Origin of the sequence: Endozoicomonas numazuensis, assembly GCF_000722635.1 — a bacterium.
Lineage (GTDB): Bacteria > Pseudomonadota > Gammaproteobacteria > Pseudomonadales > Endozoicomonadaceae > Endozoicomonas_A > Endozoicomonas_A numazuensis.
Window position 1 is genome coordinate 1 of record NZ_JOKH01000009.1, and the last position, 57,671, is coordinate 57,671.

The window sequence follows — 57,671 nt, forward strand, 5'->3', positions numbered from 1 at the left end:
TTGCTTAAATAGGTCAACTATTCGCACAAATTCAGTGAAAAAGCTGACTCGTTCTACTGAATTTTATGCTCGGACGCTATTCTCGGTCAGCCTCCTAGAAACCCGCCAGAAGCCGTTTAAGCTCTGCTATCTCAATATCACTTTCCTTATAAGCCGCCTTAATATAGGTCTGGCAAAAAGCCATAACAGGTTCTGCGATCGAGTCATCCCATTTCGATATACGACGAGCAAAGCTTAACTCCGCCTCTCCTACTTCAGGGACAAAGCCTCTTCGAGCCATTTTTTTAAGGAAACGGCTATATATTTTTTGCAAAGGAGATAACCTTTGGCGACGATAGAGCAGAGTTAATGACAATATGAGAAGCGTCAAACTCACACCAAAAGTCAGGACAACAGCCTGCCGCCAGTAAAAGTCTTTGTCACCCAGGAGATCTCGAAGAAAGGTTTCCTGCTCATCTTTCTTGAAATTTACCACCGATCTCTGCCACTGATATTCTGCCTTTTCGAAAGCAAGCCTGACTTTATTGAGAATGCCTAGTTCTCGGTAGCGATAAAGAGATAACGGACTGTCAGGTAAAAAAGTTTCGGAACCGCCTATTGCAGCTTCCAGCCCTGATTCAACTCTCTGGGGAGAAACGGCAGCTGTGGGATCAAACCGAAGCCATCCCTGCCCTGCCACCCAGATTTCTGCCCAGGCATGGGCATCAAACTGCCTCACCTGAATAAGGTTGCCATCTTCCTTAAACTCCCCTCCCTGATATCCACCGATTACTCGCGCAGGCACACCTGCTGATCTCATGAGATAGACGAATGCTCCCGCATAGTGAGCACAGAACCCTTTCTGACCTTCAAACAAAAACTGATCAACCGAAGAAATGTCATCGTATAGAGGAGGAGATAAAGTGTAATAGAAGTTATTCTGACGAAAAAATGATAGCAATTGGCCTGCCATTTTCACCGGATCCTGCCCCGACTGATTGAACACTTTTAAAGCGTATTGCCGGCTACGATCATTACCCACATCGGGAATCTGAGTATTCAACTCGGTAAGCCAGTCTGGCATAGATATCGATCGTGGTTGTGGAACCACCCCATCCATAGAATATAACAATCGACTATCAACGGGCTGATCAGCTTCCAGTCTCATAGTCCTGAAGAAAAAACTGTTTTCAGTCACAGCACCGGCAGCACCCAGGGTATACAGCCAGGGCCTTCCTGTCGGCTCCATCATTACTTCATATTGATACCTGCTCTCACGATTCACCCACCAGCCAGACTTTTCAGGCTGCTGGCTGATCCAGTTCGTTCGAGGTAGACCCGCTTCGGAAAATGACTGATCGGATTGCTTCCAGGTCTTACCGTCGAATTGATCCAGCACCACTGCCCGCCAGTATCTTTGATTAGCCAACGGCACATCACCTGAGAATCGAGCGCGGAATACCAGTTCATCTGAACGACTGAGCCTGGCTATATCCCCGGGTGTCATAGCATCAGTTAAGCCGGTTCTGGCGCTGCTATCTGGCAGAGGTACAGACCAGAGTGGCCCCATACGAGGTACCAGGACAAACAAGAGAATAGTTAAGGGAACAGCCTGTAATGCCAAAGCCCCTGCAAACTTGAAACTGGAAGTAACGGGAGTAGAGCCAGAAGAACGAAACAAACCCTGCTGAGCTGCAATTAATATAAGAAGACAGAACATCAGATAGCCGGCTTGCAATAATGTCTGGGAAAACAGAACTGCGGTAGCCACCAGAAAATAGCCAATATAGACCACTACCAGAGCGTCTCTCTGGCTTCTCATTTCCAGCAGTTTCAGAGCATACCCTGCCGCCAGAATAGAAACCGAGGATTCCAGAGAGATCAATGGTTTAAAGCTGAGACCTACCGAACCAAGAGCTATCAAGATCAGTCCAAACCGTAACCATAAAGGCAACCAATGACCTCTACCCAGCAAAATCGCAATTCGCCACCCCGCTGAAAAGCACCCTAACAGAATGATAATCGCAGGTACCTGTTTCCAGACTGGTAATAACACCAACAAGAGTGCTGCAATTAACCAAAGCGTTGACGCTCTGCTAACCAGTGCACTAGCTAACATGGGTGCCTCCAGATTCCTTCTTGCCGTAGGAAAATAAGGCCAAAGCTTCAAGGCACTCTTTTAAATGTTGTCGCCCAATATTAGCTGCTACCTCTTTATCAGGAAGCGACAAACAGTATGGCTTGTTGGTGGACTCACATTGCAGACACCACCCAGTCAAAACAGATAATTTTTCCTCCAGCCCTCCCCCTGGAGCAAGCTGTAATGAGAGCTTTATTTGACTCCCTATGGGCTCTTCAAACAGCTTTGTATTCAACTCATTGGTTCTTGCATAACCTTTCCAGTCAACATGACCCGAAAGATCAGACGTTTTGTACCGCCGGAAGCCCGCAAAATCATCTTGTCCTGACTGGGTTTGAACCCCGGTTTCATCCCCAGCTCCTCTTGAGCTCGGTAAAGGATGAGAAAAGTCAGGCTTTGGGTAAATCAAAGCCTGACTATCAAACTGTACCCAACTCCATGCCCTGCAAAACCCTAGAGGGTAAACACTTTCTACCCTCATCCTGCCCGGCTGAAACCAACCTCTGACGTTGGCTTGAACCAGCAGCGTACTGTCCTGATTCTTTATAAATGAATAAGCTACTTGCTCATTGTCAGGCCAGCCTAATTTTACAGCGTGCCTGCTTCTACCACTCGATTGCAAAAGCAATTTAATCGGTATTAGCTCTCCTGCATGACGTGATTCAGCAGACTTGGAAACCAATGTAATGCCTGCAAGATTCCTCCAAGTATGAAGAATCGACAACATAAACAGGCTGATCATAAAAAAGGACAACCCGAAAGCCAGGCTATTAGCGTAGTTAGCTGCAAGAATAAAAATAAGTGCGACCACTGCAAGCCAGATATACCCTCCCTTAGTAGGAAGAATAAATATCTGCTTTTGATCCAGAGTAATATGCGATGCTGGAGGAATACGACGATCAAGCCATTTTAGATAACGCCGTTTAATTTCTAGTTTGAGCATTCGCTTAATAGCATTATTATTAATGGGTGGAGCTGACCCAAACGATCCATCTGACACGCCATTACCCCATGACTTGAGTGGTAGTCAGCAGTTCTCTGACAGACTTGCCCTGCTCTTTTACCTGCAATCTATGACCCACCACGGCTACAAAAACAGCCTGAACATCCTCGGGAATGACGTAATCCCGGCCTTCCATCCAGGCCCAGGCCTTTGCAGCACTCATCAAAGCCAAACCCGCTCGCGGAGACAACCCTACTTTGAAATACTCTGCTTCTCTTGTCTTAGTAATCAATCTCATCACGTAGTCCAGCAACATGTCTCCAACATGCACCTGAATGACTTCATTCTGCAATTTGATTAATTGCTCAGCAATCAGAAACGTAGACAGATTACCCAGCTCTACACGCCCAGCCTCACCTTTTAAAATAGCTTTTTCTGACTCTGGATCAGGATAACCCAGCTCCAGCTGCATCAGAAAGCGATCAAGCTGAGACTCAGGTAAAGGGAATGTTCCCTCCTGATAAACCGGGTTTTGAGTCGCAACAACGAAAAATGGATCTGGTAGAGGTTGCCGCTGGCCATTCACTGAAACCTGACGCTCTTCCATGGCTTCAAGTAAAGCGCTTTGAGTTCTGGGTGAAGCCCGGTTGATTTCATCAGCCAGTAAGAGTTGGGAAAACACCGGTCCGGACTGAAAAACAAAGGTGGAAGTATTCTTGTCAAACACGGTGACACCAGTGATATCGGCAGGCAACAAATCACTGGTGAACTGAACACGCTGATGGCCTAAGCCCAATACTTGGGCCAAAGCATGAACCAACGTTGTTTTACCCATGCCGGGCAAGTCTTCTATCAGCAAATGACCTCTGGCTAGAAGGCAACAAACGGCAAGCCTGATCTCCTGATCTTTGCCACGAATGATCTTGCTCAGAGCATGAATACATTGATTGACTTCATTCATTGGTAGGGATTCCGTTTTTATTCTTGATGACCCGGCTTTTTATAGAAATAAACATGACCATCAACGATGATCTATGTTTCTTGTGCTCTAGGAGGCTGACCGAGAATAGACAGCTCGGACGCTATTCCCAGTCAGGCTCCCAGGCTGTTTTATCGGCCAAATGACGCAAAAGAACAGAATTCCTTTTCTGCTCCAGACTGACTTGGCTTAAAGCTGCGCCAATCCTTTTTCGAGATCTGTTTTCAAATCTTCAAAATTTTCAAGACCTACAGCTACCCTGATCAGATTTTCTGAAATACCTGCTCTTGCCTTATCTTCATCAGAGAGGCGACAGTGGGTAGTCGTTGCCGGGTGAGTAATAGTCGTTCGGGTATCACCCAGATTGGCTGTTCTGGAAATAAAGGATACAGCATCCATCACTTTCCAGGCTTGCTCTCTACCACCTTTTACTTCAAATGCGAGCACACCACCAAACGCTTTTTGCTGACGCTTGGCCAGACTATGACCCGGATGAGATTCAAGACCACTGTAATGCACTTTTTCAACAGAAGGATGCTCTTCCAACCATTGGGCCAGTGCCATGGCATTTCTACAGTGCGCTTCCATTCTCAGGTTAAGAGTTTCGAGAGCCTTATAGAAGTTCCATGCATTAAATGGACTCATGGAGGCACCCGCAGCCCGCTGCCATAAGTGCATCTCGTTGATTAGCTCTTTACGTCCCACAGCCACACCGCCCATGCAACGACCCTGACCGTCAATAAATTTGGTCGTAGAATGAACGACAATATCAGCACCAAGCTTTAGAGGCTGCTGCAAAGCGGGTGTGCAAAAACAGTTATCCACCATCAGTAACGCATCGTTCTCATGGGCAATAGAAGCCATGATTTCCAGATCAACTACTTCTCCTAATGGGTTGGACGGCGTTTCAAGAAAAAGTAAGCGTGTTTCTGGGCGCATGGCATCTCGCCACTGCTGATAATCTGTAAAGTCTACAAAGGTCGTTTTAACCCCAAACTTATCCAGATACTTGGCAAAAACAGTTACTGTAGTACCAAAAACACTGCGTGAACAAATGACATGATCACCTGCTTTCAGCAGCCCCATGCACATACCCAGAATCGCTGCCATACCAGAAGAAGCCGCACAAGCCAGCTCGCCCCCTTCAAGGGCAGCCATGCGATCTTCAAACATTTTTACTGAAGGGTTGGTGTACCGTGAGTAAACATTACCTTCTTCATCACCCGCGAATACTGCCTGAGCCTGCTCAGCACTGTCATAGGTAAAACTGGAAGTCAGGTAAATGGCTTCACTGTGTTCTCTTTCACCGCTGCGGATAACGCCAGTCCTGATAGCCTGGGTTTCGAATGCCCATTGATCCTGGTGGTTACTCACGTCGTTGTCTTTCATTTCTGATCCTGATTACGAGCCTACTGCTTAAAGGCTCTGGGTATCTGCCAATCCTTAGCTTTCCAATATAAGTTTGGAAACTATCAGACAAGCAAGCCCCAGATGGCTGACAAGATGCCAAAGATAACGAAAAAAACCGATCGTTGACAGTAAAAATACCCATAAAACCGATAGCAAGAGCAGGAAAGAACCATAAATCAGAGAAGCCGGATTTATGGTAGTCTTGTACCCAGAAAATTGACTGACAAAGTCATTCTTTTTCTTTCAAAATCTGAATACTTTTATAGCTCGTGGCTGCTCAGGAAAAACGGAATGCCCCCTCATCTACTGTTAATTGATGCGCTTAACCTGATTCGCAGAGTTCATGCTGCGGTAAGAGCACCTGATGAAGACAGCCAGGTAGATGGTGCTGTTTCAGCCACCCTCTCATCATTAATTCGTGCCATTAAGGAAACATCTCCAACTCATTGTCTGATTGTTTTTGATGGTAACCCGCCTACTTGGAGACATGAGCTTTTTCCTGATTATAAAAAGGGTCGCAAGCCCATGCCCGACTCTCTAAGAAAAAGACTGGGAGACTTCAATCGAGCTTTCCAAAAGATGGGAGTCAAAACTTTCAGAAAATCAGGACTTGAGGCAGATGATGTCATTGCTGCAATAGCTTCAAAAGCCTCAAAAGCAGAGGTGAGAACCACCATTCTTTCAACAGATCGTATTTTCCTACAATTGCTGGCTTCACCACACATCAAGTTACGAGATCATTTTCAGAAGCTTGATTATCAAGGACAGAACGTACAAAACCTTTATGGTTTTGGCGCTGACAAGCTGACCGAATTCTGGGCCATTGCAGGCGTGGGAGATGTTCCTGGTGTTCAGGGTGTAGGCGACAAAGGAGCAACTGCCTTAATTCTGGAACACCAGACAATGAGTAATGTATTTTTACTGGCAGAGGATGCCAAGGGTGCGGCGGGAAAGGTTATCAAACAAAAAGACCAGGCACTACTGAGTTTAAAACTGGCTACACTGGCTTGTGATATTGAGGTAGGTGTTCGGATGAAAGACTTGAGATCGGGATAGGACGTAGCCTCACGGCTACGCTCCTCCCACAACACCCAGCATACGGGTCCGTACTGGGCGTTTCGGCCAGTTAAGCGGCCAACAATCTGATTAAACCTAACTTATCAAACCAACTATTGGGTAGCGCCATGTGTAACGCAGGACTCCGGCTCACTCGCCAATGTCCTTTTCCTGAAGCTACCGTTTGCCTTGTCAGTTTGTCACTGATTCCCTGCTTTCGCAGTTCCTTGTACCGCTTTGGGCTTCTCTTCCATTGATACCAGAGCAGACTTCGCAACCGCCTTCTTATCCAACAGTCAAAGTGTTCAAACTCTGTGTGGGTTTCTACTTCTCGGAAGTAGTTCTTCCATCCCTGCAAGTACCTGTTGAGTCCTTCCAGCCTCTGCTCAAGGGATCGACCTCCCTTTCGGGTTAGCTGTCTGATTTTATCCTTGAAGCGCTTGCCACTCTTTGTCGCAAGGGTTTTCCTGCCGTCTCGGGTAAAACTGTACCCCAGAAAGGGGCGCTTCCATGCCCGATCAACCGCGCTCTTTGTGTGATTGACTTTCAGTTTCATTTTACCCTCGATCAGCTTGACCAGACTGGCCATCACCCTTTCCCCTGCCTTCTTACTTTTAACAAACACACGACAGTCGTCAGCGTACCGAACAAATCGCAGACCTCGATTTTCGAGCGTTCTGTCAAGTTCGTCCAATACTATGTTTGAAAGTACAGGAGACAGGGGACCTCCCTGTGGCACACCCTCCGCTTGCGGTTTTACCAGCCCGTTTTCCATCACTCCGGACTTCAGGAATCGACGAATCAAACGCAATACATCCTTGTCCTCTATATGCTCTGCCAACTTTGCCATCAGTCGATCATGGTTGACCCGGTCGAAAAACTTCGACAAATCAATATCCACCACCCAGTTGTAACCATCCTTCATATACAACTGAGCCTGACTGATAGCCTGATGTGCAGACCTATAGGGCCTAAATCCGTAGCTGTAAGCCGAGAACCTTGGCTCCCACTCTGCCTGCAATACTTGTTGTATTGCCTGCTGCACCATTCGATCAAGAGCTGTTGGTATACCCAACTTTCGCTCTCCTCCGTCCGGCTTGGGAATCAGAACTCTTCTTACTGGAGTGGGTTTCCACAACCCTCTGCTCAAACACTGCCTCAGTTGACGACCATGCCCTTGTAAATACGTGAACAGGTCTTCCACTGTCATGCGGTCAATGCCTGCCGCTCCTTTGTTGCGTTTTACTCGCTGAAAGGCTTTCTTCAGATTATTGGGGTGGGCGATGCGTGCCATCAGGCTTGCATCGCTTGCCGGGCTTTCGTAATCCTGTGATGCCGACACAACCTCAGCCCTCATAACGTCGCAGCCTCCGGTTCCGCCGTGACCACTTGGCATGAGTTCCAGTGTTTGCTGGATTTGTCTGCGTCCGGTGTATCGAATAACAGAAACTATTCACCACTCTGTACCGTTCAGGCCTTCACTGACATTCGCCAGCTACTATGCCGTCTGCTGACTTCTGTATGGCGATCAGACCACCTTACGATAGCCTCAGTCCGAAATATCAGACACCACACAGACCTCCCGAGGTAAGTCACACCGCCTTCGCCGCACAACCGCCAGATCTACTGCCTGAGTGTCCGGATGAGTATGGACTTCGTCATCATACGCTGACTCGTCCTCACGCAGACAGCCTCATATCTGATTTCTGTTCGTCGGCTCGCGGTTTTGCTCCACACTGCCTTCAGCCTGCACCTCACGATACAAACCTTGTGCTTCGCTAGTCCTTCGCCCTCATCTGGCTGGACAGGGGACTTTCACCCCCAAGCTGTGTGACATGCTCGGCACACGTATGAGCCAGCTTCAGAAGAAGCTGGCTGAGAAGAATGTATTAAGCCAGTTCTTCATCGTTGTGCAGATCCATAATGGAATCGCTGCGCTCGTTGGCTCTCGTTTCTTCGTTTCTACTGGCAGCAAGACGCCTGAGATATTCACTGTCGATACCCCCGGCAATATACTTGCCATCAAACACAGAACAATCGAAATCTGTTATTTGAGGGTTCAGGGACGAAACGATTTTTTTGAGATCTTCCAGATCCTGGAAAATAAGTCGATCCGCACCAATCTCTGTCTCAATCTCTTTGTCAGTGAGTCCATAAGCAATGAGTTCTTCTGACGTTGGCATGTCTATCCCATAAACATTGGGGTAACGAATAGCTGGTGCAGCCGAGCTGAAATAGACGCTCTTGGCACCACTGTCTCTGGCCATTTCAATGATCTGCTGACAGGTTGTTCCCCTCACAATAGAATCATCTACCAACAGTACATTCTTGCCTTCAAACTCCTGATGAATGGCACTCAGTTTTTGGCGAACAGACTTTTCGCGCACCTCTTGACCCGGCATGATGAAGGTACGACCGATGTACCGGTTCTTAACAAACCCCTCTCTGTATGGAAGTCCTAACCTTGTTGCTATCTCTAGTGCAGATGTTCGACTGGTATCCGGAATCGGCATAACCACATCGATATCGTGCTCTGGCCATTCTCTCAGAATCTTGTTGGCCAGAATTTGTCCCATTCTCTGATGCGCCTGATAGACTGGAATACCATCAACTATCGAGTCTGGACGTGCCAAATAAACATATTCAAACATACAAGGGTGCTTAACACCCTGAACACATTGGAAAGTATGTAACTGATTCTCGGAGTCAATGAAAACTGCTTCGCCTGGCTCTACGTCACGGATAACTTCAAAACCAGAAGCGCTCAACGCCACTGACTCAGAAGCAATCATGTATTCGGTGCCCTTTTCGCTCTCGCGTTTACCAAAGATAAGAGGACGTATGCCATAGGGGTCGCGGAAACCAATAATGCCATGACCATTGATCATGGCCACCACAGCATAACCACCTTCGCAACGCTCATGAACCCTGCGAACCGCCTTGAAAAAGTCTTCAGGTTTTGGCTGTAACTTTCCTGATTGCACCAGCTCATGGGCAAAAACATTGAGAAGGATTTCTGAATCTGAACGGGTATTGATATGACGAAGATCGGTTTTAAACAGCTCCTGCTTGATACTCTCGGCATTGGTCAGATTGCCATTGTGTGCAAGGGCAATACCATAGGGAGAGTTGACATAAAATGGCTGAGCTTCAGCTGAGCTGGAAGTCCCTGCTGTCGGGTAACGAACATGGGCAATACCCATGTGCCCTACCAGCTTTTTCATATGCCGGGTCCTGAAAACATCTCGGACCAAGCCATTATCTTTCCTCAGGTAAAAATTACCACCACCCAAGGTCACCATCCCGGCTGCGTCCTGCCCCCTGTGCTGAAGCACGGTCAGCGCATCGAACAACAGCTGGTTAACATTCACTGTCGCCGAAATACCGACAATTCCACACATGTATAACATCCTCAGGCTTGATCAGCGGCTCAGAAGCGTTGACACAGAACCCAGAAACTCAGAAAACACTGACTTTCTGAACTCATAGCGACCTTTAGAGCCCATTTTCTCTCAAGAGTTCACTGAAAAGCCTCCCCCGGAAGTTTGCCTGTTCCCGGGACGCTCCTCAGAGAAAAATTCAACCTGCTTGCAGGACCGGCTCAACCCACTGAACCACCGTTTGCTTGGACCAGTCAGCAAGCAGCAAAAAGTGAGGCAATAATACCGAATCTTGCCATGCTTCGTCATTCTCTAATGGTGCAAATGTCATTACTCCCACCGCCAAAACCACGAGAAGACACCCTCTAAGCCCCCCAAAAATCATACCCAGCATCCGGTCTGTCCCAGTAAGGCCGGTCGCTTCAACCAATTCAGCAAAGATCCGATTCACCAACCCACCTACCAGCAAAGTGGCAATAAAAAGTAGAAGGGATGCAGAAATTACTCGTACAGAAGGAGTCTCTACATACTGAGTCAGCAAGTGAGCAACACTGCCATTGAAAGTCCAGGCAACAAAAATAGCCACCACCCAGGTCAGAAGTGACAGCACTTCTTTGAAAAAGCCACGCTTCAGGCTGATTAGAGATGAAACAACAACAATGGCTGCAATGACCCAGTCAATCCAGGTAAAGGTCAAGGGAGTACTCCTGCACAAGTTCTTTATCCGAACCAGATTATCGGTTTTAGTACGCGTACTCAACAAACAAAAAAGCCCGTCTCGCTGGACGGGCTTTTTTTGTTTGTCTGTAACACTGCTCTATTCTTCGAAGATTATTCTTGATTCGTTCTTTTTCATGAAGGCCTCACCGATAAACTTCACCTGGTCAAGATCATCCATATTTTTGAAAGGTCCATGTTCCTTTCGGTGTTTGACTATTTCTTCTGCCGTTCGCTTACCTACACCTATAAGCTTGTCATCGAGTTCTTGGACTGTTGCCGTGTTGACGTTTACTACAGGAGTTTCCCCTTTACTGTTGGCAAATGAGCCAGCAGAAAACATTAAAAGACTGGTAAGAGCGATTGTTGAGAAATATTTTTTCATAATCAAACTTCCTTATTGATCATTGAGGTCAGGCTTCAGATATCTCCAAAACCATTATTTCCAGTTTTAGACTGTTCCGAAGCAAACCTAAAGCGGAAACCTTAAAAAATCTTCTCTTTTTCAAAAATGTCATGTAAGCAACTGATTTTATTAAAAACTCAGGCCAGATGCCAAAATAGGTATTCTGGCCAAAAAGCCAACATTTTGACAACACAGAAGTATGATCAATACTATTTTCTCAGTCTCTGACAACAAAAAATCAAAGGAGAACACAGATTCGTAAAATATGAAGCGGGTAAGGTAGACTAAGAGCAGTGGGATATGAATAGAGCAGGTAGCTTCTTATGCGAGACTTGTATGATACCGACTTTTACAGCTGGACCCTGAGGCAGGCTGAGCTAATCCGTGAAGGCCGCCTGGCAGAACTGGATCTTGAAAACATCCTTGAGGAAATAGAAAGTATGGGCCGCAGCGATTACAGAGCTTTGCAATCCCGGCTGGAAGTACTTTTCATGCACTTACTGAAATGGGAGTACCAGCCTGAAAAAAGACAAACAAGGCACAGCTGGGAACGCACCATACGTGAACAACGAAAGCAGACACGTCGAATTCTACAGGACTCTCCAAGCTTAAAATGCAAAATTGAAGTTATGCTTCCTGTTGCTTACAAAAGAGCAGTCGAAGATGCAGCGGAAGAAACAGGACTATCTCCTTCAACCTTCCCTAAAGAGCGTCCCTGGAGTTACGAACAAGCTATAAACCCGGAGTTCTGGCCTTGAGCTGACTACAGGACATTTTTTTGAGGAGAGTGCTGGCAAGGTCAGCAGCATAAGCTAAGAGAGTAGTCCTCACACAAACTTTCTTTGATGCCAATGAACCCTGCCACAGCACTCCAAAACAAGCTTAGTGTTCATCTCAATTGGAACAAGGCTCTTTGCGAATTTATTGCTCAATTCATTCTGGGGCTGATCAAGCTCAGAACCAGTTCTCTATACAGACTCCGTGTTGCTTTTGTCAGAAACGGTGGCCAGCAGAAAGTATTTTTCATCGGGGTTTAGAATATCTACAGAAACCACTTTTGAATCCTGATAAATTGAAAAGTGAATATAAACAAGCTTTGAACTTTTTTGTCCCGTAGTCAGTTCCGAAACTTAACAAAGAGGCCAATAGCCGTTAGGGCTATTTAAATATGACTTTGAACATTTTGAATTATTTGTTGAAAAATGCTTAATCCTGCCCGACACACTGTTTAATAGTCAATGATATTTCAGTACTTGCTTCTCTTGTCGTGAATCAGACTGTCTAGACTGATCCATCCAGTCAACTACATCAGAAGTGGGGGCAAAGCCATTTACATAACTAGAAAGCAGATTTCTTAGATCAGTAAAACGTCGATCTCTGGCAACTTCGAAGACAGTTTCCAAAGCCAGTCTGTAGTCCTTCCATGACTCTTTACCTTCCATTGCCATACTTATCTTAGGATGACTTGTACCTGTTACATTGTCTCCAATCAACAGTTCTTCATAAAGTTTTTCACCAGGTCGTAATCCCGTGTAAACAATTTCAATATCGCCTTCGGGATTACTTTCATCCTTTAGGGTTAAACCAGACAAATTAATCATTCGTCTCGCCAGATTAACTATCTTGACAGGTTGTCCCATATCCAGCACAAAGACCTCACCACCACTGGCCATTGCACCTGCCTGAATCACCAAAAGCGCAGCCTCAGGAATCGTCATAAAATAACGATTTATGTCTGGATGAGTAACTGTAATAGGACCTCCTACTCGAATCTGCTCACGAAACACTGGAATAACCGAGCCACTGGAGCCAAGTACATTGCCAAACCGAACCATTGTAAAACAGGTATTTACAGGAATTTTAGTAGTTGATTCAACACCAAACTTTTCCGCGTGAAACAGATTTACGAAATTTTCATCCGCCAACCCCTGTAAAGCCATTTCAGCTAAGCGCTTTGAAGCTCCCATAACATTAGTAGGTCTCACCGCCTTATCCGTAGATATCAGTACAAAACGCTCTACTTGAGTGACAATAGCTGCTTGAGCCGCATAAAGCGTTCCCAGTGTATTATTACGTAAACCTTCTTCAATATTATGTTCAACGATAGGTACGTGTTTATATGCAGCGGCATGATAAACCGTATCCACAGCGAATCTGCGCAACGTTTCAATCAATCGGTCTGGATTATTTACAGAACCTAGTACTGCTGCTATCTGAACGGCTTTAAAGTCATTTAAACTATTTTGAGTCTTTATTAGATCCTGCTCGACAGAATATAAGCTGTATTCACCGTGCTCATAAAGGACCAGACATAAAGGCTTCTTCTTAAGAATTTGTCTGCAAAGTTCAGAACCAATCGAGCCACCTGCCCCAGTAACCAAAACTACCTTACCAGTGATACACTTTTCTAGAAGATCTTGCCTCGGTGCAACCTCTTCCCTTCCAAGAACATCCCCAATATCAACTGGCTGGATTTCCTGCATTTTCATGCGGCCGCTTGCTAGATCAGACATGGCAGGTACTGTTCGAATAGGCAGACCATGTTGTTCAAGAGTCTGGACAATCTCCTTTCGTCTTATTTTTGTTGCTGAGGGTATAGCAAGAAGTATCTCCTGCACTCCTGTCTCCTGAACCATCTGCTCGAAATGTTTAGGCCGATATATACGTCTCCCCTGAATGGCACGACCAGCATTGTCTTTTTTGTCATCAAGGAAGGCTACAGGTTGGTACTCAATCCCCTTGTCTAAAGCAGACATAACCTGCACTCCTGCTGCTCCTGCGCCATAAATGGCCACAGGTATACCTCTTCGTGAATGACTTTGACTCCGAGGAAAGAACTCTGGAAAGATATCTACTATAGACTCCTCCAATAACCAGCTTCGAATCACATAACGGGAGATCGTCATCGTGGGTAGTAACAGCAGCCAGTAAATAAATGGTATTGAACGGGGAAGATGGACCGAGCCAAAAACAAAGCCAGCTAACATTAAACAGATCGTGGAGTACGAACATGCTTTAATGATGACTATTATGGAGTCAGAGCCCATATAGCGAAGCACAGCTCTATAAAGTCCCATTCTAACCAAAAAAGGTAAAGTCACTGCTACAGCAACAATAAACGCAGGATAATAACGAATAAACGAATCCACCACACCCAAGCGAATATAAAATGCCAGCCATAAGCAAAGAATTATTGCTATTGAATCAAATAGCAATGCAACCAGCCGTTTTCCCGAGCGTGGTAGAGAGAGCAGTATGTGGCGCATTCTTTTAAAATCCAAATGTTAGAATCTTAACTGAGAGGCTTGAAGCATAACTTCTCGAAGAGCAACGATTGTTTTTTCTATTTCGTCATCCTTCAAGGTTGGATGCACTAGAAACATTAGACTGTCACTCCCCAACTCTTTAGCTACTGGAAGGTCTTTATTAGGCCTAAATCCTGTCGCATCAAATGCTTTTTCTTTATAGACTTCTGAGCATGTACCTTGCATACAAGGAACGCCTCTAGACTGAATTTCAGCAACAATTCTATCTCTACTCCAACCTTTATTTAACTCATCGGGTTGAACAAAGACATAAAGTTTATAAAAAGCATGTTGTATATATTGTGGTAATACTGGTACACGCAGAGCAGAAAACTCGGAACATGTATTACTGATTGCCGTAGCATTTGCTTTACGAAGCTTATTCCACACTGGCATTCGTTTCAGCTGAATTCTACCGATGACTGACTGCATTTCTGTAAGCCGCCAATTAGTACCGAATGATTCATGAAGCCAACGGAAACCAGAAGGATGCTCCCTGTTATAAACAGCATCATAAGACTTGCCGTGATCTTTATAAGACCACATTCTGTTCCATAAAGCCTCATCATTGGTAGTAACCATTCCACCCTCTCCGCCAGTAGTCATTATCTTATCTTGACAAAAAGACCAAGCACCAATATGACCTATAGACCCTACACTTCTACCCTTATAAGTAGCTCCATGAGCCTGGGCGCAATCTTCAATGACAAACAAGCTATGGCGGTGAGCCAAATTCATAATGTCATCCATTTCACAAGGCCAACCTGCCAAATGTACACAGATAATGGCCTTAGTTTTAGGGGTTAAGACCTTTTGGATAGTATCTGCAGTAATATTTTGAGAGTTTATGTCAACATCAGCAAATACTGGGATAGCACCTGAATTAACAATACAACTGGCAGAGGCAATGAAAGTACGGGAAGTAACAATCACTTCATCACCAGCTTTAATATCTAACGCTTTTAGTGCAAGGTCTAAAGCTAATGTGCCATTGGCTAAAGCTATGGCATATTTACTCCCAGTGTATTGAGCGAATTCTTTTTCAAACTCATGACCTTCAGTACCTGTCCAATAATTAACCTTGTTGGACAGCAGGATTCGAGAAATGGCTTCAACCTCTTCTTGAGTGAAGGAAGGCCATGGAGAAAATGGGGTATTAAACATTTGGGGATATACTTACAATAGAGTCCACAAAGATTAAACAAAAGAGCCTTACTTTAGCCCTTCACGAATGTTGTGGTTAAGAAATTAATTTGGCAGGAACACCAACAACAATAGTATTTTCAGCAACATCATCAAGAACAACAGCCCCAGCTCCGACAATAGCACCTGAACCAATCGATACTCCCTGAATAATCTGACTTCCCATACCTACCCAAACAGCCTTGCCTATTGACACGCCACCAGCCAAAGAGGCACCAGGGGAAATATGTGAACCATCATCTACATGGCAATCATGATCTACAGTACTGTTGGTATTAAGAATGCAGGCACGACCAATAACTGTTGCTACATTCACAACTACACCGGCAAAAACAACTGCACCCTGCCCTACCGAAGCAAAGGAGCTGATAACAGAGGCTGGATGAATAACAGCAGGAAACTGAGCACCAGCCTTTAAACCTCGCTCTAACCACTGTAAACGAAGTGCATCATAGTTAACACCAACCCCCAATGCCATCGAAGGAAATTGATCAACAAATGTTTCCATATCAGAGACACATCCAATAACAGGCCAACACCCTACCTTCTTTAACATTGGAAACCTATCATCCAAAAAGCAAACAGACTGCCACAGACCTGTAGTAAGTGCACAATCAGCGACAACTTTAGCATGACCACCAGCACCGAGAATTAAGAGAGTATTTTTCATACTAATCCTTTAATTCTTTGTGCTTTTTGCTGTCCATATCGCCTGATGCACCCGTAAAGTAAGGCATAGTAGCGTGATCATCTGCACTAATATCATCTTTAAACAGCACCTTCTTGAACGTCATAAATAGTATTTTGATATCCAACCACAAAGATTGATTATCTACATACCAAATATCCAGCTTAAACTTCTCTTTCCAACTAATTGCATTTCGACCATTAATCTGTGCCCAGCCAGTAATACCAGGTTTCATCTCATGGCGGCGATACTGCTCTTTTGAATACAGAGGGAGATATTGCATTAACAGAGGGCGTGGCCCTACCAGACTCATATCACCCTTTAGTACATTCCAAAGCTCTGGCAGTTCGTCAAGACTGGAGCCACGCAGCCAGCGCCCAAAGTCCGTCAGACGCTCGCTATCAGGCAAAGGCTGTCCATCAGCATCGCAAGCATCACGCATGGTACGAAACTTGACCATATAAAAAGGTTTGCCATTCAAACCTGGTCGCTCCTGAGTAAAGAAAACTGGACTTCCCAGGTTACGGCGTACCTTCAGAGCCACATAGACCAATACAGGGGTAAGCATTACTAAAGTAAAAAAAGAGATAACAATATCGATAGTACGTTTCATTTAAACCTTAGCCTCTGGCTATGTTGCACTTAAAGGTTGAAAGCGGAGAAACTCCATAATTTTATTACCCAATCGATCAGGTGTTAGAGTTTGAATCCCGGTTAAAGCTCTACGCCAGCCCAGGTAATGTGGTAAGTATTTTGTCGCAACCCCATGAAAAATCCCTTCTATCCAGCCCTTAAGATGGCCATGATATGCATTGACATGTTGTAAGTGAAAGATTCCATCTAAAACCCTTTTGCCAGATGATGTCACCAGCTCCTTGAAGGTGAATCCCAGCTTCCTCGCAAGCTTCTCGTGAGCGAGACTTGCATCAGCACAAACAACAGTTTCAATATTGATTCGACCATTCAAATGACGACAAAGTTCGTCTGCACTCTCGTTATCAAGAATACCATCTACAGTGTGACAGTTGCGATCTCTGGCTACCATGACTGGGACTTTCCTGCATTCAGATTTCTTATCGGAGCCTCTTTTGCGAGCAGGTCTAGGCAGACCTTTCCTCTGCCCCTTAAACGACTCACGAAAGAATGTTTCGTCGATTTCCGCTATACCACCAAGCTCTGGTGCCTGATCATGCTCAATGGCTTGCAAAAAGCGATGACGCCAGCGGAATGAAGTTCCAAGCGATATTTGGCACTGCTTGGCAGCCGGACGAAGCGTGTGAGAATGAGTCATTCCTTCTAGGGGGCGTTCTCATCCAGCCGACCAATCAGATTGTAATATAGATTTACGCTAACCAGATCATGATGGCCGCTATCTGAAGCATCCCCGTATAATTCCGTAGCAGCCTCTCGTAGCGAGTTGCTACACGCCGGAAATTTTTGAGTTTTTGAAATAGTCGCTCAACCAGATTCCGTTCCTTATAAATTTCTTTATCATAATCTCGCTGGCTTACCCGGTTACACCTTGGAGGAATAACCGGTTCAGCTCCCGATTCCTTGACCTCAAGGAGGAATGCATTGGAGTCATAGCCTTTGTCAGCAAGAACAAAATCAGCTGACAAACCCTCTATAGGGCATTAGCTTGACCATACTCTGACGCTTGACCGGCTGTGAGAATGAAGCGAATAGGATTACCGAGCGCATCAGTAGCGGCATGGATCTTAGTCGTTAAACCACCTCTTGATTTTCCGACGGCCTCAACATCTTGAGTTTTTTTTGGGGGGCACCATGCTGATGAACTCGGATGATTGAGCCGTCAACCATCAGGTACTCCATATCGCGATCCCTATTCAGTTCTTCAAAGACTCGATTCCATATACCTTTTGCACACCAGCGACTAAATCGGTTGTACGTGTTATGCCAATCACCAAATTCTTCGGGTAAGTCTCTCCACGGAGCACCAGTGCGATCAATCCAGAGAACCGCTTCAATAAACAGCCTGTTTTTAGCTGTTGGTCCAGGGTCAGAAGCTTTACCTGGTAGCATGTCTTTGATCCGATCCCACTGTTCATCTTTGAGTACTGTGCGAGCCATAACAAACCAAAATAATACATTCTAGCTGAATATCAGCTGGCTTTTTGGTCAGTTTGATGACGAGCTGATAGGTCGTTCAGATGAGTACACCCCCCCTAGATAACTGGACCATTTTTCGGGGTGCCTGAGTCGAGCCAATGGTGTTTTGGAAAAAGAGTTCAAAGTTTTATGGCAATCCTTGCAACGAAAACGCTGGCGCTGGTTGCGAATACCCCACCGCTGTAGATCTTCAGAACCGCAGTGTGGGCATATTGGTGCCTTTATAAAGCCCTCTTCGATGGAGACAGCAATATCGGAAGGGGAATGTCGATCCGATAGTGCATTAAGCAGAATATTTTTCTGTTGATTTGTCAGTAACGAAATTGCATTAAGAACTTCTTGAAACTGCTGAGACTGCATAACCTAGCCTCCGGTTGAAGAACCTCGTGACAGTTTAGTCCTGTCAACCCTTTAGCGAAACATAGCCTTAGCCTCTCGTCACACTATGCATGGCCAACACAAGTAAACATCTTTGTACAGCCAATCACCATAGCTCTCAGCAATTGCGCCTTGATCAAGGCGGTTCAACACAACACATTCATCTGCGCTCACTTACCAATTCATTCAACAAAGTGGCGAAACGAGCTCCGAGTGCATCAAAACCATGGTTCTTTTCAACGTAGTCTCGCCCAGCATGTCCCATAGCAGCACGCTGAATTGGAGTCATCTTTACAAGCGTAGTAATAGCCTCTGCCAATGCCTCAGGATTTTCAGGTGGAACCGTAATACCTGCTTTAGCTTCTTCTATAGGATTGTTTGACGACTCACAGGAGAAAAGTATTGGTCGCCCGCCAGCAAGGTAATCGAAGAGTTTATTAGAGCTAATACCAAATTTAAAAACAGGAGAATCGATCAAATTGAATACAAATGCATCAGCCTCTGCCGCCAGAAAAGGGATCTGCTGCTTCGGTACTGGTTCCTCGAACTCAACACTGTCCAAATTCAACTCTCGCGCCAGTTGAATCAACTCGGCCTTAAGCGGCCCATCACCGATTACCCTAAGACGTACGTGCCGCATTCCCGGGCGTTTTTTTAACTCGGCCATCGCTTTTAGTACGTTATTGAGTCCGTTTGCCTGACCATGGGCACCGAAGTACATTAATGTGAAGGTATCTAATGTTGATGGCTGTGCGGGTTCAGGATAGCCATCAAGTTCGACGCCATTAGGTATCCAGACAATTTTTTGCTCAGGAATGCCGAGCGGTACAATATATTTTGCTGCCTGTGGCAACAGCACCACAATGCTATCTGCATGCTGATACAGCCATTTTTCAATAGAGCGCAGTACACTGGTAATGATGCTTTCTTCACGAAGCCTACCGAGATCTACCAGTGTTTGTGGCCACAGATCACGAACCTCGAACACAAATGGTACGCGAAAACGCTTAGCCAAGATTAGCCCAGCGACAGCAGTGAACGGGTGAACACTGGATCCAACGACAACACTTGGCCTGTTAAGCTCTCGTGTGACCCCTGGAATCAGTACGCGGAGCGCATATGTCAACATATTTAACATTCGTCCCCCGCCATTACCTTTGTATTGAGGGGTTCGTACCCACATAAATGGAATGCCCCCGAAATGATCAATACGTTTTCTTTCTCCAGCCGAAAGCCGCTGACGCCCTGTATTGAGTTCAACGCTTGCCGCTATCACCGACGCACACCAACCATGTGATAAAAGATGTCTAGCAAGACTGTAATGGCGAGTTCCACCTGCTCCCCCTGGCTCCTGGGCATAATGATTCAGAATCCAGACGTTTTTCACAATTCAAAGCTCTCGATCAAACTGTTTGCGATAATTGATGACGCATTACCAGAACCATATGGCTGTATATCATCCCCTTGACTGCCAAGAGCTGAAGTCATCGCCTCTTTTACAGTCTCAGTGTTATTAATTGGAGGCACCAACCGATTCCATCCAGCATCAACTAACTCCGTCCATTCTGTTTCGTCACGCAGTGTTACACATGGTACTCGGTGAAAGAAAGCCTCCTTCTGTACTCCGCCTGAATCCGTAGCAATTAGACTGGCGTTTTGTTCGAGCATGACCATGTCGAGGTAACCCACGGGGTCGATGAACTTCACATTGGGCGGGAAAGCTAATCCGAAGCTTGCCAGACGGGCACGCGTACGAGGATGCAACGGTAACACGATTGTGTGCCCAAAGGCAGCAAAACCCGAGAGAATGGAGCCTAATCGTTTAGGGTCATCGGTGTTCTCTGCACGATGAATAGTAGCCAAGGTATAGGCCTTAGGCTGCAAATCGAGCCGTTTCAGAATCTCACTGCGACTCTCTGCACGCTGACGATAATACAGCGCAGCATCGTACATCACATCGCCTACACATTGCACTGTATTGCCTGCAATACCTTCAGATACAAGATGCTGGACAGCTGTCTGGGTGGGAGCAAATAACAGGGTAGCAGTATGATCAGTCAGTACTCGATTGATTTCTTCTGGCATACTTCGGTTAAATGAGCGTAACCCAGCTTCGACATGCGCAACCGGAATATGCAGCTTCACTGCAGCCACTGCTCCGGCAAGGGTGGAGTCTGTATCACCATATACCACTACCCAGTCAGGCCTCTGCTTCAATAACACCTGTTCAATGGCTTCAATCATTCGACCGGTGTTCTGTCCATGACTGCCACCTCCAATTCCTAAATGGTGGGCTGGCTTAGGAATGCCCAGTTCGTCAAAAAACACATCGGACATATTAGCATCGAAATGCTGGCCAGTGTGGAGTATGGTTTCTGTAACACCCTTTGCAACAAAGGCGTGTGAGACCACCGCTGCCTTGATAAATTGCGGGCGCGCACCGATAATGGTGGTAACTTTCATAACTGACTCTTCAAAATATTTCAAGTAACTTAAACAGTTTCACTCTTCTGCCTCTCAGTTAATACTTTCATACAGAACGTACTGATCTTCTTAGGCCATCTTACCAGATGTATTTTATATACAGGCAGAACTGTTTTCATCATAACCCTTTGATATATTTACGATTCATTTGCAACCAAACCTCCATTGCTAAAGGGTTAAAAATTTCCTTGAACCATATTGTTTCACGCCCATGCGATTGAGAACAATACTCATTGTAGTGAGCCAACAGCTGCTCTCGATTTATGAGATCTAGCTTGAATATCAAGGCATCTCTATGAAAATATTGATCAAGGACTGTCTTTTTGAGATCTTTTTTTAGCCATTCACCTTGGGGATTTACAAAACCTTGCTTATCCTTTCGCCAAGTAATCTCTGAAGGTAAGTAAGGCTCCACTGCTTTGCGCATAGCGTACTTTGTCCAACCCTTCTTAATTTTAAGCTCACTTGGTGCCGATAACAGTTGTTCCATGAGTCGATGATCAAGAAAAGGCAGACGAATTTCTCTCGACCAAGCCATTGACATTTTATCTTCAAAGTGATTTAGCGTTGGAACGGAGAATCGCTCAACATCCAGAATTTGTCTTGAGGAAAGAGACTCTCCTCTCTTCAACCCTAAATTGACCGGTAAGTATTCTTTAAGAGCTGGACCAAGAATATTTCTGCGACCCCGTTGGAATATTGAAGGAAGGTATCTTTTAGCCTCAGCCCAAGAGAACTGATTGAGTATTGCACCGTTACGCCAAAAATCCCACAAAACTTTACATGCTTTAAAATAGCGCTTACTTCTCAATAAGTCTTGAACGTAAAAGCCAAGGAATTTACGATAACCGCATAGCAATTCATCAGCTCCCTGACCACTGAGAACAACCGTAAGACCTAGCTCTTTTGCTTTCTTCATTAATAAGTAATGAGCAATATTTGAAAAGCTGCCAATAGGACTATCCGAATGAAATGTTGCTTCTTCAAGTAAAGAAAACAAGGTATCCGAGCTTAATGGAAGTTCGACTTTTTCAACAGATCTGTTCAAATGAACAGCAACCTTATCAATAAAAGGCGACTCATCAAACCTTGGGTCATCACTAACTGCAGCTAGTAAACGGCAGTGACCATTCTTCCCATTAATCTTATCTACTGCTGCAGCTATTGCTGAAGAGTCAAGACCACCTGAAAGCAGCACTCCAACAGGGACATCACTTCTCAAACGTTTTTCCACACTGTCCAGAAAAGTGCTTCTAATCTGATCAATAAACTCATCCTCACTAACCGGCACATCGGAGATATTATGTATGTCCCAATATAGAGATACATCTTTCTTCAGTGCTTCTCCAGAGAGGTCAATTGAAACGATGGTAGCAGGCTGTACTTGCTCAATATCAGAAAAGAATGTGTGACATGTCGTATTCAGCAACGATTGTGAAAGATATTCGCCAACAGCCTGCATATTCAAACTGAAGTTTTTCCCTGTCATTAGTAACAGTGTTTTCAGCTCAGAAGAGAAATGCAACTCTTTATCTGAAAAGTAGAAGTACAGGGGCTTTTCACCGGTTCTGTCTCTGGATAGATAAACACAATCATCAGTCGGAGAGTAATATGCAAATGCCCACATACCATTGAATCGGCGAGTGGCCTCTTCAACGCCCCAATGAACTAATGCAGCTAACACTACCTCCGTATCAGAACCACCAGAAAATGATACGCCTTCAATTTTTTCTAATTCAGCTTTAAGTTCAAGATAATTATAAATTTCACCATTATATATAAGTAGTGCCCCCGTATCAGCATGGTGCATTGGCTGACTACCCGCACCAGAAAGATCAAGAATTGACAGCCTCTGATGCCCAAGACCATAGCACCATAAACCCCTACTCGATTTAGCTTCTCCCTGTGCATCTGGACCACGATGTTTCTGCAGTGCACACGCCTGTTTCCATTGAGAATCAGACAAGTGCTCAGAGGAAAAATACCCAACAATACCACACATTTTATTTACTTATTCCAGGCAAAAAATCTGAATAAAAGTCAATTAGCACAGTTGCCTCTGATGACCAACAATACCGTTCTCGTGCTGACTCTTGGCCACACGCGACCATGGAGTCATACTCATACTCACTCATATCAATCACGTCACAAATTCGCTTCGATAGCGTGGCCACATCGCCGGGCTCAATACAAAAACCACAACCCGACTCTTTGACAACTTGCTCATACAGTGGAAAATTCGACACAATCACCGGGACACCAAGTGACATATACTCGAACAGTTTCGTTGGGTATGACCGTATATAGTTCGGCTCATTCTGAAGAACAGCAACACCAACCTTGCACTTGGCTACCTGGCACCAAGCATCCTCCCCCATCAACCGACCCGTAGCCACTATCCAGCCTTCTGTACATCCTTTAACAAAGAGCTCGTCCTTTTTAACTTTCTCTTGTACAGGACCAATGCACAGAAAGTTGACATCTCTCCCCTTCTCACGCAAATCAGAAATCGCCTGAGCAACCACAAGTATTCCACGACAAATAGTAACGCCCCCCACATATCCAACCGTATATTCCTTATGCGCGATTGAAGAGAAGCGTTCAATTCGGTCATAATCAGGATAGTTTCTGACAATCGTAGTCTTCTTCAACCAAGGGTAAAACTCACCGTACGAATCTTCGGCAATCACGACCCTGAACCAAGGTAAAGCGATACGCTCAATAGTCTTGATCAGGAAAGCAACCGGCCACCTCAACCAGCTTGGAATCCAGGTTTTGGACTTGACATCTTCGGGAACATTCTCATGCATGTCGTAAACTACTGGAATACCGACGATCCTCAGAAATAAACCGACAATTATTAGCTCTGAGTCATGAAAATGCACTACATCTGGCCGAAACTTTAAACATCTGAAAGCAACCTTAATACTTCCGAACAAAAGGCGCCCTAAGCGCCCCATAGGACTTACACCGAGATCAAAAATCTCTACTCCCTGCACCTTATCATTACCCAGACCATCTGCGACCATAAGCTTCACACTTCCAGGATAACGCTTTGCAAGGCTTACACACTCTTTGTGGAATATCCGCGTGTCTTGTCGGTTATGAACCGTGGTAATATGGTAAATCCTAGTGAAAGCCACAATCTCTCCCTTACAAATCAATTACTTATGCGTATTTTCTTATGAATCATATAAACTACAAAACATAATGACATAGGCATAAACAGCATTCTGTTATCATTGAAATCACCACTAAACATGGAATTAAATATTCCCTGCACCAGAATCATCAGCACCGCCCACACATACCAGTCCGCACGAAGCACTGCCTCAATCAGAATACAGCGAAGAGCTACCGCTAAAACCACTAAAAACAATACGCAACCCAGCAGGCCTGTTTCCACAAGCAACTCGAGAATAATATTGTGAGGGTATGCCCTACCTTCATTTGCAGCAGCATACCCCCCGATACCTTTACCCCATATCGGGCTTTCGCTAAATCGCACAAGAGCCTGACCAAAATGTTCAACACGAGCCGCTACAGATGACCCCATATCGTCTTGAGTGAAGATCACACCAATCCTGAATACTGTTTGAAACATTTCTTCACTAAAAACAACCAGAATTCCTATGAGCCCTACAACAAACAGGACAGAAAAAGCCATATAAAATGACTTCCAGCGATTACGTACCAGAAAGCCTCGCTTTGAAAAGAGTATAATGGCAAAAAATACAACCAAAGATATTAGAGCGGATAATGTGGGACCCCTTCCACCCGACAACAACATTAATAAGACAAAAACTCCAGCCACACCCATCCACAAGGAGAAACTGTTAAAATCTTTCCTGCAAAAATAGCGATACCCAAGAGCAATCGCGATTGCCATTCCAACTCCCAGCGTCCTGCCAAGTGCTAGATAATTAGAGCCAAAGATTGTCAAGAACCCTACCACCCCTTTCAGATAGACAATAACGGCCTCAATAGAACTAACAATTGAAAATAGAAGTAAGTATGCCAATAATCTCTTGAGACGATGCATATCCGATGACACCACAATCAATGGTGCCAATACGCACCACGCAGTGAGTGTCAGCAGATACGAAGTCTTAGAGACCGAATAACTGTGACCTGGCGACCATCCTATACTCACACCAACATACACAAAGAAAAGTAACACTAAAGCCAAAGGCAGAAGTATATCCTTGGATAAAGGTCGACTCTTTAATAGCACCCAGCATGCAGCTAGTATGCTCAGCAGGAAGAAAGCAGCAGTCAGATCTACCGGCAACCAAGAAAGGCGTTCATCACCTTTGAACCTTCCTGCATATAAGTAGGCAACAAAGTAACACTCAAAGCTGAAAACTGAGGCCATAAGCCACGAAAATCGGTTCAACATCTATTAACCTACGGAAACACCTCATTACCCGACCCCATCGTACGATGAAACCTTAAAACTACACTTTCCATGCTTTCACCCGAACTTAGCCATTTTTTAGAGAACCCATCAATCAGCTGCCTATTAATTGAAGAGAAGTCAGAATCGTCGTCCTCAAAATCAATCCCGGAATATTTAACGACTGATAGCTGAGATCGAGCCTTCCAGAACTGCACATCGCGTTCATTACCACTGCGCTCGACAATAGAGAAATAATCCAATATCAGCTTCTTTTGCCCACTCCAGTCACTTGCAGTAAATCTTATCTTTGAAACATCAGAAATAGAGAAAGAAGCTTCATAGTCTGGAGAAGCATTACTTGGTGCCCAACCATCTTCATTAACAAGTGGCTGCCAAATTCCATTCACAAGAGCATCCAACTTAAAGCTTCTGGGGTATTGGTCCCAATGAAATCTCAACTTCATCCCTTCTATATCTCGCTCCCCGTCGAACACAACAGAGAACTCACAAGAACTTCGACTATTAAAAACGGCATAGACCTTAGGATTATACCCATGATTCTCGATTGCCTTCTCTAAGCTATAGTTCGAATCGTAGCCTGTAGTTTCAACGATTTTACTTCCGGAAGACTCGGAAGCTAAATTGCTCTCACCCTTGTAAAGGGCACGATAGGCAAGAACGGAATAGTACCTCGCAAAGATTTTTTTAAAAAACGAATCATCTGTAATTTGATACATTCTTTGTAAATATTTCAAATGAATAAAATCATAACTTTCATGAACATTTTCAACCAGTACAGGGTTTGAAAACACCGACCCAGGCTCCATTCTAAGTGCAAAGTTCATTTTCTCGGGAATTTCATAGAGAGGAAGAATTTTTTTTGTTGAGAATATTGCGCGCTCAATTAAAGCAGAAAGCCTTTCATCCTTAAGATCCTTATTAACTTCTATCAGATTTAAAACAACCGAAATATGTGCATTTAGAACATGATCATTTGTTTTATATTCCTCAAAGAAAATCACATCATTTTCTTCGTATAAAAAGCCTCCATATTTAATACCAACATACAAAGGCTTAACCAACCTTCTTGCAATATCCAAATATTTTGAGTCAAGAGTCCATCGATAAGCAAAGACAAAAATCTCAGCAATTCGAGCCTGCGTAATAGCAGAATACCACGGAGCTGTAACTCCTCGATTATTAAATTTATAAGGTATTAAAAGACCTAATTGGCTATCAACCATTTCACGAAGATACCAATCGATGATTGTAAAAAAATATCCTTTATAGTCTTCTAGAGGCCTATAACCCTCCGGAACATTATGGAAACTTGAATAGTAGTTTTTTGCATCATCCGCTATAAAAAGTGGGTTATATTGCCTTCCAACTTCCCCCCCCGTAATGATGTAGCCTAATACCTTTCTCATCAAACTCGTCACTTCCTGGAACAGGAGGATCTGCTTTTATCCATATAAGACTAGTACTAACATCACTTGAATATAAAATAGGTGAAAAAAATAAACAAATAGCCACCATAATCCTAAAATAAACGAGCATTAGTCTTCCTTCACGTACGGATAAGCCTGAACCCCCTCCAATCCCAAGAAGTCGAAGAGATCATTAATATCTATTTTTTTTTCTTTAAAACTAGCAACAAATCGATCCAACAACCGGTTATTCACTTGCCCTGATTGCAAGTCTTTTAACTCCTCATCGAATTTCAACCCCAAGAACCTCACAACCATTTGGTCTTGAGCTGCCTCCCATACACCCAACTCTCTTGAAGCACCAAGAGTTTCTGACACTGAGAAGAAATCTAACATCAATTTAGAGTGATTTGAAAAATTGGATGCTTCAAATTTAATTTTCTCAACTCCTGTTACATCTAATACAGCATCATATAGCGGTGCAGCCCCCGGCGGCTCCCAATCATTTTCAGACACAAGCTCAACCCATTTGGAGTCAACCCAACCTTTTATGGTAAATTGTCGTGGATACTCACTCCAGTGGAAGCGCAACGAAATAGACCCGACTCTTTTTTTCTCTGAAAGCTGGATCTCAAATATATTTTTCTTGCCACTATTGAAAACAGCGTAATCCTTGGGGTTCAACGAGTAGTTATCAATAGCTCGATCAAGATTATAGCTTGCATCAAACCCCGTAGAGTTCAGCAATAAAGCACCAGCTGACGCTGATACAACATTCGCGCCCTTTTTAAATAGGTCACGATAAACCATAACAGCATAATATCGAATAAATGAATCATAAAAGAACTCGTTCCCAGTCACATGATAGAGATCTTTTAAATATTCGAGGTGCTTCAGGTCATAGCTTTTGTAGGTATTTTCGATAACCTTGGGCTTGGAAAATTTAGCGCCGGGCTGCATCATCAGCCCAAAGCTCATCTCTTCTGGAATACCAAACAGCCAAAAGGTGCTTTCTAGAGAGGCCACTCCCAACTCAAAATACGTCTGTACCTTCTGGCTTTTAAGTATTCTGTTAACATAATTCATATCCAGAAGTGCGGACATGTGACCGTTTAGAGTGTGGTCATAAAGCGGCTTGACATGCTGCTCAAAGAAAATAATTTCCCCCTCTCTATACAAAAAACCGCCCTTATCCACTTCTACAAACAATGGCTCAAGTAGACTCTCCGCTGTGGAAAGGTATTTTTCATCACCACTCAATTCATAGGCGATGATAAACACCCTGGCTACTCTTGCCTGAGTAATCGCTGAATACCAGGGTGACTCGGCACCTCGAGCATCGAATTTATAGGGCACTAACAACCAATCATTCTTTCTAACCAACCAATCTGAATACCAACTGACAACATCCCAATATGCCTTTAGATAATGAGCCGCCTGAGCATCCGACTGCTCAGTGAGAAACCTATATGACTCCGAGAAACTGATAGCATCATTTGCAACATACAGAGGGTTGTATTGATAACCGCGAGAGCCACCATAATTGTGATAGCGAATCCCCTTGTCGTCGTACCCCTCTTTGCCAGGAGATGGCAACTCTACAACTTCCCATGCAGCTGAATTCGTACAAAATGTCACAGTCGATATAGAAAAGAAGATAACACCAAGAGCCTTAAACAAATATCTCTTCAACAAAGCCAACTCCGTTAGCCTACAAACTTTATAAAAGAAGTTCCAATTCCCTTTCACATCGCTCCTCCCAAGTTGATAGCTCACTCAGTGCAAACTCTTTTGCTGCTGTGACCTGCTGCTCCACGAGGGTCAGATCAACAGTCAACTTCTGCAATGCTTCGGCAATACCCTCTGCATCCACAGAGCTAGGCTCCATATAAGCCGCTTTGGGTACTGCTGCTAGTGAACCATTTATGTTCTGAGCTAAAATTGGCGTGTTTAATACCATAGTTTCAAGAAAAACATTACCCAAATTAGAGATATTATAAAAAGACAGGCTTACCTTAGCATCACGAATCAGTGCCAAAGCTTCTTTTTTTTCTACACCAGGTATAAAATGTACCCGTTCTGTCAGTCCATGGCTCTCGGTATATTCTTTAAGCTCCTGGTAAAACTTTCTATTGTACACTGGTCCTACAAGAACCATATCAAGCTCAAGATTGAAATCGACAACTTCCAACATTGCCTTAACAACAATGTCCTGTCTTTTCCAGTGATCAAAGCGCGCCACATAGCACGCATAGGGATTTCCAGATAAACCAAACTTTTTGCGAATCGATTCAGCAGAGGGGAGACCTTCATTGATCTTCTCCACGCCATTTAGCCAGAAGAAAAGCGGAGAATACTTAGAACCAATCTTTTGATACACCTTGTCACCATGCGTACCATCATTTGTTATGACAACAGCTTTAGCAGGCAATGAAAAAGCTAAATACTCCAACGGATGCTTAAAAAACAAACTGAGCTTTGCAGATTTAATCTCATCGATAAGAAAAGTACCGTATATTCGCCTCACATTAGGTACACGTTTTACCAGTGACGTCAGTCCTGCCATAGCACCCGCAGGACCATGACCATAAAGTACATCAACCTTTTCTTTACTGCACACTTTAAGCAATGCATGCAGCAACCTTGTTGCAACAGCGATGAAATCTAGCTTTCCTTTGTAGCCAAACCCTCTAACATTGATCTTTGAACGATATTGATCAGGCAGTTTAAAGGACGATGGCACAGCAGAACCAAAGAAGAAAATGTCGATAACATCAAATCGATCATCGTTCGCCATCATCAACAAAGGATTAAAAAATGCGGGCATACCTTTAGGCTCAGGGTTACCTTCGAGAAAAAAAGGCTTTATACCTGTCCATAGGCCAGTAACATAAAGCACCTTACGCTTCGCGCTTGCCATAAAACCCTTTACCTTTCAGATTAAAATGCACATTCAACGCAAGCTTGTACAACCAGCCATGTAGTCCGCTGTTGAAATACCCCTTGTAGTCCTTGTAAGCCTTAACCGGCTGATTCATCAGCACATTAAACTCTTCATCTGAAACCCCCATCTTCTTCTTGAAGAACTGAAGGTCCTTATCTTTCATAGACTCATCAGGGTAGGCATCCTCCTTCAACGCCAATAATGCTTCATCACGCGTCATCTCCCCCATGCAAATCAAGTTAGAGTAATGAGCTTTTCTCTTATCTATAGCAAACTTACGAGGCTGAATATAAGCTTGGGTAAACCGAGTGTAAATCGACTCATAGTGTTTCCCACCATAGTATACCCAGCCAAGCTTATCCTGTATGACTTTCATTGCCTCATTTTTCGAAAAGTCCACGTAATCTAGAATATTGACCACGGAGCACCGATTCACAAAGCGGGAAAAATATAGATCCATACGTGAGAAGTGAGGATAAGTTTTCAGTTTAACCCTACCAAACTGCTTATGGACATTTTTAATCAACTTCCAGTCCATCTGACCAACCATTTCTGACCAAGCCGGCTCCATAATATATTCCATCTTAAAATTAGAGCCGTTAATGATATACCTTATCTTATAGCGCGCAGCCATCTTGTTCAGAACTGCGTAAATTGCATGGTCTGACGGAATCTCCATCCCTGGTGTAGATGCCTTCAAAAAAGACATTTGTAGATCTCGGAACTCATCCCAATCAATCACATGTGTGTAGAGATCTATATTCAGCTTGGTTAGAGTTTTCTCGATATTCGAAACCGCCAATTCTGAATTCCATCCATTATCCAAGTGCACTGCTAGAGGCCTTAAGCCCAGATTCTTCACAAGATAAGCGACGTAAGTACTGTCTACACCACCACTCACTCCAATGATACAGTCGTATTCTTTGCCTTGTCCTTCAGATTTTATCTTGTCGACTAGTGTATTAAGTTGCTGTGAATAAGTCTCAACGCTAGGCATTGAATCCAGCCGCTTCAAATAATTGGAACAGAACTGACAATTTCCTGTCTCATCAAATTCAATGGATGGTGCCGAAGTATCCATTACGCACCGATTACACACTTGAACACTCATACCACTAATTCTCACCTAATAACTCTTCTAACTGCCCATAGGGCGGATAGCTAATCAACACCGCCTTGTGCGGCCCTTGATATACAAACATACTACCTGCCGACACGGCAGAGGCACCTACTTTTACAGCTTTCACAAAATCATCCAAACAACGAGCACCTCCTAACGCAATCAGTGGCACATCACAAATTTCGGATGCTTTAGATATCTCCACCAAATCATATCCAGACATTTTTCCATCTCTATCGACAGAATTGAGAAGTACCTCTCCTGCACCAGCGTTGACCGCCTCCACCAAGAACTCTTCCCACGGTTTTTTATGAATCTTTCTTGATGCGGATGAATATAGCTTTGATTTTCCGAAGAGGTTTTTCTTCAAATCAATTGATACGACGACACTTTGACTGCCGAACTGCTTGGCAAGCTTTGTTACAAGTTCCAGTGACCCAATTGCTGCTGTTTGAACACAAACCTTCTCAACTCCTATGCTAAAAAGCTTCTTGGCATCATCTACAGTTTGGATACCACCACCGTAGCCAACTGGCATAAAAGCCTCAGCTACAATCTCTTGCACTAGTGAGAAATTCGGTCCATTTCCAGTTCGTGTAGCCTCTATATCTACGAGCAGCAGCTCATCCACTTCTTTCTCATTGAATATCTTTACGGCATTTCGAGGATCGCCAACGTAACTCGGCTTTTTGAAGCCAACTGTTTTAACCAGCCCCCTACCCCTTATCAACAAGCAAGGAATTATTCTAGTATGTAGCATTAATACTCACATCTCTAAAAAGTTTTTTAAAAGCGCCATGCCGAACTTGTGGCTTTTTTCAGGGTGAAACTGTACTCCTAAAACATTTTCATTCTCAACCATAGAAACAAAATCATGTGAATAGGTAGAAACGCCAGCTATATCACTTTTTCTATCACACTCTACAAAATACGAATGAACAAAATAAAACCTTTGCTCTTTTTCCTGTCCTTTCAACAAGACAGAATTAATTCCGCGCACAGTATTCCAACCCATATGCGGTATCTTCATTCCTTCAGAAAGGTCTTTGAATTTATTTGACTTTCCTTTGATCAACCCAAGCCCGGGAAGCTTCCCCTCATCGCTTGAATTTAATAACAGCTGCATTCCAAGACATATCCCCAACAAGGGAATTCCCGTCTTTGCAACCTCTAGGACAGCTTCATTCATCCCATTAGAAGTTAGGGCACTCATACCAAAATCAAATGCCCCAACACCAGGAAGTATTACTCTATCCGCTTTCAGCAGGTCTTCAGGTCTATTCACAAGGACCGGCTCCCCACCAATATGACGAATAATATTACTCACTGACCCAAGGTTTCCTGCCTGATAATCTACCACATAAATTTTGTCAGACATTCAAATTAGTCCGCCTAAAATCTTCATAGGAACTTGAGTGAATATAGCCGTTGTATTCAATTTCACTTTTGTGCCTCACACACTCCTGGGGGTTTATTTTCTTAATTATGCGAGCAGGATTTCCACCAATCACACAATAGCCCTCTTCAAAAGACTTAGTAACTACAGCCCCTGCGGCTACCACAGTAAAGTCCCCAAGCTTCACACCCGGGAGAATCATGCAATTCATCGCAATCCAGCAATACTCCCCTATGACAACATCCCTTGAGGGCATATGAGCCCTATTATCACCAAGTGTATGATTCTTTGTAATGATTCCAACATTTGCAGAAATCTGCGTGTAATTGCCTATAAATATTTTCCCTCCTGCTTGGATATAGCAACCAGGCATAAATCCAGGACAGGTTTCAACCCCACAATACACATTCTTGGGATTTGTCACTATACTTGTATAATGAACTGGCCAATAGACGCGACGATTAAAACCTAAAATTTTCTGAAAAAAGAAGTATCTCAAAGTTATTGGAGTTTGCGACTTCTCTGTTTCACGAATGTACCTCGGCAAAACACTCAATAAAATCTTATAAATAACCTGTTTCAAAAAATTCACCTTATATGGCCTTAGCAAGTCTTGCAGATACGACTAAATACAAAAAGTAAACAAATCCATGCATAAACGATATCCTTATTACAAAATCACGTGCGGAATCTGATGCTAATGCAGAAACAACAAGTGAAACACACAGCAGGATATTTCCTACAACATCCCACTCCTGCTTTTCTGCAACAAAAAACATATAACTCAATGGACTTGATATAAATCGCATATAAAACATAGGTGCCAGTATACTTGCATATACCCCCGCTTCTAACCAGTTATCACCAAATACAATCTGAAATAAATCTTCAGCGAACAACAACAACAACAACATAGGAGGCAAGCCAAGTACAAACAGAACAAGGAAAACTTTACGATAAAAAACTTTTACCCCACCCGTCTCTCTATATTCTGTTACAAATTTATCTCGTAAAACATCAAGTAGTGCACCATTGATAAATGACAATGGGAAAACCAAAACCCTTAAGACTAATGAATACAGCCCGGCAGTCTGAGCACCGTAAAATGCAGCTAAGACAATGTTTTGCAAGTGAGAAGTGGACATATTTAGTATTGAAGACATTGAATCAAACAGAGGGAATTTTTTATACCTTTTTGCCGATTCAAGTACCTTATCTACAGAAACAGCAGGGATAAAAGCAATCACTTTTTTCCCACTTGCTTGTAACAATCCAATTAAACCGATAGTCTGACCAACTACTAAGCCCATCATGAGTCCACCACCAACATGCCCAAATGCAGTAGATACTTGGACTGCAGCAGTACCACCACTCTGGAAAACTCTATTAATTGCAATATTCTTATATTTCTTTTGTCGGTTCACCCAATAATAGAAATTTTGATAACAACCAACAACAAGAATACTTACTGGCAACAAATACAGCCACCCTGAAATATCATCACTCCCGAGAAGTTTTGTCAGCTCTACATTAAATAAAAAAACTGTCACCAAGGATAAAACTGAAACGCTAACAACAATCCCAAGTGAAAATATCACTATGTTAATAGCCTCATCGTCATCTTGAGGTAGCATGATAGCTTGCTCGTACCGCCCTGTAGCCAACATACTAATGATAGCAGCCAAGGCACCGTACAATGCAAATAGACCAAAATCCTCGGGAGTATAAAGTCGTGTTAATATTGGACTGACAGCTATAGGTATAGCTTGAGCTAACACTGTCCCTGTCATTAAAGTTGCGACATTTCGTGCAACTTCATTCTTAAATTTAATCATTAAACTTCGCAGGAGTAACAGTCAATGGATTATAAGTCATTGTACGAAAACAGCGAGATATAAGTACTATTTCATTAGTTTCGTATAGATAAGAAAGACAATAATGTATGTATAAAACACTTAGCTAGCTAAGAAATAACGTATTCCTTTTACCTCCCCACTAATCCTTAAGGAAAAAAATCACAACCCAACAGTATTAAAGATTCAAGCATCATTCTAAAATTCACTTTGACCTTATCACTAAAAAACATTTCATATATGCTCCCTAGCTAGCGCTTAAAGACTCGATAGATATTATCTATATGATTAGTCTATCCAAAATGTATTCTTGCTCATCTTCTGATAAAGCAGGATGAAATGGCAGACTAATTACTCTTTTAGCCAACTTCTCTCCCACAGGAAGAGAAACGGTACTATCTGCTACAGCAGGCTGCAAATTAAGTGGGAGCGGATAGTGTACAGCGGTAGGAATTCCAGCGTTTTGTAAAGTTGACTGTACATATTTACGGTCTTCAACTTGTACAGTGTACTGAGCGTAAACGCTTGTGTTATGTGATTCAATATAAGGTGGGACAATATCTCTGTGTTTTATTAGCTTTTCTGTATATCGCTCTCCTATTTTTTTACGAGCTATAATCTCCTCATCAAATACCTCTAACTTACTTAATAATACTGCAGCCTGAAGAGTATCCAAACGGCTATTAACCCCAATCCGAACATGATGGTACCGCCTATCCTGCCCATGTCGGGCAATCTGCCTCAGTATTAACGCCAAGTCATCATCATTAGTGAACATAGCTCCACCATCACCATAACACCCTAGTGGTTTAGATGGGAAAAAGCTGGTACATCCAATGGTAGAAAGTCCGCACGAAAGCTGGTCTTTATAAGTAGCACCAAAACTCTGGGCACCATCTTCAATAACTGGAAGATTATACTTACTCGCAATTGCATTTATTGAATCAAAGTCAGCGCATTGACCATAAAGAGAAACGGGAATAATTGCTTTGGTCCGCTCAGTAATTGCTGCTTCTAATAATAAGGGGTCAAGGTTATATGTTTTAGGATCTACATCTACATATACAATTTTAGCACCCAAAAGTGCACCAGTTTCAGCCGTAGCAATATACGAGAAGGCTGGTGAAATAACTTCATCCCCCGGCTTTATTCCTAGAGACATCAGAGCAATCTGAAGAGCATCAGTTCCATTAGCAACAGATATGCAATGTTTGACTCCAACATAATCAGCCAATCTTTCTTCAAGCTCAGTGACTTCTGGGCCAAGAATATACTTACCGTGATCCAATACACCTTTAATGCGTCGATTAACATCTTTTTCAATACGACTGTATTGAGCTTTTAAATCAATAAATTCCATGAGCTTTACACATATTTAAAAAGGTCACAAAGTATTCATTCATACTTCGTAACCTTAGAATTTCATTCAATTTAGGATTTGGATACTTGATTACCAATAAGGCGATAAACATCTTGGGTTTTCGGGCAGATATACTCACCACTACCTTCAAGAGGCAAATCTAAACGTACCCCATATTCACTCATCCACCCTATCTGTCTTGCAGGAACGCCTGCCATAAGGGCATAGTCAGGAACATCTTTGGTAACTACTGCGCCAGCCGCTACAAATGCATACTGCCCGATTCTTGTGCCGCAGATTATTGTACAATTAGCTCCAAGTGTTGCACCACGTTTTACCAAAGTATCTAGATATTCATCCTTTCTGCTTACTGCCGAGCGAGGATTATAGACATTAGTAAACACCATACTGGGCCCACAAAACACATCATCTTCTAGAGTAACATTATCGTAAACAGAAACATTGTTCTGAATTTTAACGTTATCACCAATCAAAACTTTATTGCCAATGAATGCGTTTTGCCCCAAGGAACAGTACTCTCCAATTTTAGCCTTGGAGCAGATGTGCACCCAATGCCAGATTCGAGTTTCCCTTCCTATTTGAGCTCCTTCATCAATTATTGCACTTTCATGTGCACTGAATAATTGTTGTGTCATTCAATCAATACTCCAGTGGCAATGAAACTGTTTTTCCATCTCTCGCTGAGAGATAAGCTGCTATCAGTAATTCGAGAGACTTAAGACCTTCTCGACCATCCGTCTCTGGTTCAGCCTTACCTCTAAATGTATCAATCACATTTTTATAGTAAAGAGGATGGCCAAAACCATATACTGAAGTTGTTTCATAATTGGCTGAATCAACCTCCTGATCATAGTCCCGGCTATCTGAAAATTGCCATTCCTGAATTTCATTGACAGCTACGCCACCAATCCTGACAGTTCCCTTCTCTCCCAGAATAGTGATTGACCCTTCCAAATTCCTCGGATAAGTGCACATAGTGACAGCCATGGATCCAAGCGCACCATTTCTCCAACGAATATTCATAACTCCAGTATCTTCTACTTCGATACTTCTATGCGTAGAGGTCATACATTGGACATCTGAAACCGGGCCAATCAGCCACTCCATTAAATCAACGTAGTGACTTGCTTGATTCATAAAAGCCCCACCATCAAACTCCCAAGTTCCACACCATTTTGCGCGGTCATAGTACTCTTGTGGTCGAGTCCAAAATACATTCAGATGCACCATATGGATCTTGCCAAAACGGTTTTCATCCATTGCCCGTTTCAGTAACTGTAAAGTGGTATTTCTACGATTTTGTTTTACAACAAACAATCGAACTCCTGCTTCATCACACGCCTTCACCATTTTTTGACCATGTGACCACCTCGTAGCCATTGGCTTTTCGCTAATAACATGAACACCGGCTTCTGCAGCTTTTACAGTTTGTTCAGGGTGAAGTCCACTAGGCGTACACAAAGAAACAGCATCTAGATCCTCTCTGGCCAACAACTCTTCAAGTTTCTGATATCCTGGCACTTGATATTCGGCTTTAGCCTTTTCCAAAGCAGATGAATCCGTATCGCAGACAGCTACCAATTCAAGATCACTGCTATGGCGCTGAAAGGCTTCTCCATGTTTAATGGAAATCCTGCCACACCCCACTAAAGCAACTCTTATTTTTCTGTCTGTTACGATGCGAAACATAGTTTTTCCTTTTAATAACCTTTAAATCAACCGTTCATAGATTGCAAAACTTCTATCTCTTCAACCTGTTCAGGCTTTTACAACATGACTCAAAGGCTCTAGGTACTTGCCACGAGTATCTACAATAAGATTTGAGTTTTTAAGAATCATTTCATAATCAAATGAGTCATGATTTGTAGCTAATAACACACAGTCATACTGAGTAATATTTTCCGGGGTCAGCTCAATGCTGCTAAGATCAAAACAATGCTCCCTCATTTCCGGAAAGACTGGTACGTGCGGATCTGAATACTCTACCAGAGCACCTTTCTTTTCCAGTCTTTCCATTAATTCAACAGCAGGAGATTCACGCATATCATCCACATTTTTCTTATACGCAATTCCAAGCACCAAAATCCTACTTCCTTTCAAAGATTTCCCTCGCTCATTAAGAGCATCAGTCAACTTGTCGACAACAAATCGAGGCATATAGGTATTAATCTCACCAGCTAACTCGATAAAACGAGTATGCAATCCAAACTCTCTTGCCTTCCAAGTTAGATAGAATGGGTCAATCGGTATACAGTGCCCCCCTAAACCAGGACCAGGATAGTAAGGGGTAAAGCCGAAAGGTTTAGTTGCTGCAGCATTGATGACTTCGTGTATATCAATATCCATACGATCAGCAACAACTTTGAGTTCATTGACCAGACCAATATTTACTGCTCGATGAATATTTTCGAGCAATTTAGTCATTTCCGCTGCTTTCGTCGATGAAACTGGTACAACCCTATCAATTGCAACACTATACAATGCCAAACCTACACTCTTACAAGAGGCTGTATGTCCACCACATACTTTGGGTATAGTCCGTGTTTCAAAGTCTGGATTACCCGGGTCTTCTCGCTCTGGTGAGTACACTAAAAAGATATCCTCACCAACTTCCAACCCACCCTGTTTAATTCTTGGAAGCAGCTCTTCTTCAGTTGTTCCTGGATATGTAGTACTCTCTAACGAAACAACTTGAGCTTTACGCAAATAAGGTACTAGAGCATCAATAGTTTCAATGACAAAACTTAAATCAGGCTCACGGTATTTATTCAGTGGAGTAGGAACACAAAGTATTAGAGCATCAGCATCACTCGCTCTAGAGAAGTCAGTGGTTGCTTCAAAAAGATTTTTTTCTATAGCATTTGCAATATCGTTTGAGGAAATGTGTTCAATATAACTCAACCCATCATTCAATTTATCTACTTTTGTTGGGTCAATATCGATTCCCAAAACGCTATATCCTTCATCGACATAACGCAGCATAAGAGGTAGACCAACATATCCAAGACCTACAATACCAATCGTAGCTTTTTTACTGTAAATCTTGTCAATTAATTGCTTCTCTATATTCACCTATGAAACCCTATAAAAATTTAATCAAAGCTGAGATATACCTAATGCTATGCACTAACAAACTCACCAATGGAGACACCCAAAAAAAAAACTAAACTTTCTTCGATCTAACTGTTCTAAATAAAACTATAGAAGTTATAGCCTAACAACTTTCTTAACCAAACTAGTCATTCTCTCTGATATGATTTTCAACACTGCTTCCAGCAATTTTTAACATAATTCAAAAAGCATTCCACTTTTTTGTGCAGTATAGATATGCCTGAATCCGTATCATAAGTGCATAACCTCTGTAATCAACTGATCGCTACACACCTTTGAAATGAATCAAGACTCAGGGGTACTCTGTTAGCGACGAAACCAAGCAAAGGAAGCCAAGGATGGCCTATACACACCTGAGCCTTGAAGAAAGAAATTATATCGAACTTCAACTGAAAGAAGGAGTCTCTCAAAATAAGATTGCCAAGGCACTGGGGCGATCCCAGAGTAGCTTGTCCCGCGAGCTGGGCCGCAATACAGGACAAAGAGGCTACCGTCACAAGCAAGCGCACGGCAAGGCTGAAGAACGGCATAAGGAAAAGACCAAGTCGATAAAGCTTACTGATGACATTAAACAACGGATTGAGCGTGATATCAGAGAAGACTGGAGCCCTGAGCAAGTTGTCGGAAGGCTCGAGCAGGAAGGTGTCATAAAGCTTCATCATGAGACCGTTTACCAGTTCATACTGGAAGACAAAAAAACCGGTGGAACGCTTTATAAGCACTTGCGCCACCAAGGTAAAACGTACCGAAAACGATATGGTTCAGCCCATAATCGAACAGGCATTCCTAACCGTGTTGGCATAGAACACCGTCCGGAGATTGCTAATGACCGGAAACGGGTTGGAGACTGGGAAGCCGATACAATAATTGGCAAAAACCATAAAGGAGCCGTTGTCACAATGGATGAGCGCAAGACCAAGCTTCGCCTTGCAGTACCACTGCCAGGAAAGAAGGCGAAAGCAGTTAAACAGGCGATGGTTAGCTCTCTCAAGCCTTTAAAGAAGTTTGTCAAAACCATAACTTACGACAATGGAAGAGAATTTGTTGAGCATGAAGAGGTAGCAAAAGCTTTGAGCTGTGACAGCTATTTCGCTGTACCCTATCACTCATGGGAGAGAGGCCAGAATGAAAACGCTAATGGTCTGCTAAGGCAGTATTTTCCCAAGTCGATGGAGCTTGATAATGTCACAGACAAAGAAGTCATCATTGCGGTCGATAAGCTGAATGGTAGACCTAGAAAATGCCTGGGTTACAAAACCCCTTATGAGGCATTTAAAGAGTTAACAGGAATAGATGCAAGAAAAGTCATGGGTTATGCACTTATGACTTGAATTCAGGATGAAAAACTTCCATATTTAGCGAATTACTTCTTATATTTTAAATATGAAGATGAAAATCATCTGACTTTTGGCTAATTTACCAATGCCTGCATGAGTTTTCCTTACTAGAATCTATAGTCAATCTAAACTCAACACAAAGCCATTAAGCCTACTTCTTCATTAGTTGATATGATGTAAATGGTAGCCATAAAGTTCGTTCACCCAAAGTCTTCAAAGTCATACTTTGAAATTTTTGCTCACAACATTTAGCCACGCTACCGCCCTTCAGATCACACTCACTCTGAAAAGCAGTATATAAAATTGTATTTTCCAAAGGCCATAGCCCATAGAATTTGCTCAAAAGTCAGACAATCGCTACAAGAAAAACCACTCCACCAATCAAAGTCGTATTTCTACAAGGCTGCCAATCATACACATTCTAACCTATACTAACCAGCCGCATTACACGACAGTCCATTACTCATTTCTTCGGGAAACACTCAAGTATATGTCGCGCCTATAAGGGAAAGATTATTTAGAAGGGAGGGCTTCGCCATTACTGATCAAAATCGCACCAACAGTCAAAAACGAACCAACAACGAGAACCCTATCTCTGCTCGTCGAAGCCTCTACGAGCTGTTGAAAACCTAGCTCTGTACTTTCAGCTTTATCTGGCAACTCAGAATACCTGGCCACTGCCTCACTGAGATCATCTTTACCAAGAGCTCTCGGCGAGTCAAAATCAGTAACGACCCACTCATCTACGACCTCTGCTAGAGACTCGATAACTCCGTGATAGTCTTTATCTTTGAAGATAGCAATCAATGCTCGAGTTTTTCCTGGTACCGGATCTGCCTTGAGGCGCTCCACCAGTTTGCCAGCTGCCTGAGGGTTATGAGCTACATCGAGAATGACCTCAACTTTCTCCCCACGCTGATTGATTTCAACTACTTTTTCATAGCGACCTGGCAGGCTCGATGCCTTCAAACCTTCTACGATAGCATCACGATTTACTACTTCAGGTAAAAACTGTATCGCTTGTAGAGCAGTGGTCGCATTATCGATGACCAATGCAGGTATAGGCAGGTAAGCGTACTCAAGAGGTTCGCCAGTCTTGGCCAATCCCTTCCAACTCCATGTACTGTTCTCTTCCCTTAACTCAAACTCCTTCTTTCTTCTATATAAAGCCGACTCTAACCTGACAGCTTGCTCGACGATACTGTTTGGTATTTCCACACCCCCAAATACAGCGGGCTTTTCCGGTCGGAAGATTCCGGCCTTCTCTTTTGCGATGGCTTCGATACTGTACCCCAGCCAGTCCTGATGATCCAACCCTACGGTAGTAATTACCGAAACATCTGGTTCGATGACATTGGTCGCATCCAGACGACCACCAAGACCTACTTCCATAAGTGCTATGTCTATTTTCTCTTTCTGAAACACGTCCACAGCCAGCAATACTGCAAACTCAAAATAGGAGAGCCAGTCCCCATCGAGACCCTCATTCACTTTTTCGAAAGAGTTACACAGTGCTTCATCACTGGCTTCAACATTATTCACTTTAATTCGTTCGTTGAATCGTAGGAGATGAGGTGAGGTATACACACCCACCTTGTAGCCAGCAGCAAGAAGTATGGATTCGAGAATAGCCACTGTAGATCCCTTACCGTTAGTACCTCCTACAGTAATAACAAAAGGCGCGGGCTTGAGGAGATCGAGCCTTTCAGCCACTTTCCTTATTCTGTCCAGCCCAAGCTCCATCTCATGTTCAGGCCGGGTATTTTCCAACCAGTCAAGCCAATCAGACAGCTGCTCAAAAGGAGGCTGACTGTTTTGCTGGTGCGTCATGGAGGGATTCCTTAGAAGAACATCAAAGGTCAGCATGATAGAGGGGAGTGATTGGCAGGTAAATAGTTTTACCTAATGGTAATGTAGGAAAATCGTGAACAGCGTATGATTTACATAATTAAGTCAAGTGACTACCCGTCAGGGCAGTCACTCAATCATTTCAGCTATCACCCTGCAGCAGTAATAACTTCATCTTCAACTGCGTCAAAGTCAGAATCTGACTCAACAGGAACCGCAGCCATTCCCTGCATTTTTCTGCAAAGGCGAGCTATTGTCGACCGCATTTCACCACGATCAACAATCATATCAATGGCACCATGCTCGAGCAGAAACTCACTGCGCTGGAAGCCCTCTGGCAACTTCTCACGAACAGTCTGTTCGATAACCCGGGGACCAGCAAAACCAATCAACGCACCTGGCTCAGCAATATTGGTATCACCCAGCATAGCCAGAGAAGCAGACACGCCACCATACACAGGGTCTGTCAGAACCGAAAAGTAAGGTACACCCTGCTGCTTCATACGTTCTAATGCAGCACTGGTTTTAGCCATCTGCATCAGGGAAAACAACGCTTCCTGCATACGAGCTCCACCACTGGCAGAAAAGCAGACCAATGGAATTTTGAGCTCCAGACTCAGTTCTGCAGCACGAGCAAACTTCTCACCGACAACTGATCCCATTGAGCCACCCATGAAGCTGAACTCAAAGGCGACAGCAATAACAGGCAAACCTTCCAGCTGCCCCTTCATTGCAATCAAGGCATCCTTTTCGCCCGTTTGCTTCTGAGCTGATGCGAGGCGATCCTTGTACTTCTTTGAATCCCGAAACTTGAGCTTATCGACAGGCTCAATTTCTGAGAACAACTCTTCAGTTCCGCTCTTATCCAGAAAATATTCCAGACGCTTTCGCGCACCAACACGCATGTGATGACTGCACTTGGGACAGACATCCAGATTTCTCTCAAGCTCCGGACGGTACAGAACCGACTCACACTTAACACACTTGCGCCACAATCCCTCTGGCACATTACTGCTCTTCTGCTGACTCGTAGAACGTGACAGCGAAGGTATCAGTTTGTCGACTAGCCAGTTACTCATTCACGCTTCCTGTCTATTGGCATCAGACCTGAAAGAAGGAGTCATTCAAAGTACTCCCTCACATCTACTGCCTTTAATTCATGCCGTTCATGACGTTATCCTGTTCAGGACTGAGAGCCATGAAGCTCTTCATCACCGAGAGTCATGAAAAACAACTCCATCGCTCACGGCTATCTATACAGCTCACGGCTATCTATACAGCTCACGGCTATCTATACAGCTCACGGCTGTATTTAACCTTTATCCATTGCCTGACGCATTTCTTCGAGATGATCAGAGACCTTGTCAATGGCACCTTCGCTCTGGCTGTCATAATTGGCCAGTTCAGATACCAACAGGGAACCTACAACAACCCCATCTGCGACCGAAGAAATGGCAGCTGCTGACTCACCATCCCGGATACCAAACCCAACACCCACTGGCAGGTCGGTAAATCCTTTAATATGAGCCACTCTGGACTGAACACTGCCCAGATCCAGCTTACTGGATCCTGTCACGCCTTTAAGAGAGACGTAGTACACAAATCCTGAAGCAACAGAACAAATCTTGCGAATGCGCTCATCGGTCGTCGTTGGCGTAATCAGATTAATCATGTCAATCTGCCTTGGCTTCAAGTGCTCAACCAGATCTCCAGCAAACTCTGCGGGTAAATCCACAATCAGAACACCATCCACTCCAGCCTCAGCCGCCCGAGTTGCAAACACCTCATAACCCATAATTTCAACTGGGTTCAGATAGCCCATCAGGACAATCGGGGTAGTATTATCGTTTTCCCTGAAGCGAGTTACCATTGAAAAAACGTCATTCAATGTAACACCTTGTGATAATGCGCGCTCATGAGCTTCTGCAATCACAGGTCCATCAGCCATCGGATCAGAGAATGGGAACCCAAGTTCAATCAGATTTGCGCCGCTGGCTACCATCTTATGCAGGATATCCACGGTCTTCTCAGCCGGGTCACCTGCAGTAATATAGGGCATCAGAGCCTTACGCCCATTCTTGGACAATTGTTCAAAGCACTGTTTAATTCTCATAATTACTCTCCCCCATTGCTCAGAACGTCAGTCCATCTATTTCAGCCACGGTATGGATATCCTTGTCTCCACGACCAGAAAGGTTAACCAGAATAATCTGATCCTTATCCATGGTTGGAGCCAGCTTTTCAGCAAAAGCCAAGGCATGAGAACTTTCCAGAGCCGGCATAATTCCTTCCATACGTGTCAGACTTCTAAATGCAGCCAGCGCCTCATCATCTGTTACACAAGGGTATTCAGCACGCCCCACCGACCTGAGATGACTGTGCTCCGGTCCTACTCCCGGATAATCCAGACCCGCAGAGACCGAATAACTCTCTATAATCTGACCATCGTCGTCACACATCAGGTAGCTTCGCTGCCCCTGAAAAACGCCCTGCCTTTCGGCAGACATTCGTGCAGCATGCTCTCCAGACTCGACACCGTGACCACCGGCTTCAACACCGTATATCTTGACACTTTCGTCCTGCAGAAACTCATAAAACAGCCCCATGGCATTGGAGCCGCCTCCCACACACGCTACTAATGCGTCGGGCAGGCGCTGAGTCATCTCCTGACATTGTCTTCGTGCTTCACGACCAATAACGCTTTGGAAGTTACGAACCATTTCCGGATAAGGGTGAGGCCCGCAAACCGTACCAAGAATGTAAAAGGTTTCTTCGGGACGGGTTACCCAGTCACGCAGCGCTTCATTGATCGCATCTTTTAGTGTCTGTGAGCCACTTTCGACAGGAACAACCGTAGCGCCTAACAGCTTCATACGATAGACATTCAGAGCCTGACGTTTTACGTCTTTGGCGCCCATGTAAACAATGCATTCCAACCCCAAACGGGCAGCCACTGTCGCAGTCGCCACACCATGCTGGCCTGCACCGGTCTCAGCAATAATCCGCTTTTTACCCATGTGCTTAGCCAGCAAAGCCTGACCAATCGCATGATTGATTTTATGGGCACCGGTATGGTTCAGGTCTTCACGCTTCAGGTAGATTTGTGCACCACCCAGAGTGTCAGACCACCGTTGTGCATGATAAAGCGGAGAGGGCCTGCCTACGTAATGAGCCAGATCACGATCAAAGTCAGCCTGAAAATCCGGATCATTCCAAAGTTTCTTGTAGGTCGCTTCCAACTCTTCAAGAACACACATAAGGGTTTCAGCGACATAACGACCACCAAAACGCCCAAAATGACCGGTTTCATCCGGAAGATCTTTCAACTTTTTATAATCAATCTTCTTATCTATCTTCTTATCTATCTTCTTATCTATAGTCATTGCTTTACCGCCTCGACAAAGGCTTTCATCTTTTCGGGGTCTTTACCCCTTTCATTCTCTACGCCGCTCTCGACACCACTACTGACATCCACAGCATAAGGCGCAACCTGTTCTATGGCTTGCGAAACGTTCTCAGGATTCAGGCCACCGGCAAGGATAATCGGCTTATCCAGATTGTCGGGGATCAGTTGCCAATCAAAAGCTTCACCCGTCCCTCCTGGTACTCCTTTACGATAGGAATCCAGAAGCAGACCACAAGCACCAGGGTAAGCTGCAGCACATTCTTCAATTGACGTGCCGGGACGAACCCTCAAAGCCTTGATATATTTCCTTCGCCATCGCTCGCACTCCTGATCGGTTTCATTGCCATGAAACTGCAATAAGTCCAGAGGAACCCGATCCAGCACCGTCTGAATCGCCGCTTCATCAGCGTCCACAAATAACCCCACCAGAGTAATAAAGGGTGGCAAGGCAAAGGCAATCTCACTCGCCTTCTCAACACTGACAAAACGCTTGCTGGGTGGATAGAACACCAGTCCCAGCGCATCGACTCCAGCCTCAACGGCTTGAAGTGCTTCTTCTATAGAGGTGACTCCACACATTTTGATCCGAGTCTTCAACAATGCCTCTCCTGGCCAAACGCCATTGCGAAAGAATAACTGCTTCACCCCTCTCTCTCCCGAACAGGAAGCCGGCTACAGGACAGATAGATAAGAAAGGAGTCATGAACAGGACGCTGACAAGCAGCACTTTCACCCAAAACAGTGAAATGTGGTACAAACTGACAGCAGGAGATGGATGTTAGCAGAAATAACCGGCATTTGTCTCAAGCAAGTGCCGGTTCATTTTTCAGAGAATGGTTTTGACGGCCAGGCTAATTCAGCCTTCTGGAAAGGTATTGCCCCCTGATAAACTGGTTGTAATAACGGCCTATAGATTCAGCTGAGATCAGATCACGGTATACCCATTCCGGCACCCCATAGTATCGGTAGAGACTTTCGCTGCCGACAAACTGAACTTCCAGAATACGAGCTGCGGGATCATAGCCAGCAGAGGCCAGTGCCGACGAATCCAGAGCATCACGAGCAAAAGGGAGTGTTTCCAGATTATAAGCGACACTTCTAATCTGATCCTTGAGCACATCCCCACTGGGATCCCCTGATAGGTAACTCATCACAAAACTATGATTCATCCAATCGTCGCTTTCACCTGAATTGGAGACATTCGCCGGTAAAGCATTTATGCCCACACGCCCCAGAACACTAATCACCCAGTCTTCATACAGAGTCAGATAGCGAGTCACCTTCTGCTTATCTCCCTCATACACCAGAGGATAACCCACCAGGCTTGCTGGAGTTGCAACAGACACCATTCCCATCAGTTTCAACTGATTAAAGGCAACACCGACTTCAGAGCTCTCGTAAACTGCCCGCCAGGCTTCATTACCATAGAAATTCCCCTGGGAGTGCGCCACCAGCAACACCTTTCGACATTGACCTATTTTACGGACATATTCTCTAATATGCTGACTCAAGTCACCGTCAAAGACATAACTGAACGCATCATAACTATTTATGATTGACTCCATGCCCTCAACAAACCAGCTCGGAGCCTCTTCTACCCCTGCCAACCATAAAAATATCAAACTGTAATCCTGTAAAGCTTTCTGTCGGGCGACTTCTAGGAATTGGTAAGCAATATTTTCGTTGTAGTTATAGGAAAGGTCATAACTGACGTTGTAGCCCGCAAGTTGATCTGACATCAAAACACTCAACATAGCCTGAGCCTCGACAGCATCTTCTCTATCATTGAGCATGCCATTGCCATACACAATGGTTAATTGAGGCCTTGCTACAGAACACTGATTAGCCTGTAAATTTGTACAAAAACATACAAGCATTAAGAACACTATATTCTTCATAATCGTCCCTGAATATGTGGATACGACACCTGAATAACTATATGATCAGAGTAATTAAAAGCTCACTATTCCATATTTGAATCATCACTTGAAAATTTGCATTGACTCCCCAAATTATCTGGCAACGTATAAGGCACTCCACTTAAATAAGCGTTCATTTTATTCCATGCCTCTATACGCTCTTGCGTATTATATATCCTCGCCTTCATTTTATGCCGAAAGCGGCTAGCCTCCTGACCCATGACATGAACAAGACAAAGAACCGCTGCTGACGACTCGCCATCTAACTGAAGTATTTTTTCTCTGTCAAAAGCATTTTCAAGCCTGAACTGGCTCACCTCTGCCAACTGTCTTGCAGCTTTTTTCTTTTCAATAGAACCAACCAACTCCTGTTCAATAAAGCGCTCCACATCATCACGGATACCGTCATTATTGCTATCAACCCCCACCAGCCCGATCAGACCATCCTCACCAGGATCAGGTGGAAGGCCAAACAGCCAGCGACTGTTATCTGATACCAAACACGCTTCCCAGGGAAGCGTTTTAAATCGCTTCTGCTGATTTAATATCAAACAGTACGACTGACCTTTATACTTAAAACTCAAGCGTTGTTGATGATATCGAACAGAAAGGAGATGTTTGGATGTTCGATAAGAGGTAACAGGAAGGAACCGTTTACGCCATCGAAAAACCTTCAGAGATTTGCCTTCCAGCGTTTGAACCGAGTTATCATTAAGCACCCAGTCTTGCTCTCTATCCTTATTACAGGCCGCAACACGGACAACACGTCCATATTGATAATAAGGAATCCAGTTAAATCGCAGATGCAACTGGCGACTCCAGCGGTCATCCTTTAAAGCGCCTTCTTCAAGGCAACTATTTTCCGGTTGACCACCCCACTCCATGGTATCTGAGTAGGCGGTACTGGTTATTAAACAAAGAAAAGCTGTACAGCTTAACAGCCAACCAACAAAAGCTATTTGTCGTTGAATTTTCATCACCCGTCCCTGGTGTGATCATTCATTCAAAACATCATTTGCACGCAGGCTTGTCAAGATGTTTTTAAAAAGGTCGACTGACTACCAGGGCAGTGCTGAAGCCACAAAAAACGGGTTAGGCTCACTTTTTGGCAAACCAAATTCATCCGGATAACCAACATCAACAAAATAAAGACCATAAGGTTTGGCAGTAGCTCCGCCTTCTGAACGCTTTCGGGCGTCCAGTACTTCTCTGGCCCAGATCGGCGCCTTTCTGCCCGCCCCCACTTCCAACAGCACGCCCGTAATATTTCTTACCATGTGGTGAAGAAAAGCATTCGCCCTTACATCAATCACCACCATATCACCATGCCTGTACACATTAAGGTGCTGTATTTCACGAACAGCATGCTTTGCCTGACACTGTACCGCCCGGTACGAATCGAAATCGTGCTCCCCGATAAGGTACTGCCCGGCAATATTCATTAGCTCTACATCCAGAGGGCGATAATAGAAAGTCACCCCTCTGGGTAAATGGGCAGGCCTCACAGGACGATTGAGTATCACATAACGGTATCTGCGCCATTTCGCAGAGTAGCGGGCATGAAAATCATCTGAAACCGGGCGAACCCAGTTGAAGGAAATATCATCCGGCAGGTTGGTATTTCCACCAAATGTCCAGCCATAACCACTGCGCACCGCATCCGTATCAAAATGGATAACCTGGTTACAACCATGAACCCCTGCATCTGTTCTGCCTGCACAAACTACAGAAACAGGATGATTGGCAACTTTGGACAACGCCTTTTCTACAGCAGCCTGAACCGAGGGAAGTCCCGACTTCAGACTCTGCCAACCGTGGTAACGGGAGCCATCGTATTGAACACTGGCAGCTAGTCGCGGCATGAAGAATACTCAACCCAAACATCAAAAGGAGGGGAATTTATCAGGCGGCAGGATAAATTGGTAGGGAGAAGCCAGAATAAATAAAGCCCGGGACTCAACCAACATCCCGGGCTTTATTTTACAGAGACAGCGGGCGCTTAATCCGCCTGCCCCATCAATGCTTGAGCTTCCTGCTTCTGCTCATCAGTGCCAGACTCCAACACTTCCTGCAGAATATCTCGGGCACCTTCATTGTCACCCATATCAATATAGGCTCTGGCCAGATCCAGCTTTGTAGCCGCTTCATCATCATCGGAAAGGAAGTCAAGATCATCATCTTCCAGAGCCGATTCCAAATCAGGCAGCCCATCATCAAATCCGAGAGACTCTTCGCCAGAATCCGCACCGACTTCACCCAGGTCAAGATCCAGATCATCGAGATCATCAATCGCTGCTAAAGGCTCTTCTGCAGCCGTTGACGCCTGAACATCCTCCAAATCAGGCAGCTCAGGGGCTGTTTCCAAATCGGAACCCTCTGCTTCCAGATCCAGATCGTCCAGTTGGAAATCCAAATCATCCGCTGACTCAGCATCACCAGACTCAGCAGGTTCGTTATTGAAGTCCAGATCGTCCAGATCAAACTCCAGATCACCTAACTCACCATCAGAGTCAACATCCGCCTCGTCTGTCAGCGCCTCACTCAAGTCGAATCGATCAAGCTCATCACTACTGTCTTCGGTGGCAGCTTCCGGAACAGCATCACCAGAAAAAGCATCCGCCGGGAAGCGAGCCTTAAAGGCATCTGCCTGACGCAAAGCATCCTGATCATCTAAAGACTCTACCCCAACCAGTGCCGTTTTGAAGTTCTCCAGATCATTATTTTCTGCGTGAACCTCCAGCAGCTTAAGCCTAAGATCCGAACGATCGGGCTCATTATCAATGGCCTTTTCCAGCAATTCAGCGGCTTGCGGGAATCGACCATAAGCAATATAAATATCAGCTTCACTAATGGCATCGTCAGTCTGCTGCGTGGTCTCTTCCTGCTCTTCATCTTCCAGCAGACCGTCTTCATCTATCTCAAGCGTTTCATCCAGTTCCAGCTCTTCCTGATCATCCTGTTGCGGTTCTTCAGGAATCAAAGACATGGGCTCCAGAGTAGATTCTTCCTCAAACTCTTCTTCCTCTTCTTGTTTGCGGCGACGATAAATCAGCAGTGCCGCAATCAGACCCAGAGGCACCAGTGCTACGAGGACCAGATAAAGAGGGTTACCCAACAGAAAATCCAGGAAACCGGGCTCAGGCTTGGGTTCTGGTTCAGGCTGAACAGGAACAGGCTTAACTTCAGGAGATTGCTGCTCAGGCGTCTGAGCCACAGGTTGGCCATCCGGCTGTTGCGTCAACGCAGCCATTTGATCATCTTTCAGATCAATCAGACGCTTCAAAGTACTGATCTGGTCATCAAGGTCTTTCAGACGACTCTTCAGCTCTTCATTCTCGCGAGTCAACTCATCCATTTTCTCACGAGTCATCGCTAACTCATTCTGCAATGCTGTGGTTGCGGTATCCGCAGAACCACCACCCAGATCACTACCCGTACCGGAGGTATCATCGGTTGCAACAATAGACAAACGCCCATCATTGCCAGCCCCTTCACCTCCTGCATCAGCAGAACTGCGTCGTGTAGCATCCAACTGCTCCAAACGAGCCTGCCAGTCACGATTCTGACGTGCCACTTCTCCCACAGCATCCTGGAAGCTGACTTCTTCAATCTCCTCTCTGGCAGGTACACGCAACACCTGCCCTTTTTTGAGGCGATTAATATTATTCTGAATAAAGGCTTTAGGGTTTTTCTTCTGCAAGGCCAACATGGTTTGCTGAACGCTCAGATCACTGGAAGGCCTGACACTTCTGGCAATATTCCAGAGGTTGTCATTGGGCTGAACTTGATAATTATCTGACTGACCCTGCTCGGAATAGCTTCCTGCACCGGTACGAATAGGCTCATCTCTAACCGGAGTAGCCTGAATCGGCCACGCAGTTTCTTCCGGACGGTAGGAGGATGGCGACCTCTCAAAAGAACCGCCCTGATCGAATGGATTAACATTCTGCCCACGCGAAGGTGTAGGCACTCCACCGTTGTAATTTTGGGTTGAAGCCGGCCTTACCGGTGCAGCGGGTTGCTGGCTGAACGCGGGCGGATCCAGAAGCATGGTATATTCGCGGAGCAACCGACCACTGGGCCAATGGACTTCCAGCAGAAAATTAAGGAAAGGTTCTCTAACCACCTGATCACTGGAAACGTGAATATAGCCCGTTCCATCTTCTCTCAGGATCGTTTTAAATTTCAGGCCGGTTAAGCTGAAAGGTCTATCCAGACCTGCTCGCTGAAAATCTGATCGACTGGCAAGATTGGGCAGAATCTCATTCCGGGTCAATTCTCGGACTTGCAGCAATTCAATCTCGGCATCCAGTGGTTGATTCAGCGCCGAATTTAAGCGCACTTCGCCCAACCCCAGCGCATTGGCCAGACCGGAACCCAAAGCTCCTGATATGGCCATGGCTGCTACAAGCTTTTGCAGTCTCATCATGAATCCTTGTTATCTGCGCGTATCAGCAAACCCGCCCGTAAAACACACCTGACATCGACAGCTTGAAGCAGAACCGAGTTAAAAACTGCATAATCCAAGTCGTTAGCTTCTTCACAACCCATGTTTTGAGCCCAAAGTTTTTTACTTACGACTATTTTTATAATAAACAGCTTTTCAGATGTGTGCAGGTACCCTCAAGCAGAATACAGGTGCCCTGCAGCAACCCAAGCCGAGTTGCAAAAAGCCATGAAACACTCATAGCTATAAAACCGGTACGGTTAACAGTTCCTGATAACCTGAAGCCTCACCTCTTCAGACCAAGGCAAGGTAACAGGACAAAAATATTATTCTGACAATTTCAATACGGAACTGTCACTATTCTCAGCTAAGTTATCATTTTAAAAAGTCTTTTAGCAATATTTCTGCCACAACCAATGCTTGAATTGCGCCACATCTCACAGGATCAGCAACAATCCAGAGGCATATTTGATCAGCATGGTCCGGATTTTGACGAATTCGGCCAACGACAATGACATCTTTGCCCGCAACGGTTTCAACGGAAGGCATGTCATCGACAGCCGCCAACTCCACACCATCTACCCCTGACAAAAGCTCTCTGACAGCCTGTTCATCCACAGGACGATCGAGATCCAGATGCACAGCCAGACTATCACCAAAGAAAACAGGAACCCGGACGCAAGTGGCGCTCACTCTGAGATCATTTTCACCCAACCCTTTCACGAGCTCTTGAGCAATTTGACGCTCAGGTGATGTAAAACCACTGTCAGAAACATCCCCTACCTGAGGCAACACATTAAAGGCTATTCGCTGTTCAAAAAGCTTTTTCTTGACCGGTTTACCACTGAGCAGATCTATCGTCTGCCCCCGTAACTCTTCAATACCTTTCTGACCACTTTCCGCCAGGGAAATATTGGCCACAACGTTAACTGAATCAATACCTACAGCATCCTGAACAGACTTCAGTACCTGCAACATCAACCCGGCGGAGCTGGAAGGTATAGCGACTTCCTGAAGCCCAGTCAGATCAGCCTGACCTGACAAGCCAGACAGGTAAATATCAGCCTGACTGTCAGCAGAACCATTTATCACTCGGCAACTGCTTTCACTGGCAAGATTCAGCACTTCAGGGTTAATCCGTGAGCCGGCTGGTATTATCAGAAGATCTGCATCAGCAAAATTAAACGTCATGGCACTCAGAACATCCAGCTCAGTACCCTTGAACACGACTGTTGCATCGTCACCAGGCTCATCAGATTCATCTGAGCCTCCAGTCAGCGGATAAATAACCCCGGGCGTTAAATGACTTTCTTCCAGAACTGTCAGCAGAGCTTCCCCTGCCAGACTCTGTGCATCATAAATCGCTAAATCAAACGTTCCGATCATGAGCTTCTCTGCTTCTATACAAAATTGTCGAAGAATGTATCAGGAAGTGTTCAGGAAAGCACCATTCTCTCAGGCACCCCTCGCAGGCACCCTCGAACTGAGCCGGAACATTCTCAAGCATTTGCTTACTACGAAACGGCGGTTCTTTCAGACCCTGCAGTTATCTTCAATTAATAGTTATCTTCAATTAATAGTTATCTTCAATTAATAGCTATCTTCAATTAATTACTATCGAGCCGGAAGTTCCCTCTTGCGGTCGCGACGGGTGTCTCCCGCCGACTCTGCCAGGCAGTGATTGAAACATTGGCAATCCGGCTGCCTTGTCGCACTACCTTGCACTCAGCAAATACATCCTGAATTCTGGAACTTCTCAGATAATCAATCGAAAAGTCGACAATTTTCGGTATTCTCGGCTCATCCATAAACAGCATAAGATGGATAGCCGCAGACATCTCCATGAATCCACCCAGCACACCACCGTGCAATGCAGGCAAAACAGGATTACCTGTATTTTCTTTATTTTCAGGTAAAACAAAGAGAGCATCATCCCCAAGAGACTGACAGTGCATGCCTATTTTCCTGGCATAAGGCAGTAAGCCCGTTAGACGACTGTAATCACTGGTTGATCGGGCCTGGAGCAAAACCTCACGAAAAGCACTCTGATTTTTCATTTTGCCAACTCCTTTGCCATATCACTGAGCGTACGCCCGGTTCTCATAAAAGTTCCTACGCCATGGGCAAACGGCTCATCACGATCATCCTGATAGGCCACCCCTCTGGTAAAAGCAACCGTTTTTGTGACTCGATACGCTTCTGCAAAGCAACGAACAGGCTTGAAGGGGTCAGGCAATCCCAGATGATCAATTCTCAGATCGATGGTAGGACAAGTCTCATATTCAGGCAGGGCAATACAGGCAGCCATACCGAATGCGCTATCCATAAGAGACGTGATCGCTCCCGAATGAATAATTCCACTTCCCGGATTGGCCTCCAGCTCTTCATTAAATGGCATGCTGATGACAACACCTTTAGAAGATGTTTGTTCCGGCACCATCCCCAATATACGACAATATGGTATCGCATGGAGAAACTGCTGAACAATACTCTCCAACTGCTCATCGGTATTCATGTCAGTGCAATCTCTTATTTTAGTCTGTACCAACTCTTATCATACCCGATTTAAAACGCTTGTTTAACCTCCATACCAGCCTGTAAAGAGTTGAATAACGATGGCATTGGTAATATCGATGAAAAATGCACCAATGAGCGGTACAACAATGAACGCTTTCCCTGACGGACCAAAGTGTTTGGTCACCGCTGTCATATTTGCGATGGCATTGGGCGTAGCTCCCAGCGCCATGCCCATATAGCCAGCAGACATCACGGCAGCATCATAATCACTGCCCAGAACCCGGAATATAACCCAATAGGTAAACAGCGCCAGAACCGCAACCTGAGCGATTAATATCAGCAGAATGGGCAGTGCCAGATCCACCAGCGTCCATAACTGCATACTCATCAATGACATGGAAAGAAAAAGGCCGAGCGATAAATCAGAAACCAGTGCCAGGGAGGAAGAGTCTGATGGACACTTCATATTCTTAAAGAAGTATGGCAATACATTGGTCAGGATAATGCCGGTAAATAAGCAGGTGACATACTGGGGAAGAAAGAGCCCTACTTTCTGCAATAAGACCGTGACATGCAGTCCAGCACCAATGGCTATGGCAAACAAAAGCACTGTTTCAAGCATCATCTCTGCATCAATCAATTCATGCTCTTCTCCATAGCGCGAGCCAATGGTGATGTGCTCTGTACCTGACGGCGACAGTTTATTTTTTTCAATCAGCCTCTGTGCCAATGGCCCTCCGGCCAGCCCCCCCAGTATCAAGCCGAATGTGGCACAGGCTGCACCTATTTCTGTTGCATTGAGCAAACCAAATTGCTCAGCAAGAACAGGCGCCCAGGCAATGGCGGTACCGTGCCCACCACTTAATGCGATAGACCCCCCTACTACACCAATCAAGGGATCAACACCGGTTAACGTGGCAATCGTCACCCCAATACCGTTTTGAACAAACAGGAACAGACTGGCCACGACCATCAGAATAACCAGACTGATGCCGCCTTCTTTCAGTGTCGAGAAACGCGACGACAGACCAATAGTACTGAAGAAAACCAGCATCAGGTTATCTCTCATGGTCAGCTCAAACTCAATACTCAGACCGGTAAAAATAAAAATGGCCGTGAATACCAATGATGCTAAAAAACCACCGGTCACGGGCTCAGGAATATTGAAATGCCGGAAAAAAGCCAAGTGTGTATTGAGTAAGCGCCCAACAAAGAGCACCAGTATGGCGATGATCAGTGTCTCCCATGAAGATATCAGCATTGAAACACCTAAATTTAGCAGTGGGAAATGGGGTCCGGGGTCTGAGAACTCAAGCTATCCAGTCATAATTTCAGTAGAGTGAGTCAGGCTTCCAGATAGCATCAGGCTGAACGAACCTAATAATAGTCGCTGCTCAGAATTTCACAGAGGGAGATGAGACTGTTCTGACGTGCTTCAGCCCAAAGGCATTCATGACAGAATGTTGAAAAACAATAATGAAGGGCCTGAGTGCTACATAGAAAGAAAATACACTCAAGGCTGTCTATTGATGTGCAGAAGAACCGAAGTAAATCAATGGCTCACTGCACACCAACAGACAGATATATTGGGTCAATTGAATTGGGTCAACAAAAAAACTCTATTTTCTTGGCCCCCTGAAAGTAACGTCTTTACTGATATTTTCCTTAACCAGATCGACATTATCTGTAGCATCTTTCGCGAAAACGAGCGCCTGAGGTAATGCCCCGATTTCAAACTTTTTGATCACACTATCGTTAGACGTATCGATCACCTGAGCAGTGCCGCTCAGCTCATTGACATAGTAAACATACTTGCCATCTTCACTGCCCCAGATACCGTGAGGCAATGTTTCTGTTTTGATTGTCTTGAGCAACTTGGTCTTATCTGTTCCATAGGAATAAACGTTGATCTTGTTCTCACCACCTACAGTGACATACACCTTATTGTTGGCAAAAGTCAGGTGATTGCTCACCTTGCCGGTTTCGAACGTTTCAATGATATCCATGGTTTTAGTATTGATACGGGTCACATGGCCATTATCTTTGTGGCCAACCCAAACCTCTTTGCCATCCGGAGAAGTATTCAGGAATGGAGAGAAGTTGGAAGGCATCTTCAACGTTTTAACGATATCTTTTGATGCAGTATCAACAATCCAGAAATCATCATTAAAACTGGAAGATACATAGGCGTAGTGGCCATCATTGCCAAAAGTGACCATACCCGGACCTGAACTCAATTCAATTTTCCGGGTAATCTCGCCATTATCTGGATTAACGACAGCAACATGATTTTCACCACGAACCGTTACCCAAACTTCACCGTTGTTATAACGCGGCTCATGCGGGTTGCGGCCCACATAAACGGTTCTCTTCACATTACCTGTCTGGGAGTCAACAAATACGACAGAGTTAGTCACTGTAGAGACAACGGCAAGCTCATGTCTTTCTGGAGAGTAAGACAATCCATGAACATTGATCTGGCCATTATAAAGCGGACTGAAAATCTTGGCGTCACCTGCTGGCAGACCCAGTTTCAAATCACCCACTTTGGTCATATCATCTGCATTGATGATCGATACTGTATTGTCATTCTGATTAGCGGTGTACACCAAGTCAGTAGCAAAAGACAGATTTGCACTCATTGCCAACGCAGCGATAACAGGTAAACCGAACTTCTTCATTTGAATCTCTTCCATTCTAAAAATCTGACAGGCCTTCAATTTAAAATCAAACAATCAAAAAAACTGAAGACTTAATTAACGACTAGTTACTTTTTTCAGCCTGTTTCATTTCCAGCAGTTGCTTCATGATCTTAATTTCATTTTTCTGGTCGGTGATAATACCCTGAGCCAGATTTTTCAATTCTTCGTCTTTGGTGGTTTCCAGAATAATTTCAGCCATATCCACTGCACCCGCATGGTGAGGAATCATCATTCTCAGAAAATCGATATCATTGTCACCGGTGTATCCGGCATTCTCCATCCCATGATGCATCTTGACCATGGCTTGCATATTTTTCTCTTTGAATGCATTTCCGGTAGCGGCAGAGTGATCTACACCATTATGAGCAAAAACCGTCATGGGAAATATCAGACATGCCAGCAACGTAATCTTTTTCAAAACCAAAAACCCTCAATACAGTCATTGCACCTGAAACACCTTAAAGAACGGCTGATTGAAACAGCATCACGTTGCTGTCAGATAAGAGCCCTTACCAAGGTCAAAATGCTTACTTACTCATAAAGACGTTGTGAGTGTTTTTTTTATTCCCCATGATTTCAATTTTTTTAAAAAACTGCCTATAGCAGCCTGAAAGATCAGGCACATAGCCAGTAGACAGCCTTCTCTCAAATAAAAAACAGCTCACT

General features: G+C 44.4%; 47 protein-coding genes and 3 pseudogenes. 3 read left to right on the forward strand and 47 right to left on the reverse strand.

Features of this window, described 5'->3' with window-relative positions:
• Positions 1-94 precede the first annotated feature (94 nt).
• The 4 genes from GZ78_RS24150 to GZ78_RS24165 all read right to left on the reverse strand — a co-directional run bounded on the left by GZ78_RS24150 (position 95) and on the right by GZ78_RS24165 (position 5,430).
• Positions 95-2,098, reverse strand: coding sequence for a transglutaminase TgpA family protein (locus tag GZ78_RS24150; protein ID WP_051786507.1), 2,004 nt, complete (start codon positions 2,096-2,098; stop codon positions 95-97).
• On the reverse strand, positions 2,088-3,119 hold the full coding sequence (locus tag GZ78_RS24155; protein ID WP_236631679.1) for a DUF58 domain-containing protein: 1,032 nt from the start codon (positions 3,117-3,119) through the stop codon (positions 2,088-2,090). Before GZ78_RS24155 ends, GZ78_RS24150 begins: the two co-directional genes overlap by 11 nt.
• A gap of 4 nt (positions 3,120-3,123) precedes the next feature.
• A complete protein-coding gene (locus GZ78_RS24160) occupies positions 3,124-4,023 on the reverse strand; it encodes an AAA family ATPase (RefSeq protein ID WP_034842171.1) in 900 nt (299 codons plus the stop codon).
• 207 nt (positions 4,024-4,230) lie between these two features.
• Complete coding sequence (locus tag GZ78_RS24165; RefSeq protein WP_051786508.1) at positions 4,231-5,430, reverse strand: O-succinylhomoserine sulfhydrylase; 1,200 nt, start codon at positions 5,428-5,430, stop codon at positions 4,231-4,233.
• Between the two features lie 312 nt (positions 5,431-5,742).
• On the opposite strand from GZ78_RS24165, the gene GZ78_RS24170 reads away from it, so the two are divergent.
• Positions 5,743-6,507, forward strand: coding sequence for a 5'-3' exonuclease H3TH domain-containing protein (locus tag GZ78_RS24170; RefSeq protein ID WP_034842173.1), 765 nt, complete (start codon positions 5,743-5,745; stop codon positions 6,505-6,507).
• Between the two features lie 70 nt (positions 6,508-6,577).
• Here the strand turns inward: GZ78_RS24170 and ltrA are convergent, their stop codons facing one another.
• The 4 genes from ltrA to GZ78_RS24190 all read right to left on the reverse strand — a co-directional run bounded on the left by ltrA (position 6,578) and on the right by GZ78_RS24190 (position 10,989).
• A complete protein-coding gene (gene ltrA, locus GZ78_RS24175) occupies positions 6,578-7,903 on the reverse strand; it encodes a group II intron reverse transcriptase/maturase (protein WP_201772790.1) in 1,326 nt (441 codons plus the stop codon).
• 493 nt (positions 7,904-8,396) lie between these two features.
• A complete protein-coding gene (purF, locus tag GZ78_RS24180) occupies positions 8,397-9,908 on the reverse strand; it encodes an amidophosphoribosyltransferase (protein WP_034842176.1) in 1,512 nt (503 codons plus the stop codon).
• Positions 9,909-10,086: 178 nt separating this feature from the next.
• Positions 10,087-10,584 carry a CvpA family protein gene (locus GZ78_RS24185; RefSeq protein WP_034842178.1) on the reverse strand — a complete coding sequence of 166 codons (498 nt, stop codon included), beginning with the start codon at positions 10,582-10,584 and terminating at the stop codon, positions 10,087-10,089.
• Between the two features lie 120 nt (positions 10,585-10,704).
• Positions 10,705-10,989, reverse strand: coding sequence for a ComEA family DNA-binding protein (locus tag GZ78_RS24190; RefSeq protein ID WP_034842181.1), 285 nt, complete (start codon positions 10,987-10,989; stop codon positions 10,705-10,707).
• A 344-nt stretch (positions 10,990-11,333) separates the two neighbouring features.
• Between GZ78_RS24190 and GZ78_RS24195 the strand changes: the two genes are divergently transcribed.
• Positions 11,334-11,768, forward strand: a complete 435-nt coding sequence (locus tag GZ78_RS24195) for a DUF29 domain-containing protein (RefSeq protein WP_034842182.1) — start codon at positions 11,334-11,336, stop codon at positions 11,766-11,768.
• A gap of 477 nt (positions 11,769-12,245) precedes the next feature.
• Here the strand turns inward: GZ78_RS24195 and GZ78_RS24205 are convergent, their stop codons facing one another.
• The 24 genes and pseudogenes from GZ78_RS24205 to GZ78_RS24325 all read right to left on the reverse strand — a co-directional run bounded on the left by GZ78_RS24205 (position 12,246) and on the right by GZ78_RS24325 (position 38,790).
• Positions 12,246-14,276, reverse strand: a complete 2,031-nt coding sequence (locus GZ78_RS24205) for a polysaccharide biosynthesis protein (protein ID WP_034842188.1) — start codon at positions 14,274-14,276, stop codon at positions 12,246-12,248.
• An 18-nt stretch (positions 14,277-14,294) separates the two neighbouring features.
• Positions 14,295-15,479: a DegT/DnrJ/EryC1/StrS family aminotransferase gene (locus GZ78_RS24210; protein WP_034842189.1), complete on the reverse strand. Its 1,185-nt coding sequence runs from the start codon at positions 15,477-15,479 to the stop codon at positions 14,295-14,297.
• A 76-nt stretch (positions 15,480-15,555) separates the two neighbouring features.
• Complete coding sequence (locus tag GZ78_RS24215) at positions 15,556-16,188, reverse strand: acetyltransferase (RefSeq protein ID WP_034842191.1); 633 nt, start codon at positions 16,186-16,188, stop codon at positions 15,556-15,558.
• Between the two features lies 1 nt (position 16,189).
• Positions 16,190-16,819 carry a sugar transferase gene (locus GZ78_RS24220; protein WP_034842193.1) on the reverse strand — a complete coding sequence of 210 codons (630 nt, stop codon included), beginning with the start codon at positions 16,817-16,819 and terminating at the stop codon, positions 16,190-16,192.
• Between the two features lie 18 nt (positions 16,820-16,837).
• Positions 16,838-17,506: pseudogene (locus GZ78_RS24225) on the reverse strand (IS1595-like element ISEnu2 family transposase); the annotation flags it as partial.
• Between the two features lie 43 nt (positions 17,507-17,549).
• A pseudogene (locus GZ78_RS28550) lies at positions 17,550-18,297 on the reverse strand (IS5 family transposase).
• 78 nt (positions 18,298-18,375) lie between these two features.
• A pseudogene (locus tag GZ78_RS24240) lies at positions 18,376-18,696 on the reverse strand (transposase); the annotation flags it as partial.
• Between the two features lie 178 nt (positions 18,697-18,874).
• On the reverse strand, positions 18,875-20,101 hold the full coding sequence (locus GZ78_RS24245) for a glycosyltransferase family 4 protein (protein WP_034842198.1): 1,227 nt from the start codon (positions 20,099-20,101) through the stop codon (positions 18,875-18,877).
• Positions 20,098-21,177: a non-hydrolyzing UDP-N-acetylglucosamine 2-epimerase gene (gene wecB, locus GZ78_RS24250; protein WP_034842200.1), complete on the reverse strand. Its 1,080-nt coding sequence runs from the start codon at positions 21,175-21,177 to the stop codon at positions 20,098-20,100. Before wecB ends, GZ78_RS24245 begins: the two co-directional genes overlap by 4 nt.
• A gap of 139 nt (positions 21,178-21,316) precedes the next feature.
• Complete coding sequence (asnB, locus tag GZ78_RS24255) at positions 21,317-23,200, reverse strand: asparagine synthase (glutamine-hydrolyzing) (RefSeq protein WP_034842212.1); 1,884 nt, start codon at positions 23,198-23,200, stop codon at positions 21,317-21,319.
• A 1-nt stretch (position 23,201) separates the two neighbouring features.
• Positions 23,202-24,227: a glycosyltransferase gene (locus GZ78_RS24260; RefSeq protein WP_034842214.1), complete on the reverse strand. Its 1,026-nt coding sequence runs from the start codon at positions 24,225-24,227 to the stop codon at positions 23,202-23,204.
• A 131-nt stretch (positions 24,228-24,358) separates the two neighbouring features.
• Positions 24,359-25,597: an O-antigen ligase family protein gene (locus GZ78_RS24265; protein WP_034842217.1), complete on the reverse strand. Its 1,239-nt coding sequence runs from the start codon at positions 25,595-25,597 to the stop codon at positions 24,359-24,361.
• An 8-nt stretch (positions 25,598-25,605) separates the two neighbouring features.
• The gene (locus GZ78_RS24270) at positions 25,606-27,024 is read right to left on the reverse strand and encodes a D-glucuronyl C5-epimerase family protein (RefSeq protein ID WP_034842219.1); all 1,419 of its coding nucleotides are present in this window, start codon (positions 27,022-27,024) and stop codon (positions 25,606-25,608) included.
• A 129-nt stretch (positions 27,025-27,153) separates the two neighbouring features.
• Positions 27,154-28,773 carry a D-glucuronyl C5-epimerase family protein gene (locus GZ78_RS24275; RefSeq protein ID WP_034842222.1) on the reverse strand — a complete coding sequence of 540 codons (1,620 nt, stop codon included), beginning with the start codon at positions 28,771-28,773 and terminating at the stop codon, positions 27,154-27,156.
• Positions 28,745-29,944, reverse strand: coding sequence for a glycosyltransferase family 4 protein (locus GZ78_RS24280; RefSeq protein WP_081870020.1), 1,200 nt, complete (start codon positions 29,942-29,944; stop codon positions 28,745-28,747). Before GZ78_RS24280 ends, GZ78_RS24275 begins: the two co-directional genes overlap by 29 nt.
• Positions 29,925-31,079 carry an N-acetyl sugar amidotransferase gene (locus tag GZ78_RS24285; RefSeq protein WP_034842489.1) on the reverse strand — a complete coding sequence of 385 codons (1,155 nt, stop codon included), beginning with the start codon at positions 31,077-31,079 and terminating at the stop codon, positions 29,925-29,927. The genes GZ78_RS24280 and GZ78_RS24285 overlap by 20 nt, the downstream gene beginning before the upstream one ends.
• A 4-nt stretch (positions 31,080-31,083) precedes the next feature.
• Positions 31,084-31,848 carry an AglZ/HisF2 family acetamidino modification protein gene (locus GZ78_RS24290; RefSeq protein ID WP_034842227.1) on the reverse strand — a complete coding sequence of 255 codons (765 nt, stop codon included), beginning with the start codon at positions 31,846-31,848 and terminating at the stop codon, positions 31,084-31,086.
• Positions 31,849-31,854: 6 nt separating this feature from the next.
• Complete coding sequence (hisH, locus tag GZ78_RS24295) at positions 31,855-32,466, reverse strand: imidazole glycerol phosphate synthase subunit HisH (protein ID WP_034842230.1); 612 nt, start codon at positions 32,464-32,466, stop codon at positions 31,855-31,857.
• A complete protein-coding gene (locus GZ78_RS30830) occupies positions 32,459-33,067 on the reverse strand; it encodes an acyltransferase (protein WP_330217632.1) in 609 nt (202 codons plus the stop codon). Before GZ78_RS30830 ends, hisH begins: the two co-directional genes overlap by 8 nt.
• Positions 33,068-33,077: 10 nt before the next feature.
• Positions 33,078-34,319: an oligosaccharide flippase family protein gene (locus GZ78_RS24305; protein WP_034842231.1), complete on the reverse strand. Its 1,242-nt coding sequence runs from the start codon at positions 34,317-34,319 to the stop codon at positions 33,078-33,080.
• A gap of 298 nt (positions 34,320-34,617) precedes the next feature.
• A complete protein-coding gene (locus tag GZ78_RS24310) occupies positions 34,618-35,697 on the reverse strand; it encodes a DegT/DnrJ/EryC1/StrS family aminotransferase (protein WP_034842232.1) in 1,080 nt (359 codons plus the stop codon).
• 71 nt (positions 35,698-35,768) lie between these two features.
• Entirely contained in the window at positions 35,769-36,353 is a 585-nt protein-coding gene (locus GZ78_RS24315; protein ID WP_034842234.1) for an acyltransferase, read from the reverse strand.
• A 4-nt stretch (positions 36,354-36,357) separates the two neighbouring features.
• Positions 36,358-37,407: a Gfo/Idh/MocA family protein gene (locus tag GZ78_RS24320; RefSeq protein ID WP_034842235.1), complete on the reverse strand. Its 1,050-nt coding sequence runs from the start codon at positions 37,405-37,407 to the stop codon at positions 36,358-36,360.
• Positions 37,408-37,476: 69 nt separating this feature from the next.
• Entirely contained in the window at positions 37,477-38,790 is a 1,314-nt protein-coding gene (locus GZ78_RS24325) for a nucleotide sugar dehydrogenase (protein WP_034842238.1), read from the reverse strand.
• Positions 38,791-39,167: 377 nt separating this feature from the next.
• Between GZ78_RS24325 and GZ78_RS24330 the strand changes: the two genes are divergently transcribed.
• Positions 39,168-40,160 (forward strand): IS30 family transposase, encoded by a 993-nt coding sequence (locus GZ78_RS24330; protein WP_034842240.1) that lies wholly within the window; start codon positions 39,168-39,170, stop codon positions 40,158-40,160.
• Positions 40,161-40,679: 519 nt separating this feature from the next.
• Here GZ78_RS24330 and folC read toward each other — a convergent pair.
• The 15 genes from folC to GZ78_RS30510 all read right to left on the reverse strand — a co-directional run bounded on the left by folC (position 40,680) and on the right by GZ78_RS30510 (position 57,423).
• Positions 40,680-41,996, reverse strand: a complete 1,317-nt coding sequence (gene folC, locus GZ78_RS24335) for a bifunctional tetrahydrofolate synthase/dihydrofolate synthase (protein WP_051786512.1) — start codon at positions 41,994-41,996, stop codon at positions 40,680-40,682.
• 167 nt (positions 41,997-42,163) lie between these two features.
• Positions 42,164-43,093, reverse strand: coding sequence for an acetyl-CoA carboxylase, carboxyltransferase subunit beta (gene accD, locus GZ78_RS24340; RefSeq protein WP_034842242.1), 930 nt, complete (start codon positions 43,091-43,093; stop codon positions 42,164-42,166).
• 233 nt (positions 43,094-43,326) lie between these two features.
• Entirely contained in the window at positions 43,327-44,130 is an 804-nt protein-coding gene (gene trpA, locus GZ78_RS24345) for a tryptophan synthase subunit alpha (protein ID WP_034842244.1), read from the reverse strand.
• Positions 44,131-44,146: 16 nt separating this feature from the next.
• Positions 44,147-45,397: a tryptophan synthase subunit beta gene (trpB, locus tag GZ78_RS24350; RefSeq protein ID WP_081870022.1), complete on the reverse strand. Its 1,251-nt coding sequence runs from the start codon at positions 45,395-45,397 to the stop codon at positions 44,147-44,149.
• On the reverse strand, positions 45,394-46,065 hold the full coding sequence (locus GZ78_RS24355; protein WP_236631680.1) for a phosphoribosylanthranilate isomerase: 672 nt from the start codon (positions 46,063-46,065) through the stop codon (positions 45,394-45,396). The genes trpB and GZ78_RS24355 overlap by 4 nt, the downstream gene beginning before the upstream one ends.
• Before the next feature lie 206 nt (positions 46,066-46,271).
• Positions 46,272-47,213, reverse strand: coding sequence for a KTSC domain-containing protein (locus GZ78_RS30090; protein WP_201772793.1), 942 nt, complete (start codon positions 47,211-47,213; stop codon positions 46,272-46,274).
• Between the two features lie 170 nt (positions 47,214-47,383).
• Positions 47,384-48,316, reverse strand: coding sequence for a hypothetical protein (locus tag GZ78_RS24365; RefSeq protein ID WP_034842248.1), 933 nt, complete (start codon positions 48,314-48,316; stop codon positions 47,384-47,386).
• A gap of 81 nt (positions 48,317-48,397) precedes the next feature.
• Positions 48,398-49,201: a tRNA pseudouridine(38-40) synthase TruA gene (gene truA / locus GZ78_RS24370; RefSeq protein ID WP_034842250.1), complete on the reverse strand. Its 804-nt coding sequence runs from the start codon at positions 49,199-49,201 to the stop codon at positions 48,398-48,400.
• A gap of 137 nt (positions 49,202-49,338) precedes the next feature.
• Positions 49,339-51,768, reverse strand: coding sequence for a FimV/HubP family polar landmark protein (locus tag GZ78_RS24375; RefSeq protein ID WP_081870023.1), 2,430 nt, complete (start codon positions 51,766-51,768; stop codon positions 49,339-49,341).
• Positions 51,769-52,161: 393 nt separating this feature from the next.
• On the reverse strand, positions 52,162-53,172 hold the full coding sequence (locus GZ78_RS24380) for an Asd/ArgC dimerization domain-containing protein (RefSeq protein ID WP_034842254.1): 1,011 nt from the start codon (positions 53,170-53,172) through the stop codon (positions 52,162-52,164).
• A 221-nt stretch (positions 53,173-53,393) separates the two neighbouring features.
• Entirely contained in the window at positions 53,394-53,843 is a 450-nt protein-coding gene (locus GZ78_RS24385) for a PaaI family thioesterase (protein WP_034842257.1), read from the reverse strand.
• Positions 53,840-54,301: a PaaI family thioesterase gene (locus GZ78_RS24390; RefSeq protein WP_034842259.1), complete on the reverse strand. Its 462-nt coding sequence runs from the start codon at positions 54,299-54,301 to the stop codon at positions 53,840-53,842. The genes GZ78_RS24385 and GZ78_RS24390 overlap by 4 nt, the downstream gene beginning before the upstream one ends.
• A gap of 63 nt (positions 54,302-54,364) precedes the next feature.
• The gene (gene gltS / locus GZ78_RS24395) at positions 54,365-55,564 is read right to left on the reverse strand and encodes a sodium/glutamate symporter (RefSeq protein ID WP_034842261.1); all 1,200 of its coding nucleotides are present in this window, start codon (positions 55,562-55,564) and stop codon (positions 54,365-54,367) included.
• A gap of 358 nt (positions 55,565-55,922) precedes the next feature.
• Positions 55,923-56,984: a YncE family protein gene (locus tag GZ78_RS24400; protein ID WP_034842496.1), complete on the reverse strand. Its 1,062-nt coding sequence runs from the start codon at positions 56,982-56,984 to the stop codon at positions 55,923-55,925.
• Positions 56,985-57,066: 82 nt separating this feature from the next.
• Positions 57,067-57,423, reverse strand: coding sequence for a DUF305 domain-containing protein (locus GZ78_RS30510; protein WP_081870034.1), 357 nt, complete (start codon positions 57,421-57,423; stop codon positions 57,067-57,069).
• Positions 57,424-57,671: the final 248 nt, after the last annotated feature.

Coding starts and splice junctions, on each gene's coding strand:
- GZ78_RS24150 (WP_051786507.1), bottom strand. CDS start 2,098: ATGTTAGCTAGTGCACTGGTTAGCAGAGCGTCAACGCTTTGGTTAATT.
- GZ78_RS24160 (WP_034842171.1), bottom strand. CDS start 4,023: ATGAATGAAGTCAATCAATGTATTCATGCTCTGAGCAAGATCATTCGT.
- GZ78_RS24165 (WP_051786508.1), bottom strand. CDS start 5,430: ATGAAAGACAACGACGTGAGTAACCACCAGGATCAATGGGCATTCGAA.
- GZ78_RS24170 (WP_034842173.1), top strand. CDS start 5,743: ATGCCCCCTCATCTACTGTTAATTGATGCGCTTAACCTGATTCGCAGA.
- ltrA (WP_201772790.1), bottom strand. CDS start 7,903: ATGCCAAGTGGTCACGGCGGAACCGGAGGCTGCGACGTTATGAGGGCT.
- purF (WP_034842176.1), bottom strand. CDS start 9,908: ATGTGTGGAATTGTCGGTATTTCGGCGACAGTGAATGTTAACCAGCTG.
- GZ78_RS24190 (WP_034842181.1), bottom strand. CDS start 10,989: ATGAAAAAATATTTCTCAACAATCGCTCTTACCAGTCTTTTAATGTTT.
- GZ78_RS24195 (WP_034842182.1), top strand. CDS start 11,334: ATGCGAGACTTGTATGATACCGACTTTTACAGCTGGACCCTGAGGCAG.
- GZ78_RS24205 (WP_034842188.1), bottom strand. CDS start 14,276: ATGCGCCACATACTGCTCTCTCTACCACGCTCGGGAAAACGGCTGGTT.
- GZ78_RS24210 (WP_034842189.1), bottom strand. CDS start 15,479: ATGTTTAATACCCCATTTTCTCCATGGCCTTCCTTCACTCAAGAAGAG.
- GZ78_RS24215 (WP_034842191.1), bottom strand. CDS start 16,188: ATGAAAAATACTCTCTTAATTCTCGGTGCTGGTGGTCATGCTAAAGTT.
- GZ78_RS24220 (WP_034842193.1), bottom strand. CDS start 16,819: ATGAAACGTACTATCGATATTGTTATCTCTTTTTTTACTTTAGTAATG.
- wecB (WP_034842200.1), bottom strand. CDS start 21,177: ATGAAAGTTACCACCATTATCGGTGCGCGCCCGCAATTTATCAAGGCA.
- asnB (WP_034842212.1), bottom strand. CDS start 23,200: ATGTGTGGTATTGTTGGGTATTTTTCCTCTGAGCACTTGTCTGATTCT.
- GZ78_RS24260 (WP_034842214.1), bottom strand. CDS start 24,227: ATGGTCGCAGATGGTCTGGGTAATGATAAGGTGCAGGGAGTAGAGATT.
- GZ78_RS24265 (WP_034842217.1), bottom strand. CDS start 25,597: ATGTTGAACCGATTTTCGTGGCTTATGGCCTCAGTTTTCAGCTTTGAG.
- GZ78_RS24270 (WP_034842219.1), bottom strand. CDS start 27,024: ATGAGAAAGGTATTAGGCTACATCATTACGGGGGGGGAAGTTGGAAGG.
- GZ78_RS24280 (WP_081870020.1), bottom strand. CDS start 29,944: ATGGCAAGCGCGAAGCGTAAGGTGCTTTATGTTACTGGCCTATGGACA.
- GZ78_RS24285 (WP_034842489.1), bottom strand. CDS start 31,079: ATGAGTGTTCAAGTGTGTAATCGGTGCGTAATGGATACTTCGGCACCA.
- GZ78_RS24290 (WP_034842227.1), bottom strand. CDS start 31,848: ATGCTACATACTAGAATAATTCCTTGCTTGTTGATAAGGGGTAGGGGG.
- hisH (WP_034842230.1), bottom strand. CDS start 32,466: ATGTCTGACAAAATTTATGTGGTAGATTATCAGGCAGGAAACCTTGGG.
- GZ78_RS24305 (WP_034842231.1), bottom strand. CDS start 34,319: ATGATTAAATTTAAGAATGAAGTTGCACGAAATGTCGCAACTTTAATG.
- GZ78_RS24310 (WP_034842232.1), bottom strand. CDS start 35,697: ATGGAATTTATTGATTTAAAAGCTCAATACAGTCGTATTGAAAAAGAT.
- GZ78_RS24315 (WP_034842234.1), bottom strand. CDS start 36,353: ATGACACAACAATTATTCAGTGCACATGAAAGTGCAATAATTGATGAA.
- GZ78_RS24320 (WP_034842235.1), bottom strand. CDS start 37,407: ATGTTTCGCATCGTAACAGACAGAAAAATAAGAGTTGCTTTAGTGGGG.
- GZ78_RS24330 (WP_034842240.1), top strand. CDS start 39,168: ATGGCCTATACACACCTGAGCCTTGAAGAAAGAAATTATATCGAACTT.
- folC (WP_051786512.1), bottom strand. CDS start 41,996: ATGACGCACCAGCAAAACAGTCAGCCTCCTTTTGAGCAGCTGTCTGAT.
- accD (WP_034842242.1), bottom strand. CDS start 43,093: ATGAGTAACTGGCTAGTCGACAAACTGATACCTTCGCTGTCACGTTCT.
- trpB (WP_081870022.1), bottom strand. CDS start 45,397: ATGACTATAGATAAGAAGATAGATAAGAAGATAGATAAGAAGATTGAT.
- GZ78_RS30090 (WP_201772793.1), bottom strand. CDS start 47,213: ATGCTCAATGATAGAGAAGATGCTGTCGAGGCTCAGGCTATGTTGAGT.
- GZ78_RS24365 (WP_034842248.1), bottom strand. CDS start 48,316: ATGAAAATTCAACGACAAATAGCTTTTGTTGGTTGGCTGTTAAGCTGT.
- truA (WP_034842250.1), bottom strand. CDS start 49,201: ATGCCGCGACTAGCTGCCAGTGTTCAATACGATGGCTCCCGTTACCAC.
- GZ78_RS24375 (WP_081870023.1), bottom strand. CDS start 51,768: ATGATGAGACTGCAAAAGCTTGTAGCAGCCATGGCCATATCAGGAGCT.
- GZ78_RS24380 (WP_034842254.1), bottom strand. CDS start 53,172: ATGATCGGAACGTTTGATTTAGCGATTTATGATGCACAGAGTCTGGCA.
- GZ78_RS24385 (WP_034842257.1), bottom strand. CDS start 53,843: ATGAAAAATCAGAGTGCTTTTCGTGAGGTTTTGCTCCAGGCCCGATCA.
- GZ78_RS24390 (WP_034842259.1), bottom strand. CDS start 54,301: ATGAATACCGATGAGCAGTTGGAGAGTATTGTTCAGCAGTTTCTCCAT.
- gltS (WP_034842261.1), bottom strand. CDS start 55,564: ATGCTGATATCTTCATGGGAGACACTGATCATCGCCATACTGGTGCTC.
- GZ78_RS24400 (WP_034842496.1), bottom strand. CDS start 56,984: ATGAAGAAGTTCGGTTTACCTGTTATCGCTGCGTTGGCAATGAGTGCA.